Consider the following 57,671-nt stretch of genomic DNA (forward strand, 5'->3'; position numbering starts at 1 on the left):
CAGGGCGGCGAACCGAAGCTCGTGGTGGACCGCAACCTGTTCGACCAGCCGAACGGACTGTGCTTCTCTCCGGACGAGAAGCTGCTCTATGTCAACGACACCGTGCAGGCGCTGATCCGCGTGTTCGACGTCAACGGCGACGGCTCGCTGTCCAGCGCGCGGGTGTTCGCGAGCGGCATCAAGTCCGAGCTGGAGCCGGGCGTTCCGGACGGCATGAAGTGCGACCAGCACGGCAATGTCTGGGTCACCGCGCCCGGCGGCGTCTGGGTCTATTCGGCGCGCGGCGAGCTGCTCGGCAAGATCCGCGTGCCGGAGCTGGTCGCGAATCTCGCCTGGGGCGGCCCGGATTTCCGCACGCTCTATCTCACCTCGACCCATTCGGTGTACGCGATCCCGACCAGGGTCGGCCCGCGTCACGAGCCCTATATGAGCGGCCGGCACGCCGGCGGCGGAGCGGCCCCGAGCTCGTCGCCGGCATCGCCCGTACTCGCCGAGGGCGAGATGCGGCTCGATCCACAGCGCTGCGCCATGATCATCCAGGACCTCCAGAACGACGTCATCATGGACGGCGGCGCTTTCGCCGAGTCCGGCGCGCCGGGGCACGCAAAACAACAGCATGTGGTGGAAAACGTACGCCGCCTTGCCGAGGCCGCGCGCTCCCGCGGCGTCGCCATCATCCATGTCTGGTTTGTCGTCGAACCCGGTGCGCCTGGCGTCACGCTGAACGCACCTTTGTTCGAGAGGCTGGTCGACAGCAAGGCTATGGTACGCGGAAGCTGGGGCGCCGCGCCCGTCTCCGGCCTCGAGCCCCGGCCCGGCGATTTCGTGGTCGAGAAGATGCGGATGAGCGCCTGGGAGGGCACGCGGCTGGAGACGATCCTGAAAGCCACCGGCCGCGACATGATCATCAACACGGGCGCATGGACCAACATGTCGGTCGAGCACACGGCGCGGACCGGCGCCGACAAGGGCTATTTCATGATCGTGCCCGAGGATTGCTGCTCGACCATGAACGCCGACTGGCACAACGCCTCGATCAATTTTGCCATGCAGAACGTCGCGGTCGTGACCAGGGCCGATACCGTCATCAGAGCGCTGGGATGAGATGTGGCAAAGCTCCTGCATCTGTCCTGCTCGCCTCGCGCCGAGTCCGCATCGACTGCCGGCGCGCGCGTCTTTCTTGACGGCTTCCGCCGGGCCCGGCCGGATTGGGACATCGATGTCGTGGACATCTGGCGAGAACGGATGCCGGAGTTCACGGGCCCCATCGTCGAGGCCAAATATGCACGCATGAAGGCTCAGACCTTCAACGAGGCACAACGCAACAGTTTTGCCGAGGCCGAGCGAATGGCGCTGCGCTTTTCGCTTGCCGATCGGGTGTTGATCTCGACCCCGATGTGGAACTTCGGCATTCCCTACAAGCTCAAGCAGTGGTTCGACATCATCGTCCAGCCCGGGCTCACCTTTCGGTTCGATCCGTCGCAAGGGTATTTCCCGCTGCTGCAGGACCGGCCGACGCTGGTCATCCTCGCCAGCGGCAGCGACTTCGCCACCGGCATGAACCGCGGCCGCATCGACATGGCAACGCCTTACCTGCGGGAAATCCTGCGCTTTGTTGGAATCAGCGATGTCCGCTTCTTGCTGATCGGTCCAACCACCGGACCGCAGCAGCCGATCGATGCTGCCCGTGAAAGGGCTTATCGACGCCTCGCGGCAATGGCCGCGACCTTCTAGCGCGGGGTGGTGTAAAGGAGAGAGCGATGCCGAGCTCCAACTACCGCTTGTTCGAACAAGCTATACGCAACCGCAAGCCGGTCTTCTGTCTATATGACGGCTATCGCCGTGAACTCTGTCCCGTCATCCTCGGCCATTCGCAACAGCAGGAGAAGGCGCTCACCTATCAGTTCGGCGGCCAAAGCAAGTCGGGTCTCCCGCCGCAAGGCGAGTGGCGCTGTCTATGGCTTACAAAGGTAAGCGCGGCCCGACTTCGCGATGGGCCTTGGCGAACCGGCTCCAGCCATACCCAGCCACAAGGCTGCGTCGAGATCGTCGAGCTCGATGTGAACCCTCACAGCCCATATCGGCCGAAGCATCCGCTTTCCTAGCCGTCGCGCCAGCGGTAAGCGCGCCCCAGCCGTCTCTAGGACGGACGAAAGCCGGGCGGCATCGCTCGCCAGATTCTGTCGTTGCGACAATAGGCACGAGCGCCCTCGGGAATGTCTTCGCCGGCGCTTCCGTCGTATGGCTCGTACAGGAGCGCCGGGAACAGTTCGCCGTTAACAATTTTGACCATATCGCCACGTCGAATGTCGGCGCCGGCCGTTCTGGTCGAAACAGACATGAATCCTCGCGAAAGCGTACGCCTATGCCGAATGAGCCCGTCGACTGGACGGGCTCAATCTGAGGCTATCTCCACGCTGATCTGTGTTCCAATACACGAAAGGGCTACTCCCCTGGCCGGGTCACCTTCACGATGCGCGATGCTGGATCGATCCGAATGGATGCGCACACGAGAACTCTCTCTACACTCCGGCAGATTGTTCTGCTGCGCCGGCGGGGACCGCCGCCGGTCTTAGCTGATTTTCGGAGCAGCAGCGGCCCCGCCAACGCTCTTACAAGATGGCGAGGCCGCCTGCTTTGCGGACCTCAGCGCTGAGCTTCAGTCCGAAGGCCGGAGGATCTTACGCAGGACGGCCGATGATAGGGATTGCTCTAAAGAGGCACCCAGTCTGGAGCGCACGTCTGTCACACCAGCATCATCGGACATCGTCCTGAAGTGTACGCACAGAGACTGCACGCCTGACGACTTATTCGACCGTCACGGACTTTGCGAGATTGCGCGGCTGGTCTACGTCGGTCCCGAGAGCGGCGGCGCTGTGATAAGCCAGAAGCTGTAGCGGCACCGCAAAAGCCAGCGGCGCCACGACCTCGGGCATCTCGGGCAAGCTCAACGTCGCGCAAGCACCGGATGCTCCGAGTGAAGCGCCTCTCTGATCGGTCAACAGGATGATGCGACCGCCACGGGCGATGACCTCCTGCATGTTGGATATGGTCTTCTCGAACGTCGCGTCGCTCGGCGCTATGACGATGACAGGCAGGTCCTGATCTATTAGCGCGATGGGTCCATGTTTGAGCTCGCCCGCCGCATATCCCTCGGCGTGTATGTAGGTCACCTCTTTGAGCTTGAGGGCACCTTCCAGGGCCAGCGGGTAATTGGTGCCCCGACCGATGAATAGAGCGTCGCTTGCCGAACAGAGCTTGCCCGCGATCTCGCGGACTTTCGGCTCCAATTCGAGCGCACGGGCCATATAGCTTGGGGCCTTGGCAAGATCTCGGACAAGCGAGCTCTCGTCTTCGGCTGAGAGCACGCCACGACTGCGGCCGGCCGCTATTGCAATGCAGATCAAGGTCGCAAGCTGACAGGTGAACGCCTTTGTGGACGCGACACCGATCTCGGGACCCGCCAGCGTCGGCAGTACCACATGGCTCGCACGGGCCATGGTTGAGGTTTGCACGTTGACGACCGAAAGAACACGCTGACCGCGGGTCTTGGCGAACTCCAACGAGGCGAGTGTATCGGCCGTTTCGCCCGACTGCGACACAAAGATCGCCAGATTGCCCGCACCAAGAGGTACATCGCGATAGCGGAACTCCGATGCAACATCGATTTCGACCGGGAGCTTGGCGTAGCGTTCAAACCAGTACTTCGCGACCAAGCCGGCGTAGAAGGCGGTCCCGCAAGCAACGATCGAGACACGATCGACCTTCCTGAACTCGGCGTCCAAGCCGGCCGGCAGCCTGATTGAACCGTTGCGCTGGACATACTGTGCGAGCGTATGCGCGACCACCTTCGGCTGCTCGTGGATCTCCTTGGCCATGAAGTGACGATGTCCACCTTTGCGAACAACGACCGCCGAGCTTGCGATCTTGGTCGATTCACGCCGTAGAGGCGCGCCATTTACGTCCAAGAACTCGATTTGCTCTCGCGCAACGATGGCTACGTCGCCGTCCTCGAGGTAGGCCACGATATCCGTGAGAGGTGCGAGGGCGATCGCATCCGAGCCGAGGTACATTTCGCCCCGACCGTAGCCGACCGCAAGGGGGGAGCCCTTTCGGGCTCCTATCAGCAGATTGTCGTGCCCTTCGAACAAGAACACGAGTGCGAACGTTCCTTTCAAGCGCGGGAGCACCTTGCGTACCGCCGCGGCCGGCTCGCACCCGTTCTTCCTCTCGCGACTGACGAGATGCGCAACCACCTCGGAATCAGTGTCGGTCGCAAGGTAGGCGCCGGTCGCCTGGAGGTGCTCGCGCAGCTCCCGATGATTTTCGATGATTCCATTGTGCACAATGGCAACCCCGTCAACCATGTGGGGATGCGCATTGTTCTCATCTGGACGGCCATGCGTTGCCCAACGCGTGTGACCGATTCCAATCCGGCCCGAAAGCGGCTCCGAGGCGAGCAGATTGTTGAGATTCGCAAGCTTTCCGACTGCACGACGCCGGGTCAATGAACCGTTTTCGAGTGTCGCAATACCCGCGGAGTCATATCCACGATATTCAAGCCGTTTGAGCGCATCCAATAAAACAGCAGACGCCGGGCCCTGTCCGACAACACCAACAATTCCGCACATCATCTGTCTCCGAGCGATTACCGGACCCGCACACCGTAGACCAAGGTCACCGCCTCACGCCGCTGAGGCCGCCCACGCGCTTCTCGGCCATCGTTGCACAACCAGTCGAAGCATCGCGGGTGCCAATTTTAGCAGACCCAGCCGTCCATTGAATGATCATGACGGAGTAGACCTCATGCTCACAATACGGGCCGTCACTCCCACTACTTCAATTTGAAGCGCCGACAAGTCGATCGGCTCGCCTCGGCGCACCCGACAGCTCGGTGGCGACGCGGTTCAACAGATGAACCTTCGGCGATTGCGTCAAGCGCAGCAGATTGAACGCTAGGTGCTCCTTCCGAAGCATCGAAAACAGCGTGACTCCCGTCGAATTTGTCGCAAGCGCATAGTCCACGACAAAGGCGACCACAACCTCGGCAGGGCTGCCTCGGTATCCCGCGTCACGAAGGTGATTCAACAGGCATGGCGCTGCACTTACTTTTGCGACCAGCGGACCGACGCTCGCAAATGATCCATACGTCACAAAGGTCGTCCGACGCCCGGAGCCATTTGACCTCTGCAGATTGGGTTCGAGCGGGTTGTTTGCGACCTGCATCAGTCGATATGGCAATGATTCATCGAGGCTCTCCGCTTCGATTTCGTTGTTGCCTGCAATCGAAATTGCCCGGGCCTTACCATCCTGGACGACGCGTTCAACCGCTCGGATGATATCTTCGCGAACGGCTTCCTCCCGAGTAGGACGGTGGAGCGCAAGCACATCCACATAATCCGTCCGAAGACGCGTCAGGCTGTCCTCCACGCTCGTCCTAATCAGCTCGGCGGTCAGTGGCACCTTGAACGGCTTCGGCTTGATCGCCGAGAGGCGGGGCTGAAGCCCGGGAAGTAGAGCCAGGGAGGCGCGCGCTATGGGCTTCAGGAAGCGCATGGTGCCGGAAGTCGCACCTGGGCGCATCCCAACCTTCGTGCAGATATGGACGCTGCCGCGCTTACTGGACGCGAACCGGCCGCAAATCGATTCTGCCATCCCATCCCCGTACGACGGCGCGACATCGTACCAGGTTATTCCGGCGTCGTAGGCGCGCTCCAGCGCTTCAACACCCGCGCGGGCGCCAACGCGGCCTCCGAGCGACGCACAGCCAAAGCCAATGCTTGAAACCCTGGCCCCGAGGGCCTCAACAAAAACCGTCTTCATTGAAATCTTCGTTAAGCATGACGCTCCCGCTCATCCTACCGGTGCCGCGTTCACTGGCGCGCACGCCCGGACCGGCCGCCTCTATCGAGCAACTCTGCAGATTTGCGCGGCTTCATCGTCATGCAAATGGATGATGACGGGTTTGGTCGGACCCTCTACCCCCGTGGGCACTTCGGCATCGGACGAAGTGGTGAGGACGTGCGGCAGTCGGCCGTTCGACTAGTCATCGGCAACTCGGATCGATCGTAATGATCGGTAGCGCTCATTTGAGCGATGGAGACGCGGCGACCACAGAGCTTTCCTGCAGCGCTCAATGATGGCCGCTCGGCCGTCGAAATCGAGACTATAGAATGGCAGCACGCTCAGAATCAGTTGCAGACGAAGTTCTGGTAACGGGAGCGGCGGGATTCATAGGCTTTCATGTTGCGCGCCGGCTGCTCGATGAAGGACGCCGGGTCGTCGGATTGGACAACCTCAATCACTACTACGACCCCTCCCTGAAGCGCGCTCGTCTCGACATTTTGCGCCGCGATCCCGCATTTTCCTTCATGCAGATCGACCTCGGAGATCGATCGACGATGGCGGACTTGTTTGCGCGACATCGCTTTCCGAGAGTCATCCATCTTGCCGCTCAGGCCGGCGTTCGGCATTCAATCGACCATCCGCACGCCTATGTCGACGCCAATCTGGTGGGATTCTTGAACGTCCTTGAGGGATGCAGGCGTAACGGCTGTGAACATTTGATCTACGCGTCATCGTCGTCCGTCTATGGCGCCAATACGGAGTTTCCTTTCTCGACTCTGCATAGAACCGATTCCCCCATCAGCCTTTATGCCGCGACAAAGAAGGCAAATGAGCTGATGGCCCATTCTTACAGCCACCTGTATCGTCTCCCCGTCACCGGCCTGCGGTTCTTTACGATCTACGGTCCGTGGGGCCGACCCGACATGGCAATGTTTCTGTTCGCTGACGCGATCATGAAGGGCACGCCAATCAAGCTCTTCAACCATGGCAGGATGCGGCGCGACTTCACCTATATCGACGACGTCACTCGCGTTGTCTCGCGGCTGATCGACCGCGCCCCAGAAGACAGCGCCGGTGCGGCCACTGCACCGGCCAAACTCTATAATGTCGGCAATAACCGCCCGGAACCCTTGATGCACGTGGTCAGCTTGCTCGAGACAGAGCTCGGACGAACAGCCCACAAGGAGATGCTGGCGATGCAGCCTGGAGATGTTCCGGAAACCTTTGCCGACGTGGGCGACCTGATGCAGGATGCCGGCTTTTCCCCGTCCACGGCAATCGAAACGGGCGTTCGTCACTTCGCCCGCTGGTACCGCGAGCACTATGGAATATGACGGATCCCGATCTGCATGCTTCGAGCGCCAACATCACAGCCCCATATGTCGTCCGACCGAAAGACCATCAGACTACACGATCTGCGTGATGGTCGGCGAAAGGGCGATCAGGCATAACTCGCCGAAAGATCGCGGCCCCGGCGGGGGGCTAGGATTCGCAGGAGCCGGGGCCGCAACGCTGCGCCGAAGTGGGCTCCGTCGACGCAACACGATCGTAACGACAAACAAGCGACCATTCACCTTGGATTCGTGATCAATCGGGTCAACGTCGGGGTACCCATCAATGATGATGTATCCTCCTCTAATAACGGCTTGCTATCTGTTCATTGTGGTACGATGACCCAATTGTGACGCGTGGGGCTCGCTGCAGTCATCGGAATGGTTCGGGTGATCCGGAGACACCAATGCCGCGATATTTCTTCCATATCCACGATGGGAATTCAGTTCTCGACGACGTCGGGTTGGATCTCCCTGACATTATCGCCGCGCGTACCGCAGCGATCGAACTGAGCGGCGAGATCCTCAAGCATGACTTGACGGAACGGCTCTTGCCTCATGTCTTCTGGCAAGTGGAGGTCAGCGACAGCCCCGCTCTTGGCGGCCGGTCGCTATTCATTCTTCAGTTCTCGGTGGCAGAATAAGCCCCCCTTTTTCACTGGCCTGCGCTTCGAGGACGCTTCTGCCTGTCGCGTTGCAATCATCGCGGGATGATATCGTGGTGCGCCCGGCCAGCGGGGTTGGTCCTACCTGCGCTGCCTGTCATTGGCGCCGTCATCCTGCGAGATGGCGAGCGCAGCAAGCGCCGTGCGATTGCCGACTTCGAGCTTTTGGAAAATCTTGTGGAGGTGCACCTTGATGGTGCCGTCAGCAATGTTGAGCCGGCGGCCAATCTCCTTGTTGGAGAGACCGCGAGAGACGAGGCGGATGATTTGCCGCTCCCGCTCGGTGAGCACAGCGAGTGCATTTTCGGGATTCGCGCTCTGCTCTTGAGGCGGGACCTGATCTGTAGGCGCTCCCGAAACGACAGTCGCGCCATGGATAATCTCTCGCAAGCACTGCACCAGCGCCTGGCCCGTCATCTCCTTTGGAAGAACACTGTGCCCCGCCGGGAGTCCCGACGAGACAAGATCGCAGTCCTCGCTGGCTGTGAAGAACACCAGACGGGTCGATCGGTTTTCCGAGCGGTCGAGCGAGTCGTTCAGCAGCGCGATCAACTCCGGCATTGCCGCATCGATGATCGCAATGTCGGGAGCAAGATCCAGAACTGCCGTGATGCAATTCCCGGCGTCGCCGCAGGATGCAATGACCTCGAAATCAGGTTCTGAGCCGAGTAGATTTGCGAGACCGTGCAAGACCACCGGATGTCGGTCCGCAATCACCACAGTCGCACGACGCATCGGGCGCTCCCTGGCCAGCCGCCCCCCATTTCCGTGATTGAAGCTACGGGCCCCCGCCCTGGCCGCTCCAATATTGCTTGAACACCAAAAACCTCATCAATATTCCGAAGTGTCAGACACTAGAGCAAAGCGCGTAAACCATAAGTCAGATGACGTAAACCATAAGACAGATGATCGCACGAGTCTGAAGCAGCAGTATACAGCAAGTTTGCCGCATCGAGGCCCGTAGGACTCCGGTGGTCAATACTTAAGACGGGCGCAAGTCTTCTCTCTATTTGCGAAGCTAGAATGACAGTGTGTTGCAGTGCATCGTAAACGCGCATTCGAGGTTGAAGGCGAACTCACCCGCCATCTCCGGCAGCGGCAACGCCGTGTCACTCGACCGCGTCGATGCCGGCCAGCCCTATAACCAAAGGTATATAGGCAAAACCGAAGATTCAAATCTAACCTTCAGCAAATCTTATCGAAACAAAATCGGGAGGCTGAGCACACTCAAGCTTTTTCCTACTTTGTCTTTTCACAAGCCTTGTTTGTTCAAGTTGTATCGTTGCGTTGACGTGGAGGGTGATATGAGGAGACGACAATCCTGCAAAGTCGTTTTGATTGGACGGCACATTCTACTACGAGAAGGTATTTCCCGAATTCTGCATGCCGCAGATTTCCACATCGTAATGTCGGTCTTGGGTACCGACGAATTGCCAAGCACACTCCAAGCACACCAGCTTCTGTTTGTGATTGTCCATGACACCGACGAATTCGATCTCGCGCTGAAGCACATCGGATTTGTAAGGGAGCATTATCCGGACGCCCGCGTGGCGATCGTTTCGGACCATTACCGGCCGGAAGAGTTGATTTCAGCCTACAAGGCAGGCGCCAGCGGCTACTTCGCCGACGTCAATTCATGCGACACCTTCACAAAGTCGATCGAGCTCGTGACAATGGGCGAAACAGTATTTCCGCCTGCATTTCTGTCGTTCGTGCTTGATCTCGAGCCTAGCCGCAAGGCTCTGCTGCCGGCGAGCGAAGAGCGATCGAGCGTCCTCGTTCCTGCCGAGGGACCGATCGCCCCCCACCTGTCACCGCGCGAGCAGGCAATCCTCTCCTTCTTGGTTGAAGGCAATTCCAACAAATGCATTGCACGAAAGATCGATATTGCCGAAGCGACGGTGAAGGTTCACGTCAAGGCGATCCTGCGCAAGATACGGGTCCAGAATAGAACGCAGGCCGCGATTTGGGGAATGAACAACGGACCACTGGTCCGGCCTTCCAATGGGCACGCGTTGGCGCTGTCAATCGATCGGGCGACAGCTCCTAACCAGGTCCCAAACGGGCACGGACATCAGGAGGCCGACATCTCCGACATCCACTAGACCAGGCAGTCAGTTCTAATGCGCGTCGATCGTTTGAGACGCGCCGGCTGACTGCGCAGCGAAAATGACTTCGAGGTTGCGCGAAGATCGGCAACGCTCCGCGGGCGCATCCTGCGTTTGGATGATGTGCGCCAGGACGTAATGGACAAAAACATCATCGACATCCGTGGTCGCTGCAAGATCGTCGTGATCGGCAGGGACCCGAACGTCGGCCGTCTACCAACCCGAAACGCCCGAGTCCCCTGGTTGCCGTGGAGCATGATACGATGTCTCCGTCCCTCAGCGCTCGAATTGCATTGGCCGGCGGCGCATTGGTCGTGCTCGCGTTGGCAGGCTTCGCCGCCGCACAGACGCTGACAAGAGCCAAGCTTGCTGTAGCCAGCAGCCTGAACCTGCCCGACTATCTCGTTCCGGTCACCGACCCGGACACCGGCGCCACGATCATCCGGATAACGACTCCAGGGCCCCTGGGCGCAGGCTTGGCGTGTCAGCGCGCCTATTGCACCCACCGCTATTCGAGTGCGCAGGCGTGGAACGCCGATCAAACCCTGGTTTTGATCGCCAACGGCTGCAACGGCCTCTGCTTTCTTGACGGGAAGACGTTCGTTCCCTTGTTCCGTCGGCAAAGAGAGGACGAGTGCGAATGGCACCCGCGGGACCCCGAGCGCATGATATGCGTGATCGGGCGCAAGATTTCGCTCTGGCAGCCGCGAACCAATGCCGAGGAAATCATGTTGACGGCCGAGGGCTATCGCGGCCTTCAGTTCGGACCAGGCAAGGGCAATCCCTCTCGAGACGGAAGCCGTATCGCCGTGCGAGGCACGCGTGCAGACGGTATGGTGGTTGCGTTCGCCTTTGATCTCGTGACCCGACAGAAGTTTCCGGACATCGAAGTGGGAAAACTGCCCGGTCGAGAGGGCGTCTGCGAGATATCGACCCTGGGCAGCTATATCAGGTGCAGCCGATGGGTCGACGGAAAGGATGAGGCATTCATCTTCACCGTCGCTGGAGACCTGGTCCAGAGTTGGACCGAACATCATCGGCCGAGCCACGGCGACATGGCCGTTGATGCGGACGGACGCGAGGTCTACGTCGGAATCAGCAAATCGGATCCCGACATATATCAGGTGATCAAGCGGCGGCTGGATGACGGTAAGGTTACCGCCCTCGCTCCGCGCGGGGAGGCCTCACATGCGTCCACGCGCGCGATCGACCGGCCCGGCTGGGTGATCTTAAGCTATGGCGGCGATCCATCCGAAATTGCCCAACTTCCATCCTTTGCCCCGTTTGCACGGGAAGTGATCGCTCTGCGAATTGACGGCAGCGGCGAATTTCGGCGTATTGCACACACGCGCAACGTCCCGTACGACTACTGGAGCGAGACCCACGCTTCGCCATCGCCGGATGGATCGCAAATCATCTGGTCGAGCAATTGGGGGGTACCGGGCGGCCCGGTCTTCGACTTTGTAACCCGTCTCGATCAACCCGATCAGACCAGCGCCCTGTCCCGATGATGGCCTCGGCGGCTCTTCTCAGGCGTGCCCCACACGAACCAACGGGCTGTCCGCCGGCGTACGCGTTCGCGCCCGGAGCGCCTTGTTGGCCGCATTAATAACCGAGGGCCGCAGGATCTGAAGCGCGTCCTTGACCGTTGCCCACCAGGACTGGTAGCGGAATCTTCCGCGCAATCTTGCAACCCGCAATGCGCGTACGACCGTTTCGGGACCTGGAAGTCCTTGCTTGTCCTGGATGAGGCTCCAGGTCAGATGCTTCAGATCAAGTGTCTCCTGATCGATCTGGGAGAATGACTTCGAAGCTGTAATATTATCGTGGGACGTCATGTCATAGAAGATCAAGCCATCGTCGATCGCCACCATGTCGCCGAAACAGGCGAGGTCGACGAAGAACAGCTGGTCCACCCCCCACCTGATCGACTTGTAGTTTCGCATCCGACAGCCGGCCCGGATGACGTCGCTGTTGATCAGCAACGTCGACGGAACAATCCCCAGCACCCGCGTCTTGCCGACCAGGTAGAGGTCGGCCAGGCATTGCTGGCTCGAATACACCGTGACGCTCCCTCCCCGTCGACATCTCGTTCCGCTGTCCTGGACGAGATGAGATGTGGAGGTCATGAAGGCAGCGGTTGGATGCTTCCTCGCTGTCTCCGCGAAAGTCTCGAGCGAACCTGGCGTCAGCCAGTCATCGTCATGCAACAATTTAATCCAGCTGCCACGGCATGCGAGCATCGCGTTGTTCGTGTTCTCGACTTGGCCCGATTCTCCGCGGTTCTCGACAATGCGAATACGCGGATCGTTCCGCGCGTACTCGGAAAGAATCCCCCATGTCGAGCCTTCCGGCCCCTCGTCGTCGCTGATCACCATTTCCCAATCGGAATACTGCTGCTGCAGCACGCTTTCGATCGTGCGGCGTACCAAATCCGGTCGGCGAAAGGTCGGAATCGCGACTGAAATGAACGGGCGGACGTCCCCATCTCGAATGCCGTCGGTCCCGCCGAGTTGCAACAAGCTCATCGCCTTCTTCCCTCAGGCCCAATTCATCAAGCTGTCCGGCCCGGACAAGCCTCGAGCGATGCCTTTTTGACTCTACGAAGCGGTCCGAACATGCCACGTGGCACGACGGGGCCAACGCTAGGAACCCGGGTCGGTCCGGTCATCCTGCATTCGCATGACGATGACCACGCGAGGCGCAACGTTTTCGAAGGTAGAGCTGATCAATCGATTCTTATCGTGCAAACGAAGGATGGCTGGACGCTTCGATCAGCCTACGCTCTGCCGACAAGCCAATCGCATAGGTGAAGAGTCCTTTGCACAGATTGCACCAACTTCTCGCTCGAATCCGGCAAGAGCCTGACAAGGTCCGGTTTCTGCTGTCGCGCGCACTGTGGGTGAGCGGGTTGTGCCGGTTCATCACCTTCAGCTTTCCTGCCGGATATAGAATGCGGTTCTATCCGAGCTCCATGTCTGCCGGGCTCTGGCGGAGGCGCGATTTTCGGGCCGATGACGCCGACTTCGTGGGAACCTACCTGCAACCCGGAGAAACCTTCGTCGACGTCGGTGCGAACGTAGGGCAGTTGAGCCTCGCCGCTGCCGTTCGGGTCACCCGATCTGGACGGGTCATCGCAATCGAAGCGCATCCGCGTATCTGCAGGTACCTGCAGGGCAACGTCCGTCTCAACGGATTGACGGTCGAGGTCCACAACACGGCAGTCGGCAGCAAGGACGGAGAGCTCGTCTTCACGGACTTTCGCAGCGATGACATGAACTTCGCATCCGTGACGCCGCCACCCAGCGGCGCAACGCTCCGGGTTCCGGTTCGCCCTCTGGACTCGATTGTTGGAGATCGACGGGTGGATCTTCTGAAGGTCGACGTCGAAGGATTCGAAGTTGACCTTCTCAAGGGCGCGGCGAAGACCGTATCCAATTGTCGGTGTCTCTACATAGAGGACTCTGAGCTCAACCTTCGGAGAGCTGGCACCTCGCGTACGGAGCTATATGACCGCCTCATCGATCACGGATTTGAGCTCTTTCATCTCAGGCAGGGACGGCTCGAGCGGGCGTTTCCTGACATTCCGGGCCCGGACGATGACAACCTGATCGCCGTCAGACCACCTGCCCTGCCGGATCTGCTCGCGCGGACCGGCCTTCGGTTGGCACAGTCATCCCCGCGGCCGTTAGACGACCGTCTGCCCTCCGCGCGCCTTGCGTGACTCTCAGGCAGCTCATTTCCTTCATCGTATGCGATCACGCCAGCCTTTCTGGACCAGGCGCCAATGACGATCGATCATTAACTGTTCGGCAAGGCACAAGCTTCTTGTGCAAGCCTTCTCGCGAATTCGGCGCGACAGCTCGGTGACCGTCATGCGAACGAATGATGGCGCCCGCCGCCATCGGTTCTACGATCCAGCCAGAGTGGTTCGCTGCAGCATATGGTCTTGCGTTTTAGAAATGAATTCTGAACCGAGGAAGCGTGTCATGGCCGCCAAAACGGCTCCGGCTCCGACGCGGACAGGAGCCCTTGTTCGTATGGCGGCCGGCGTATCTGCCCTCGCGCTTACCGGCCAGCTCACGCTCGTTGCGGCCATTCCCGTCCTCACGCGGCTGTACTCGCCGGAGGATTTTGGAATCTTTACGATCTATCTCTCGGTCGTGAACATCCTCGGTGCAATAGCCGGGCTTCGCTTCAGCACCTCCCTGTACGTCGTTGAGGACAGGGCCGGGGCGCTCATCGCGCTCAAGCTCGTGCTCCTCGCGGTCTGCGGTACCAGCCTGGTCGTGCTTACCGCCGGATACCTGCTCTCGGCCATGATGCCGCCGTCACTGCAACATCTGGTCTGCCTTGTACCGATCGGGATGGCGGCGGTCGGCGTTGCCGACGCAATGAACTGCTGGTGCTTGCGCTTCAATCACATACGCGACTTCGGCATGGGCCGCCTGATCCTGCCGGCAACGATGGCGCTGCTCCAGGTGGGCTTTGGCCTCGCCGGCATCGGCGACGATGCAATGGTCCGAGCTCACATCCTGAGCCAGGTCGTGCTGATCGCATTTCTCTGCATCCGGCTCCTGAAATGGGAAGATATCCGCCACATAAAGCAGGCCTCGTGGCAATCGGTCGCGGCGACGGCGCGGCGGGAGTACAAGTTTCCTCTGTTCGAGCTGCCCTCGGCCTTCGTGGGATTTGCCATCATCAATCTCCCCGCAATCTTCATAGGCTCGCTGTTCGGTACCGCATTCGCCGGCCATTTTGGTGTCGCCGCCCGCCTTGTGACCGGCCCAGTCACCCTGATCGCCTTGCCGCTCAGCAATGTCTTCGTCGCCGAGGCCAGCAAGGGTTTCGATCGTCAGCATCTGCTCAGCACCGCATTCGGCCTGCTGGCCGTTGCCGCCGTCCTGATCGCTCTGCCGGTACTCGGCCTGGGGTTTGTTTCACCCTTCGTCGTCGTTCCGCTGCTCGGGCCGTCCTGGATGCCTACAGGTCAAATCATGGCCGCCCTGGCGCTCATGTGCGCCGCGCAGGCCCTGTCGACGCCCATTCAAGAAGTCCCTACCCTTTTTCGTCGTCAAGAATTGCGCCTGGCCGTCGATGTGGTGCGGGCCATGTTTGTATTTGCGCCGCTCCTGATCGGCGCTCGCCTCGGCCAGGATCCGTTGCAGGTGATCTTCGCGATGGCTGCAGGAGGAGCTACCGGCTACACCCTGGGAATTGCCGTGGCGCTGATCCTTCTGAGCCGCCCAGGCGGAGCGCGGCCATCGGGTGCGCCCGTCAATGGGCCCGTATGAACCGGAAGGCCGAGGGCGTGCTGCCCGGCCTTCACGTCGACTTGTGGAGGCATGACATGGACGAAAGATCTCGGGCGGAAGCCGCCGAGTCTCCCAGCGCGACCATATGCTTCATGCGAATGAATGATGAGAAGATCTCGCTCCTCTTCATACTGTGACATTGATACTCGGTCGGTTGCATTCCAATGACGTTACGGCCATTGATTGATACGGACCAAGATCCGGAATCTCCGCCTTTGCAGGCAGCAGCGGCGGCGCAACCAGTGCTTTTCCTGCTGCCCGGCTCGCTCGGCTACGGAGCCAGCCTCGCAGCCCTCGCCGCTTCGATCCGCGAGATGGCCCATGTTGTTCCGATCCGATACCCAGAACTCGGCAAGATATTACAGGGGCAGGACAGCGTTTGCGATATGGCTGCTGCCGCACTGGAGCAGATCAGTCGTGTCCAGCCTCGAGGGTCCGTCAGACTTCTCGGCCATTCGCTGGGTGGAGCGGTCGCCTTCGAGGTCGCAACGCGACTAGTTGCCTCCGGCCGGTCCGTGACGTTCTTTGGAATTCTCGACACCAGCCTCATGGGCGAGCGCAGCTCTGCATGGGAGACGTTGAGCCGCACGGTCCACCGTGTCCGCAGCAACCGCGTCACGGCGTCCCGCATGGTCTGTCGCGCCTTCGCCAAAGCAGCCGTCGCGATCGGCCGTGAAGCCGACCTCGCCCGGATGATCGATCGCCGTGCAAAGGGCCAGTTCAGCCTTACCACCTTCAGACTCAAGCAGGAGTTGCAGGAGGTCTTGCGAGCGAAGGCTTACTTCCGCTGGTTGGCGGAGCCGAAATCGACACTGCCGATATCCGCCGTTCTGTTCCGGTGCAAGCGGAAGAAAATGCCGCAAGCGCTGGGGTGGGACCGGGCGTTTACGCACGTCGACGTCGTCCCAACCGCAGGGACTCATACTGATCTCGTGATGCCTCCGTACCTTACAATGAACTTGCACCTCGTCCAGAAGGCGTTGTCGCAAGCCTACTCACCAGCCGAGCTTCCCGATAGAGAGGGGGATTGTTCTCGTGTCCCTACAAGCAAGTCACAGCCGAACCGAACGAGCGTTCAGTAGCGACGCCCTGGTCGTTGACGCACCATTGGAGGTCGCGCGCATCGTCGCGTTTTTGCGCGACCAGGTTCTTGGCGTGCTTGGCCGACGCGGAGCCATCGTCGGGCTTTCCGGTGGCATCGACAGCTCCGTGGTGGCAGCGCTCTGCGCGCGGGCATTTGGAAACACGAAGGTCCTGGGGCTGCTCATGCCCGAACGCGACTCGTCCGACGATTCACTGCGGCTGGGTCGGGTCGTTGCCACGCAGCTGCGCTTGACCACGGTGGTCGAAGACATCGCTCCGGCCCTCGAAGCGTTGGGCGCATACGCACGGCAGCGAGAGGCGATCCAAGCCATCGTACCCGAGTACGGGGCCAACTGGAAATGCAAGCTGGTATTGGGATCCGTTTTGGAGCGTGACGGTATCAACTTCACGCGCCTGACCGTCCAGGACCCGAACGGCAACACTTCCACCGTACGTCTTCCGCCCGAGGTCTACCTACAGATCGTCGCCGCAACCAATTACAAGCAACGCGTTCGCAAAATGACGGAGTACTATCACGCCGACCGCCTGAAATACGCGGTCATCGGCACGCCAAACCGGCTCGAGCATGATCAAGGCTTCTTCGTGAAGCAGGGTGACGGTGATGCGGACGTCATGCCGATTGCGCATCTCTACAAGAGCCAAGTCTACCAGCTAGCCGAATACCTCGGCATCGACGAGGAAATCAGACGGCGCCCGCCAACATCCGACACCTTCTCGATGCCGCAGAGCCAGGAGGAATTCTATTTCGCCGCGCCGTATAAATTAACCGATGTTTGCATGTACGCCGTCAACCACGGCATTTCTGCCGACGAAGTCGCCGATGCCGTCGGCATGGCGGCAACGCAGGTGCAGAAGGTCTTCAAGGACATCGCTTCGAAGCGCCGGGCGACGCGCTATCTACACGCCCGGCCACTGATTGTGGATGCAGTGATCGAGGACTGAACGGCATGTGCGGCATCGCGGGAATCGTGGCGCTGAACGCGAACGCTCCGGGTCCTTCGCGGAAAGCGCTCTTGCGCATGCTGGGGACGCTTGCCCATCGCGGCCCGGACGAGCGGGGCCTCTACCGGGATGAACGCGCGGGTCTGGCGCACGCGCGGCTCTCGATCATCGACATCAAGGGCGGACAACAACCGCTCAATGATGCCGGCGGAGCCGCCTGGATCGTATTCAACGGCGAGATCTTCAACTATGTCGAGTTGCGCGCCCAGTTGATCTCACTCGGCCATCACTTCCACACCCGCAGTGACACGGAAGTGCTCTTGAAGGCCTATTGCGCCTGGGGCGAGGCGGCGTTCGAACGGATGAACGGACAATGGGCCGTTGCCATCTGGGACCCGTCCGCCCGCCGCCTCGTCTTGTCGCGCGACCGGAGCGGAATCTGCCCGCTCTATATCTGCGAGCATCAGGGCCAGCTGTACTTCGCCAGTGAAGTCAAGGCCATCTTCGCGGCAAATCCAGCCATCCCTCGGGCACTGGACCCAGTAGGCATCGACCAAACCTTCACCTTCTGGAGTACCGTGCCGCCCCAGACCGTGTTTCAGGGGGTCAGGGAGATTGAACCCGGACACGTCCGCAGTTACGCGCGGGGCGAGGTTCGGGATCACGCATTCTGGACCCCGCGCTATCCCACCTGTCCCAACGAGCATTTCGGCTCAGACATCAACGACAAGATCGATGCCGTGCGCAATGCGCTGGAAACGGCCACGGCGTTCCGAATGGTGCGGGCCGACGTTCCCGTGGGAAGCTATCTCTCCGGCGGGCTCGACAGCTCGCTTGTTGCCGCACTCGGGAGCCGCTTCGCAGAAGGCCGCTTTCAGACCTTCTCCTTGCGCTTTAGCGACGCAGAATATGACGAGACATCCTACCAGCGCCTGATGGCGCGCGCGATCGCAAGCGAGCACCACGAGCTGATGGTCTCTCGCCAGGACATTGCCGAGGCCTTTCCAAAAGTGATCTACCACACCGAGCGCCCTATCCTGAGGACCGCTCCTGTACCGTTGTTCCTGCTCTCAAAGCTCGTGCGCGAGCGCGGCATCAAGGTCGTCCTGACCGGCGAAGGGGCCGACGAAATGTTCGCCGGCTACGATCTGTTTCGAGAGGGCAAGATCCGCCGTTTCTGGGGCCGTCAGCCTTCGTCGACGCGGCGAGCAGCCCTCTTGAAGCGCCTCTATCCGTATATCTCCCGGTCGCCGGTCCACACGCAGGCCGTCGCTCTCAAGTTCTTCGGGCACGGCATTTCCGCGATTGATGCACCTGGCTTCGCTCACCAGCCGCGCTGGCGAAGCACCAGTGCGATCAAACGCCTGTTCTCCGACGATATGCGTGATGTAGCTCCGCGGGCGGATCCGGTGACCGAATTGCTTGATCGTCTGCCACCGGATTTCGCCCACTGGACCTCGCTCGCACAGGATCAATACCTCGAGACCAAGACCCTCCTGGCCGGCTACCTGCTCTCCTCCCAGGGAGACAGGATGCTCATGGCACACTCGGTCGAGGGCCGGTTTCCATTCCTTGACGACAATGTCGTCGAGCTCGCGAACTCGCTTCCCGACGCGTGCAAGCTTCGCATTCTCGATGAGAAGCATGTCCTAAAACGTGTCGCGCAGTCGCAGATGCCACCTGAGATCGTAAAGCGGAAGAAACAGCCCTACCGCGCTCCCAATGCGCTCTGCTTCGTCGACGGGGGTGGGTCCTCCTATGTCGACGAGGCGCTCTCGCGCAGGAGCATCCGCGCCGCCAACATCTTCGATCCAGTTGCGGTCGAGCGGCTCCACAGCAAGTGCCGGGCACACGCAGAAGCTGGCGCCGCCGACCTATCCAATTTCGACAACATGGCGCTCGTCGGCGTGCTGTCCACTCAGCTCCTATTCCAGCAGTTCGTCACAGATCGCCCAGCGGGCGCGGACCGGATCGTGCTTGCCGTTGACGCCGACCACCAACACGCATCGGGAGCCTACGCATGATGAACGATCCCGTGCCGCTCCTGCGTGATTACCTAGTCCACTCGACCCGCCGCAACGGCGCCAAGGTCGCACTCGTGTGTGACGGTCAGCGGGTGACCTACGACCAGCTCGAGGCGCGGTCGAACTCGGTCGCACACCATCTGGTAGAAGCCGGCGTAGGGCGAGGCGATCGCGTGGTCATCTTCGCCGACAACACTGTCGAGGCAGCCGTCAGCTTCTGGGCCGTGCTCAAAGCCAACGCGATCGTGTGCCTCATCAATCCCCTCACGAAACGCGACAAGCTTTGCTATCTCCTGAACGACTGCCAGCCGGCTGCACTTATCGCGCAAGCGCGCCTTTACGAGACGTTCCACCAACCAGCGAACCATTGTCCCTCCTTGCACCGGGTCATCGTGTCCGGCACGATCGACGATACCGATCTGAACGCACTGCCGCATGCCGTCCGGTGGAGTGTCGCAACAGCGAGCACCCACAACACAGCTCCGGCGCGCCGCTGCATCGACATCGACCTCGCCGCGATCGTGTACACCTCGGGATCGACCGGTGAGCCCAAAGGGGTGATGCTGACGCACCGAAACATGATGACGGCGTGCACGTCCATAGCGTCATATCTGGATGTGCGCGAGGATGAGGTCATCCTCAACGCCCTGCCCCTCGCCTTCGATTACGGCCTGTACCAGATGATCATGGCTGTTCGTTCCGGAGCACGCCTCGTTCTGGAGCGCTCGTTCGCCTACCCTGCCGAGGTACTTCGGCATATCGCGGAAGAGAGAGTGACGGGCTTTCCCGGCGTGCCCACCATGTTCTCGACTCTGCTTCAGCTGGACCTGAAGAGTTGCGATCTTTCCAGCATTCGCTACGTGACCAGTACCGGCGCCGCGCTACCGGTCCAGCACCTGCGCCAATTGAGAGATACGTTTCCCGGCGCACGCATCTACTCCATGTACGGACTGACCGAATGCAAACGCTGCACCTATCTTCCGCCTGAAGATCTCGACCGGAAACCGTCGAGCGTCGGAATTGCGATCCCGAACACGGAAATGTGGATCGTCGACGAGCGCGGCCAGCGGGTGGGACCCGGCATTGCCGGCCAGCTCGTCATTCGCGGTGCGACGGTCATGAAAGGCTACTGGCGAAAGCCAGAGGCTACCGCGAGGCGACTGAAGCCTGGGCCGCTTCCCGGCGAGCAAGTGCTGTATACTGGCGATTACTGCGAAATGGACGCGGAGGGATATCTCTACTTCATCAGCCGCAGCGACGAGATCATCAAATCGCGAGGCGAGAAGGTCGCGCCCAAGGAGGTCGAGAGCGCATTGCTGGACATTCCCGGAATACGGGAGGCGGCGGTCGTGGGCGTTCCCGACGACCTGCTCGGCCACGCCATCAAGGCGTTTGTGGTCGTCGACGTCGACCAGGAGCAACCTATAAGCGAGAAGCAGATCAAGCAGGAGTGCCAGAAGCGCCTCGAGAGCTTCATGGTCCCCAAATACATCGTTATCGTACCGGAATTGGCGCGGACGAACGTAGGCAAGATCAACAAGAGAGAACTCATCACGGGATGATATTCAGACCAGGACTGAACGGCCCAAGAACTTCAGATGGAGCATGAATGCAATGACACTCGTCTCGCCGCTGGATCCCCTAAAGAAGCAAATTCGCGCATTCCTGACCGCCAATTTCTACATCAGCGACGTCGCCGCATTGAAGGACGATGCTTCCCTTCTCGACCAAGGGATCATCGACTCGACAGGGGTGCTCGAGGTCGTTGGATTCATCGAGACGACCTTCGGCATCGCGGTCGACGATAGCGAGATCCTGCCTGAGAACCTCGATACCATACAGGGCATGGCAAGCTACATCGACGGCAAAATCAGCGCCACCGTCGATACGTGAGCAGTCCGGCGATTGAAGCAAGCGAGCGATCCGGTGGCTCGATAGCAGCTTGACACTCGGGCTCCGTTGGGCCTCGAGCGTACCGCGACGTCGCTGTTCGGAGACGGGTCTCCCACGTCAGTCGGTGGGCCAGGATCAAACGCTCGTTTTCGAAAGAGGTACGCAGCGAACGAATAATCTTCCGGCATATTCGCAGCGCGAGCGCGACGTTTTCATTCAAACGCACGAAGACGCAGGCACTGGTTTGCTCCTAGTTTTTCCTGGCGACGATGCCTCGGTCATTCTGCACAGTATCGAGTACAGGGAGGTGAAGATGAAAGCGGTAGTTCAGTGCGGCGGCAAAGGAACCCGGCTTCGCCCGCATACGTCCATTTTGCCAAAACCTTTGATGCCGATTGGCGCGCGTCCGGTCCTCGAACTCGTTCTCAAATGGCTGAGGCGAAACGGGATCGCCGACGTTTACGTCACGACCGGCTATCTCGGCCATTTGATCCGCAGCGTCTGCGGCGATGGCAACCAGTGGAATATGCGGATCACCTACACGCAAGAGCTCGAACCCCTCGGCACCATCGGTCCATTGTCATTGCTCCGAGAACAACTCGACGAGCCGTTCCTGGTCCTCAACGGCGATGTGCTGACTGACCTGAACTTGAGCCAGCTCATCCACAATCACCGAAAGTCCGACGCCCACATCACCATCGCCACTTCAGTTCGCCACACGAAGATGGACTTCGGCGTGATTGATGAAACGGACGGGCATGTGATCGGGTTTCGCGAGAAGCCGGAACTGACGAATCTCGTCAGCATGGGGATCTACTGCATGAACCCCGTCGTTCTCGAACGCATTCCGTCGGGCGTTCCGTTCGGATTCGACGACTTGATGTTCCAGATGCTCGAGGACGAGGCCCGAGTGAACGTCTTCAAGCACACTGGCCTTTGGCTCGACATCGGCCGGGTCGACGACTTCCTGAAAGCCCAGGACATTGCGTGGGACGAGCAGTCCGCGGCATTCGCAATTGCGGCTGCGTGATGTGCGGCATCACCTGCACAAGGAAATAACGGGAAGAGGAACACATGCTGTTGGTATCAGAACCGACCCTTGGACCTGATGAAAAGGAAGCTCTTGTCGCGGCGATCGATAGCGGCTGGATCACCATGGGAGATCGGGTGCGCGAATTCGAGCAAACATTTGCATCCATGCATGGTGCCGACGAAGCAGTTGCGGTCGGTTCGTGCACGGCCGCGCTTCACCTGATCCTGCATGCACTCGGGATCGGTCCGGGCGATGAGGTGCTCGTTCCGTCTCTCACGTTCGTTGCTACCGCCAATGCCGTGCTCTACGTCGGAGCACGGCCCGTGTTCGTCGATATCGAATCCGGAGCAGTCCCCCTGATGTCCGTGGCCGATGCACAGCGAAAATGCACGTCGCGGACGAAGGCGGTGATCCTGATGCACTTTGCCGGCTATCTCGCCGATCGTGAGGAATGGCAAGCCTTCGCCCGCAGCAAGGGCCTGCTCCTGATCGAGGACGCCGCACACGCGCCCGGCGTGAAGGGCGTCGGCACGTTTGGCGATGCAGCCGCTTTCTCATTCTACGGCAACAAGAACATGACGACCGCCGAAGGCGGCGCAATCATAACGCGACACCGGATCCTGAACGACATGATCAAGCGAGCCAGGTCGCACGGGATGACCAGCAACACGCGCCAACGTCTCGTCAGCCGCAGCCCCGAATACGATGTGACCATTCTCGGCTTCAACTACCGCATGGACGAATTGCGCGCCGCAGTCGGTCTGGTGCAACTGCGGAAGTTGCAGGGCTGGAACGACACGAGGCGCCGCCTGTCGTTGCATTATCGGCGGCGCCTTGCCGAGCGCTGTCCATCGGTTCTAGTACCATTCAAGGCATCGTGGACATCGGCTCACCATCTGCTCCCGGTCGTGCTTCCTGCGGCCAGCGCCAGGCAGCCGCTGATCGAGCACTTGAGCAAGCGCGGCGTTCAGACGACCATTCACTATCCACCCGTGCACCGTTTGACGTTCTATCAGGATCTGTGCCCAGGCATCAGCCTGCCCAACACCGAGGATTTTTGCGGGCGTGAGCTCACTCTGCCGCTTCATCCTGCAATGACCACAGCCGATGTCGATCACGTGGCCGACAGCCTCGCGGATGGACTTCGTGCCAGCTGTCCCGCGGAGGTCGTACAGGCATGAGCGAACTGGCGAATACGGGGTGCGCACGAACAGCGGCTCCGGCACTGCGGTTGCGGCGCCTCGTCGATATCCTCTGTGCCGGAACGGCGATGGTGGTGTTCCTGCCGATCTTCTTGCTTACTGCGCTCGCAATCTGGACCGAAGGCGGGCGTCCGATCTTTTATTCCCAGTTGCGTCTTGGACTGAACGGATTGCCGTTCCGCATGTACAAGTTCAGGAAGTTCAGAGCCGATTGCGACGATCGCGGAAGTCCGCTTACGGCGATGAACGACGACCGCATGACAACGATCGGCAGAGTACTGGCTGCGTTCAAGCTGGACGAGTTTCCGCAGCTCTGGAACATCCTGCGGGGCGACATGTCATTCGTCGGTCCAAGGCCGGAAACGCTGGCATTTGCGGATTGTTTCCGAAACGGATTTGAAAAGATTCTCGAGCACAAGCCAGGCCTTGTCGGACCGTGCCAAATTCTGTTCCGACACGAAAATACGCTATTCCCTCAAGATGGCGATGTAGCCGACTTCTATAGGAAGGTCTTGTTTCCCGCCAAGGCGAAGATCGACCTGGCATACTACCCCAATCGAACCATTATGTCCGATCTCTGGTGGGTTGTTCAAACCGCCTGGATCATTGTGGGAGAGCCGCTCCTCAGCTGCATACGAAAAGACCGGCCAGACGGCCGTGGCAGAAAGCCTACCGGATATATCGGTGGCACGCTCGTTTCAAAAGCCGATGGGTGTTCAAATGACGAATGAAAGGCGAACTGCGCTGCTCGTGGGTGGGGCCGGCTATGTGGGCTCAGTGATCACCGGTCATCTCCTTAGGAACGGCTGGCATGTTCGCTGCCTCGATCAGCTCATCTACAGGAACGAGAGCTGTGTCTGGCCTTATCTGAGCTATCCGCAATACGAATTCTTGCACGGCGATATTCGCGATCCGCGTCTCGCCGCCCAGGCCTTGAAGAACGTTGACGATGTCGTTCTGCTCGCCGGCCTCGTCGGCGACCCCATCACGAGCAAGTATCCTGACGAGAGCCACTCTATCAATCGAAACGGCGTCGGGTTCTTCATCGACGCCGTTCAACATCACCCTGTCGATCGGCTCGTCTTTGTGTCCACCTGCTCGAATTATGGCCTTGTGGAGGAGGACACCGCGGTCGACGAGAATTACCCGCTTGCGCCACTTTCCCTTTACGCCAAGCACAAGGTCGAGATGGAGCAGAAGATCCTAGGCCTCAAAGGAAAGGTTGATTTTCATCCAACGGTCCTGCGCTTTGCGACCGCTTTTGGTCTTTCCTCGCGAATGCGGTTCGATCTCACCGTCAACGAATTTGTGCGCGAACTCCATTTGGGGAACGAACTGCTGGTGTTCGACCCAAAGACCTGGCGCCCATACTGTCACGTTCGTGATTTTGCCCGCGCGATCGAACAAGTCCTCCGCGCCCCCACCAGCAAAGTTGCTTTCGAAGTCTTCAACGTGGGCTGTGAGGAGAACAACTTCACCAAGCTGATGGTGGTCGAGGAGATCATGAGGCATATCCCGCGATCGAAAGTGACCTATCAGGAACGCGGCGCGGACCCCCGGAATTACCGGGTGAATTTCGACAAGATCCGGCGGGTGTTGAATTTCAGTCCTGAAATCAGCGTCCAGCAAGGCATCAGCGAGATTCTCGCGGCCTTGAGCCAGGGCCTGTTCGACAACGTCGAAGAGCAGAGACACTTCTTCGGGAACTACGAGATCTTCCTTCCCACCGCCCTCGCTGACCTGAAGAGGGCGGTCTAAGAAGGACCGTGGGTCTCCAAATCGCGAAGCAATAAGGGCTGGTTGCATTGGGAGTTCATCCATGAAGTGCAAAAAGCGGAGCAAGTGCTCTGCCGGCCTCCTGCTAGGTCCGTGCGCGGCAATTTTGCTCATCGCGACAAGTGGACAGTCCCTTGCCGCGCCTTACAAGCTCGAACCCGGCGATACCATCGAGATTTCGATCGGCGGCCTCCCGGACCAACGCAGCCGTACACAAATCCAGATGGACGGAACCATTCCCCTTCCGGGAGGGGGATCGGTTGAAGTTGCGGGCCTGACCCCCGCCCAGATGCAGAGCCGCATCGAGACGCTGCTGCAAGCAAGGATACTGCGTCAGCGGCTGACCGACGGACGCGACCAGGCATTCGTGGTCAAGCCGGGCGATGTCATGGCAACCGTAGCGGAATACCGGCCGGTCTACGTTTCCGGCGATGTACTCACACCTGGGCAGCAGGCCTATCGAGCTTCGATGACCGTGCGCCAGGCGGTGGCAGTCGCCGGCGGCTTCAGCCTGCTGCGATCACGCGGTGTGCAACCTGGCGCCGCCGACCCCGCGGATCTCGTGCGGGACTACCAGTCTCTCGCCACCGAATACACCAAGGAATACTTCCACATCGTCCGAACCGTTGCGGAGCTCGACGGCCGCGATACTTTCGATGCGACGCCCCCCACCGACATCTCGCTGCCTGCGAACGTGATCAGTTCGGTCGTTCAAGCCGAGAGCGACTCTCTGAAGACCTCCCAAAACGACTACCGCACGGAACGACGGTTCCTCGAGGACGCCGTCAAGCAAACGGACGCGCAGTTCGCCACCCTTAAGAAACAGCAGGAAGGTGAAGAGAAGGGCGTGCAGGCCGACGAAGAAGAGCTCGAACGGGTCATGAAGGCATTCGGCTCCGGACTGCTGGCCAGCCCTCGCGTCAGCGAGAGCCGGCGCGCTTTGTTGCTGTCCTCGACCCGGCGCCTGCAGACGAGCGTCGAACTCATGCGGCTCCAGCGCCAACGTGAGGACTTCCTGCGGCAGACCGAACGCGTGACCAGTCAGCGCACGATCAACCTGCTCAAGGAGCAGAAAGATTCGAATGTTCGATTGGCGGATCTGCGCGTCAGAATGCAGGCCCTCAGTCAAAAACTGCAGCCGATCGGCGGCTCGGGTGCCATCCCGGTCAATGCAGGTGAACTCAATCCTGACGTGGTCGTCGTACGGCGGCAGGGTCAGAAATGGAGCAGGATTCCCGCATCCGTAGATTTTGACGTGGAGCCCGGTGACGTGATCGAAGTCGCATTGCGCCCAGCGGCGAGACTCTCCAATTGACGCGATAGGGGTACCCCTCCTGTACCCCTCATGGGTAAGCTCCACGTGCTCCTTCGGGAGTAGCGCGCGATTAACCCCCGGCTGCACGCGGGAAGCGTAGATCTGCCTCGCTACCCCTTACTTGATCAGGGTTAGGGTGGATGCCCTGCCCCGTCAGTAGCTGTCGGCCTCTCAGGCCGCAGTGGGGTACCCCCCATTCAGCGTTTACACGCTCCGCAGAGTTTGGAATCTCTGCGCCACATTCACTCCATGGCTGGGGGGATAAAAATGTTCAACTTGAGCCAAGCATTGCCAAGGACCATTGCCTTGCAAAGTCATTCATCGGAAGCGATATTCAATCCTACAAATCCCTTACCGTCTGTTCATTCTGGAGCCAACAACCACAAGCAGGATGGCCTGCGCGGGGTGCTGGCGCGGATCGGTTGCGGACAGGTCCTGCTCAGGCGCGGACGAGTCGTCGAACTCAGTCCAGCCGGACGCGCGATATTGGAACGTGAGTCTCGCGCCAATGCGACCCACGAAACGCTCTATGGCGCTGTCAAGGAGCTGGTCAACCGCGCAGGCGCACAATTTCCAGCGGGCTCGACTTCCTGGCTGGCGACATCGACCAAGGAAGGGTTCACCGCTCTGATCAACCAGGTCGCGAACGCATGGTCCGACGAGACCATCGCGCTGATCCTGCTGGATCTCGACGCGCACCCGGAGCCTTCGCCACGAACGCTGCAGCGTCTGTTCGGATTCACTGCTGCGGAAACTCAGCTCGCAATCGAGTTGGCGAGAGGCAACAACCTGATCGATATTGCTCGTACGCGACGACTAAGTCGAACGACAGTACGCTCACAGCTTGCTTCTCTGTTCGCGAAAACGCAGACACGCCGGCAGGCCGACCTCATCGCGCTGTTGGGGCGTCTCGCCGTTTTGCCTTAGGCAGCAACGACGCACGGGGCACACTTCGAATGTCGTGCCGCGGTCGCCCTGGTATTGCGCCCGCGTCACCCCACCTTTGCACGCTCTGCTCGAGCACGGGCCCGGCGCTATCCCTATCGCTCATTCGAACGAATGAAGACAACGCTCAAGCGCCTCCTAAGCTATTCTCGGCCTCTTTTCCGGGACGCAAATGTCGTTCGTGCAAACTAACACCTTGTCGAGCTTGTGAAGCCGAAAGGAACTAACATGGCGCCGCACTTGCTCTGCGTAGGAGGCGAGGATCACGCTCTGCGAATCCCTTTCCTGCTGGCTCTGCAGAACCGCGGCCTGCGGGTGAGCGCGGCAGGAACAGGTGCAGCAGGTGCTTTCGCAGAGAATGGCATCTCCTATCATCAATATCAGTTCGACAGATTTGGCGTGGGTCTTTCCGACAGCGCTTCGATGGGACAGCTGGCGCAGGTCGTGAAGCGCGCCTGTCCCGACGTCATCCAGACGTTTGACACCAAGCCAAACCTGCTCGCACCATTGGCGCTTCGCGGCTCCGTGCCCGTTGTGCGTACGATTAACGGAATGGGATGGGTATTTTCCTCGACAGAACCGAGAGCTCTGGCCTTCCGTCCCTTCTATCTTGCCATGCAACGCCTGGCTGCCTGCTGGACCGCAGCAACGGTATTCCAGAACAAAGCCGACAAGAGCTTCTTCCACAGATACCGTCTTCTTGGAAAAAGCCTGTCAACGGTCATCGGAAGCTCGGGAATCGATACCGCCGCCTTCGAGACGGCTCAGGCGCGGATGGCTTCGCCTGCGGTGCTACGGGCCGAACTCGGGCTGGACGATGCCGAAATCGTGGTTACCGTAAGTCGCCTAACCGTACAGAAGGGCATCGCGACGCTGCTCGAAGCGGCGCAAATCGTTCATCAGGTCCGGCCAAAGGCTCGCTTCCTGCTGGTCGGTCCGCGCGAAAGTGAGGGCCCATTCGCCATAGACCAGGCACTGATTGAACGCCATGCACCCTATGTGGTTGCGACCGGTGCGAGATCCGATATCCCGGCGCTTCTGGGCATCGCCGACCTCTTTGCCTTTCCGACCGAATATCGCGAAGGCATTCCTCGCGTTCTACTGGAAGCCGGGCTGGCCGGCGTACCGATCGTCGCTTCCCGCATGCCTGGGTGCGATGATGTCGTCGTCGAAGACTGGAACGGCCGCCTTGTCCCGCCGCGCGACCCGCGCGCACTCGCGGCAGCAATTCTCGATCTGCTCCAGGATTCCGCTCATGCCAAGATCATGGGTCAGCGCTCGATCGAGATGGTGCGGCAGGAGTTTGACCTGAACGTCGTGGCCGATCGCTATGCGGAGGTCTACAGCCACCTACTTTCTCTCAGCCGCTCATGTGACGAACGGGTGGCCGCCTACAGCAGCAGTGCAGTACAATGATCGGTAGTGCCCTTCTTGCGCTTGGCCTCGTGCTTGGGACAGCATCGCAGCTGCGCCTGCCCGGAGTCCCCCTGGGGATCGGCGAGGTGTGCCTCGTCCTCTGGCTCGGTCTCGCATCCCTGCATCTCCTGACCATACCGAAAATCTGCAACGCTACAGCTCTGCTCTGCCTTCTTGCATTCTGGGCCTGTTTTGTCTGTATCCAGAGTTTCGGGGCATTCCTCGCGCTGCTGCGTCCGGAAATCGTCGATCCCGAGCTCGTGCTGCACGACATCTTCGCGTATCTCCTGGTGGCGGCCGTCACCTGCTTGGTTGCGGCGACGATGAAACCCGAAGGCGCTCTACGGCAATCGCTGTGGTTCCTGATCGGGTTCTGGATGATCGCGATGGCCGCCCAATTTGCGTTGGGCTGGAACTACCTCAACATCTCTTCGGTCAATCCATGGTATTGGGATCGGTTTCGTGGATGGTCGGAGAATCCAAACCAGCTTGCAATCTACTGTGCGGTTTTCACGCCGCTGTCGCTCCACATGGCTCTCACAGCCAAGCGATTTGGCCGCCTCGTCGCAGTACTGAGCTGCATCGCAACGTTCGTCGTAGGCCGGCTGACGAAGAGCGACACCTTCCTCATCTCGATGTCGCTCTCGATTCCCCTCTTGCTTGCGCTGCGCCTGCGAAGCTGGCTCACGTCACCTGAACATCGCCGGAGCCTGCGTTTTGCGGCCGCAACGCTCGTCATGGTGGCCATGGTTCCCCTTTCACTCTCACTGCTGCCCTACGCAGCGGCGACGGCGAATGATGTCGAGGGGTTGGCGGCCGGCATGATGAAGGATCGCGGCGGCGAAGGAACGAAGGCGACCGCCAATCTGCGGCTGAGCCTTTGGCAGGACGCTTTGCATGCCGGACTGGAGTCCGGATCGCTCGGCCTTGGGCCTGGACCGCACCTGGAGAAACCAACTGGCATCACGGACAAGGGTGTCGCACTCCCGGTGGAAGCTCACAGCACGATCCTGGACGTCTTCACCCAGGCCGGGCTGCCTGGCGTCATCGTCATCTTCAGCTTGCTCGCGGGCACGCTTGCCGTCCTGCTCCGCGCGCGCCTTGACGCTTTGTCCGTGCTCATCTTTGCGCTTGCCGTCTTCAGCATCAGCCATTTCATCCTGCGTCATCCGACCGTGTGGTTTGCCGTCACTCTTGGCCTCATCCTGGGCTTCGATCGGCGATCATGGGCGCATGCGCGCACTAAAGGTTAAGCCATGTGCGGGATAACCGGGATACTTCAGACGCAACATGCTGCTCGATCCGCGGATCTGACGGCGATCGGAACGATGACAGCTCGTCTACGTCACCGCGGTCCCGATGCGGACGGATTCTGGAGCGACCGGGATGCCGGGATTGCGTTCGGACATCGGAGGCTCGCCATCATCGATCTTTCCGATGCTGGCCGGCAACCGATGCTTTCGGGCAGCGGCCGCTTCGTCATTACATTCAACGGCGAGATCTACAACTACAAGTCATTGCGCGGAGAGCTTGAGCGCGAAGGCAAACAGTTCGTCGGCAATAGCGATACGGAGGTGTTGCTGGGACTGATCGAGAGATGGGGTCTCGAGAAGGCTCTCCAGCGCAGCAATGGCATGTTTGCGCTCGCCGTGTGGGACCGCCGGACCCGCATTCTCCATCTGGCGCGCGATCGAATGGGAAAGAAGCCGCTCTATATCGCGCGGACGCCGCATGCGCTGGTGTTCGCGTCGGAGCTCAAGGCCATTGCTGCATTTCCCGACTTTCATCAAGAGATCGACTCAGGAGCCGTCGCCGAGTTTCTCACCCGCGGCTGGTTGCCGGAAGACCAGTGTATTTGGCGGGGCGTCTTCAAACTGCCTCCCGGAACCATCCTTTCCGTCCGCGCAGCGGATCTCGCGGTCTCGCGCGACGCGGCAGCGCTACGAGAGAACGCGCGCTCCTGGTGGTCCTTGAGCGATGTCGCTCGCGCCGGTCGCGGAATGCTGGCGCCGGCGGACGACCGACAGCTGGTCTCGCAGGCTTCCCAGCTACTGGAGGCCGCAGTCGCCGACCGAATGGTTGCGGACGTGCCGGTCGGGTTGTTCCTATCGGGCGGAATAGACAGCTCCACCGTCGTGGCTCTGATGCAGGCCCAATCCAGTCGGCCGGTGCGAACGTATACGATCGGTTTCGGCGAGCGCGCCTTTGACGAGACGGACAACGCCGCGGCCGTGGCACGGCATCTCGGCACCAGCCATACCGAGCTACGCGTCACGCCCGCCGAAGCCAGAGCGGTTATTCCCGAGCTTCCAACGGTCTGGGACGAGCCGTTTGCCGATGAGTCGCAGATCCCGACGCTGCTTCTGTCACGGCTCGCACGGCGGGAAGTCACCGTTGCGCTTTCGGGCGACGGAGGCGACGAGTGCTTCGCCGGCTATTCCAGGCACGTTCTGTGCGCCCGCCTTGCGCCTCTGCTGAACTCCAGCCAGCCAATAAGGACGATGGCCGCATCAGGCGTGGCGCTGCTCGGACGCGGCATGCGCGAAAGCGTCGTGGAAGCCCTCCATCTTCCAGGTTGGTTGCAGCGGATGACGCACAGCGACCGGATCAATCGCCTGGCAAACCTCATTGGCAGCGAGGACGTCGCCGGCATGTACCGCAGGTCGACACAGCTCACCGAGCTGCAGTTGACACAGGCTCATCCGGGTGGAGATTCTGACTCGATTCCGCCGCTCGACGATCTTCTGTCCGAGTTTATCGTTCGGGACATGCTCGGATATCTTCCGAGCGATATTCTCGTAAAGCTCGATCGTGCCAGCATGGCGACGAGCCTAGAGGCGCGCTGCCCCCTTCTCGACCATCGCGTTGTCGAGTTCAGCTGGTCGCTGCCGAACTCCGCGAAGGTGCGTCATGGCCAAGGGAAATGGCTCTTGCGCCAAGTTCTTGGCCGCTATCTGCCCCAGCATCTGTTCGAGCGACCGAAACAGGGCTTTGACGTACCCATCGGTGCCTGGCTGAAGGGACCGCTTCGTTCATGGGCGTCGGACCTCCTGTCGGAGTCGCGTCTTCGCAACCAGCATCTGCTGGACGCCGCGCGCGTGCAGGACTGCTGGCTTCAACATCTTAGCGGCCGCCGGCATTTTTCGCGCGCGCTGTGGGCTGTCCTCATGCTGCAATCTTGGCTCGACACGCCGGTTGCCTGCGAGACGTCCCCACTGGCGGGCGCGATGGAACCGGCGCAGTAAAGGAGTGCGCGATGGAAGCGTTCGCAGGTAAACGAATTCTGCCGGTCACCGTTCTGTCGCAGGACCGATCGAGAGCCGACGAGGCTCGTCCCGATGACACAATCGCCGCATTCAAGCATGTCTTCGAAAGCATCAGGCAGTACAAGCGATTCATTCTCGGAATGATCGGCGTAGGCGCGCTGCTCGCCGTTGTCGGCAGTCTGTTGATGTCCCCGTCCTATGTCGCGATGGCGCAGCTGGTCGTGAGCACCCGAGGCCCCGGGGTCGCCGAGATTACCGGCGCGCCTGGCCCCACGCCTACAGGCGGGTCGGAAGATCCGACCATCGACACCCATGTGACCGTTATGTCGTCCGATGCCTATCTGCGACGCCTCCTACCAGCGCTGAGGATGCTCGATGCGCCCGCACAGGGCAACGCTCCGGATTCGTTACTCCGCACCGCATGGTCGAAAACGAGAGAATTCCTCTCGTTCCGCAAGGATCAACCAAGCGATGGCGCGGCGGTGGCAGCATTGAAAGGGCGATTGAAGGTAAGTCAGGAGCGACGGTCCAGAGTTATCAGTGTCATCGCCACCGCCCCCAATCCGCGGCGAGCCGCCGACATCGCGAACCTGGTCGCGCAGTCCTACGCCGACGAGCTGATCCGGCAGAGACGGTCGGCAGAGGAGCAGGCCCTGAACGGCCTCGCTACACAATCCGCAGCCGTTCAGCACGACCTGTCGGTGGCAAACGCGGAATTGGATCGCTCACGTCAGACTCAGACCTCGTCAGAACAGAGTGCCGCGTTGGAGTGGAAAATCACCACACTGGCGCAGCAGTATGAAACACTGATACGGAAGCGGCAGGACCTCACCACGAAGGGCGTCGTCGCCGACCCCGACGTGACCGTCATCGCGGATGCCTCTCCACCGGATTTCCCCAGTTCGTTGAATCCTTTCCTCCTCGTTCCTCCAATCACGATCGTTTTCGCTCTCGTGGCCTGCTTCGCCGCGGTGATCTTGAAGCGCCTCGATCGAACCCTGCACACGGAGGCAGAAGCCGCAGAGGCATTGGGTATCCCGTGCCTTGGGTTGGTACCATCGATTCCGCCAGAGTTAAGCACCTCGCCACGGCGGTTCGTGGCGGAATCCGCTATCTCGTACAACAAGGCCGTCCGCTCCACCGTGGTATCTCTGATGGCCGCGGATCCGGTCGCGCCACCGCAGCGGCATGTCGTCCTTGTGACATCCAGCTTGCATGGTGAAGGCAAGAGCGCCATCGCGTGGAGCTTTGGATTTTGCTCCGCGCAACTGGGACAGCGCGTGCTGTTCATGGATTTCGCTCAAGCGCCGCCCCGGCGTGCGGCCGGCGACACTCCAGATATTTTGAAGCTGCTGGCGAACGACGGCGCGGCAGCCAAGGCCGTCCAGCACATCCCTGAGCTCGGTATCGATTATATGTCGTCACGATTGTCCGAGGGCAACCACCTTGGGCCGCTGGCAGGGCCCAAGCTCGCGACGTTGTTCGAGCATTTCAGAAAGACCTATGATCTGATCGTCATCAACGCTCCTTCTTTGGACGAGGCGCCTGAAGTGCGACTGCTCGCTTATTGGGCGGATCATGTCTTGCTCGCAGTCCGGGCCGGAAGCACGAGCCGCGACGTCGTGCGGAGCACGTTGAATCGGTTCACGCGAACATCGGATCTCGAGCCCGGCCTCAAGCTCTGGTGCGTCCTGACGCACGGAGGATCGACCGAGCTCGCGTCGCCGGATGTGGAACGGCCATCGTTCTCGGGCTTCGAGCTGTCCTACCGCAGTCTCAAAGCAGTGGCAGCACGGTGGATGAATATTGCAGCGTTCGTCCATGCTCCCGGAACCGCCAAACCCGGTTGGAGGCAGCGGAAATGATCAACAGTCGGCTGGCCGTGTGCTGACCGCTCGGCCCGCTGGACGGCAACAAGCCCATCGGCCTAGCAGGCCGCTCGGCGTGCGTACCGGACTTTGAATCAGATGCCGCTGGGGCCCGGCAAAAATCAGCACTCAACCGCATCCTTCATTCGAAGTATGCGAGCCCAGGCCGGACTAACGTACGTTGGAGCAGGAAATAGAACGGGTCCTGTGATGCAGCTTCAGACAACTGGCAGTACATGTCCGTCTGGCGGGTCATGCGACACCGTCGAGACGACCCCGTCCTCGTTCCCACAGCCATCTGCTGCGGCGCTGCGCTGGCTCAGGCCCGTGGAGGTACCGCTCGACCTGCATGGCCCGGTGGATCGATCGTTCGTCCCCTTGGGAGCCGGCTTCGCCTGCGTCTCCGCTATCGATCACCTCATTGCGGTGACCGCGAAGTTCGCCAACAAGGTCGCGATCAGCGACGGCAATCATACCTTCACGTACTCACAGCTGCTGTCCCGGGTATTGACCTTGGCCGAGGCGATCGAGGCGCTGACCCCTGAGGGGGAGGCCGTCGGATGGCTATTGCGCAGCTCGGCCTGGCAGCCAATTGTCATGCTTGCCTGCATGGCAGTCGGTCGAACCCTCATCCCGCTCAATCCGCGCGATCCGGTTCAGCGGCTCATGGGTATCGCCACGAGCGCACGGATTTCTGTACTGATCGGACATGGCAGCGGCGCTTCCGCCGACTGGATCGAGCAATGCGGCCTGCTCTGGCTTGACGTTGCAAGCGCCTGCGAAGCTCCGGCAGCAACCGCGCCGAACGCGCGCGTCTCGGTCGATGCGCCTTCGGTAGTGCTCTATACCTCCGGCAGCACTGGAACGCCGAAGGGCGTCGTGAACAGCCAACGCAATTTGCTCCAGCGCGTTCAGCAGTACGTGGATGCATGTCACACAACCTCCGCTGATGTCTTCATGCCTCTGAGCGGCCCCACCACGATCGCCGGCTGCCGAGAAATGCTGTCGGCAGTATTGACGGGAGCAACACTTCACGTCGTCGACGTCGAGGCGCTCGGCTTGCGCGGCGTACTTCGTCAGATCGCCGCTCAACGGGTCACGATTACCTATGTCGTACCAGCCTTGGTTCGTGCACTGATCAACGCCAGCCGGCAAGGCGATTTCGATTCGCTTCGCATTCTTCGCATCGGCGGGGAGAAGGTGTTATGGACGGACATTGAGCTCGTCCGAAGAGCGGTGAAGCCCAGCTGCTTCATTCAAGTCAGCTATTTGTCGACGGAAACCACTGGCACACAGTGGTTTCTTCCCAGGGAATGGCCAGAGGATGGCGTCAGCGTCCCGGTCGGCTATCTTCTTCCCGGCATATCCTATGCTGTGGTCGACGAAAGTGGAAAATCGGTCCAGTGCGGCGAGGTCGGCGAACTCGTCATCAAGAGCAAGTACGTCATGCTGGGATACTGGGAAGGCGGGCAGCTTTCGCCGGCATTGCCCGCCCCGGATGACCCAAAGGCTCGCATTTACCGGACCGGCGACCTCGTGGTCGTGGATACCCACGGACTGGTGCGCATCGTCGGACGGAAGGGACGCCAGCTCAAGATCAATGGTCAGCGCGTCGAGCCCGCCGAGCTCGAGAGTGCACTGCGCAAGCTCACCTATGTGAAGGACGCTGTCGCCGTCGTGACGGACGCGAACGAGCTGGTTCTATTCGCGTCGCCGGCCAAACCGCCCAGGCCGCAGTTCCAGGCCGACATTCGCGACACGATCCGGCAGGCTGTTCCCGCGGCCCTGCATCCCACCAGACTGCACGAGCTACAAGAGATTCCCCGCCTTCCCGGAGGAAAGATCGATCACGCCAGGCTGAAGCTGCTCGATGCGGAGAGCAAAAAGACCTCGTCCATGCCTTTGCCGACCACGCAGAGAATGGCCGAGGCAAACAAGGTCGTGCAACAGGTGTGGAGCAGTATCCTCGGCGCACAGGAAGCAGCCGGCCGCTGGGACGAGGCCGGCGGAGATTCCCTGAAGCTCCTGCGCTGTGTCATGGATCTCGAAGAGCTGATCGGTCGTGAACTCAGCATGGAAGCATTCACGGTGGATATGACCGCTGACGACATGGTCCAAGCCGTCGCCGCCGTCGACCAACCAGCGCCGCAGCGTCTTGACCACTCGATTCTGCCAGGTCTTGTCATACTGCCTGGCTCCATGGGATACGGCCCGAGTATGGCCGCCTTCGGCGCTCAGCTGAGCAAGGTGGCGCGCGTCATCCCCATTCGCTATCCAGACCTGAGTTGGAGCCTCGCTGGCGGCGATTCTGTCCAAGAGATGGCCGCACTGGCTGTCGAACAGATCAATGCCGTCCAACCGCGTGGCGATGTTCGAATGATCGGCTATTCCCTGGGCGGCGGCGTCGCCTTCGAAGTTGCGGCGCGATTGATCGAACAGGGTCGTGCAGTCAAGTTTCTGGGCATCCTCGACACCAATGTGGGCCCGCGCAGGGCAAATCACCGGGAAGCCTTGTCGCGCACGATGCAACGGATCCGATCCCACCGGGTGACCATCTACCGCATGCTTTGCCGCTCGGTGGCGAAGTTGGCCGCTCGAATGGGTCAAGAGGTTCGATTCTGCAGGCTCGTCGACGCCATTACGTGGTCTCGCCTGGCAAGCACCCGTTTCATGCTCAAGCTCGAACTCGAGGAACTCCTCCGGATGCGGGCATTCGGGCGCTGGGTTTCGGATACCAAACCTCGTCTGCCCATCAAGGGAACGGTCTTCGCCTGCCATCGGCCGGGAGTGACACCGCGCCTCGGATGGGACGCCCTGTTCGAAGAGCTGGATGTGATTCCGATCGCCGGCGGACATCTTGACCTGGTGGTCGAGCCACATCTCTCGGTCAACCGACCTGTCATCGAGCGCGCGATCGCGGCGTCCAGCTCGTGATGCGAGGTGCTTTCCAACGACCGGTCCTGTAAGACAGGACCGTACAGACCGATCGTGCCATCAGGGCCGCAAGTAGCTCCAACCCTGCTCCTGAAGCTCCATCAGGCGGACCACCCCGGACTTGGTGACCTTGGCTTGTGAAACAAGGGGAATGTCTTTGCCTTCGCTCTTCGTCATGTTCTCGCGCGTATTTCCACATGCCGAAAACGTCAGTCCGGGGGTGGTTTCGCTCATCGCTGCAACACGCCCTTTGACGGGGGACGTGTCATCGCGCAGCATGTGCAGTCCCGGTCCGTACGCGACCACTTCTATTTCGACTTTCTGATTGAGATCGCTGTAGTGCTGAGCCACGTTGCTGACATTGTTGAGAGCAAGGTTCATCACCGCCGGATCGTTGACGTCGACATGGATGACAAGTCGATGCGGACGCTGCGTCCGTAGCGTCGCATTCGAGATCTTGGCATTTGCGTTCCTGACCGAAACGCTGGGATTCTTGGTGGAGAACGGTGATTGCGCAGAACCGTGGGTTTCCATGCCGCTTGCGAGGATCAATCCGAAAGCCGCGACGCCGGCAAGAATGGCAAATGACCTGCTCATATTTTGCCTCCCGCGCGTGTAATGAGCTATGCACCTCGCAAACTATTTAAGCAGGGTCGACGGGGTCAAGACGCTTCGAGCAACCGTCCGTTCTGATCTACTTAATACCCATCGTCGCTCCTTCTACTCCGTTCTGGCTACCACGACTGCGATATCGACAGTGCGTTGGTGAACGCGGTGTCATGAACGCCAAACCATGATCCCTACCAAGCATTTGGGCTATCACGATGGGGGCGCACAGATTCGATTTGTCGACAAGAAGAGCTACCGCGATGATTGCTGCGCGCTGGTCTCGGTGCCAGCAACTTCCATTCCGCGGATGCGGATTGTTCGACCTCTCTTACCGCCCGCGCGGTCGCGCAAGAGCCCGTACGTCCATCGTGATCCCAGTCATCTGCCTTGTGCCGCTGCTGGTTGGAACGACTGCCGCTGCATCCTGGAACAAAGAAGAGGGTCACGCTCACCTCGTCGCAGCAGCGGCATTCAATCAATCGAGCGGCACGGGCGAACGAAAGCCACTCAACGAGGTCGAACGAACGCGGATCCTCGCTCAACGCGTGGACAAAACGCAATCTGCACCGCCGCAACCCGCTCCAAGGCCCGCAGCAGCCGCGCCACAAGGAACGATAACGGCAAAGGAGCAGCAACGCCCCCCTGCCGAGACCCCTGCGCACGATACGACGTCTTTACCGGCGGACCGTGGCGCAGCTCAGCCCGCGTCAGAAGCAGAGCGGGTCAACCAGCAGTTACTGCTGGATCAGGAGCGCCAGCGAAGGGAACAGCTTGCCCGCGAACTGGCTTCCGTCCGAGCGGAGCTAGACGCGGCGCGCCAGATCCAGACGCACACCGCCCGCGCCATCGAGATTGGAATCCAGCAAACGCAGGCGCTCGAACAGGAACGGGAAAAGGCGAGCAATTTATCGCGCGAACTCTCCTTTCTGAGGGCGGAGCTGGATGTCGCGCGGGTTGCGGCTTCGAAGGCCATGCAGGCGTCCGAAGTCGAGCTCAAGCAGGAATGTCCACTCGACCGACGGAACGGAGCCAAGCGTTTTTCGCTTCAGCTTGCCTCGCTTCGCTCGGAGCTCGACGGCGCACGGAACGCAGTATCCGAGGCCACGAATTCTGCCGCGACGGAGGCTGAACGGAGGCAGGCTCTGGAGCGAGAACTGAAGCAGGAACAGGATAAGACCGAGGCCCTCATCAACGAACTCGGCGCTCTCCGGACTTCGGCCTCCGAGACCGTCAAGATCAATGCTGCAGATTCCGCCGAAAAGCAGGCGCTGAGACGCGAGCTCGAGAAGCAGCGAGACAGGGCGGATAGCACGGTCCGCCAGCTGGACTCTTCTCAGGCCGAACTCCGCGCAGCGCAATCTGCGGCCTCAGAACTGACGGCCCACCGCGCCGCCGACGTCGAACAGCAACGGGTGCTGCAGCGTGATCTCGAGCAGCAGCGAAGCCGTGCGGACGCACTCGCGCGCGAGACGACATCGCTGAGGAATGAGCGCGACGCGGCGCGTGCTGAAGCGTCGGATGCGGCGCGCGCCGCCGAGGCTGTCGCAAAAGCGCAGGTCAAGCGTGAGAAGGAGCAAGCGAGCAGTGGCAAGCCGCCGCCTCCGACGTCTGCATCCGTCGGGGATCAGCTGGCCGCGTGGAGCGCATTCGCCGCTGTGATCGCCCCCTCGCGTAGCGACCAGAGCCGCGCCCCCACCCAAAGCGTCATCCAGTCCCCTGCTCCGCCTTCGCCCAAGCCTCCAACCCCCGCCGCAACGCCGCCGAACGTGCAGCTCACAACGGGCTCTGTCCCATCCGGCGCGCCGGAGCGAGCAGCCGCCGCGGGCGCAGCAGCGCGACCGCTTGCCAACGAGGAGAGACTACTCGCACGTGCCAGCGCATTGCTCCGGCAAGCGGACATCAACGGCGCCCGCGGATTGCTCGAATACATCCTGGGGCATGGCAGCGCACAGGCTGCCTTCATGCTGGCCGAAACCTACGATCCTCACATGCTGCAATCCTGGGACGCCCGCGGCGTCGCCGGCGATTCGGCAAAGGCGCGCGAACTGTATGAACGAGCCCGGGCTGGCGGCATTCAGGACGCGGACGGACGGATCAAGGGACTCAGATAACTGCCGAGTGGGCCTTAGGAAGGCAGCCCAAAGAGGAGAGCGATTCATGTTTTTGACCAAGCTCGCATTCACGGCAGCTATGGCGATGCTCGTCTTGCAGCCGGTCGCCAATGCCCAATCTCGCCCGCCACGCGATCCGCCGCCGGCACCGACCGCGCCACGAACCGCGGACGCGCTCGCGAAGGAACGCATCAACGCGTGGACGGTCGGGCTCGCCGGAGGACTTGTCGAAGGCGCGCCGCTTCGGCTCGCCGCGGAGATCGCCCGCGTCGTCAACGAAGAGGACAAGCTGCACGTCATTCCGATCGTCACGACGGGTGCGACCGAGAACGTCAATTCGCTGCTCTATCTCAGGGGCGTCGATGCGGCAATCATCAACACCGATGCGCTTGACGAGTACAAGGCACAGGTTCCGGGGATCGAACGGCGGATCGCTTATATTCTCAACCTCTTCCCTGCCGAGCTGCACGTCTTCGTGCGTCCAGAGATCAAGTCGCTCGATGACCTCAAGGGAAAGAAGGTCAACTTCAATACTCAGGGTACGGCGGCCGCCTACTCTGGTCCTCTGATCTTCAGCCGGCTGGGATTGAATGTCGAAAAATTGTTCATTCCCCATCAGGTCGCATTGCAGCAGATGAAGAGCGGTGAAATTGCAGCGGTCGTCTTCATCACATCAAAGCCAGTCGACGCATTCCTAAAAGGTCGTTGGGACGACGGCTTCAAGTTCTTGCCGATCGAATATGACGTCCGATTTGAAGATTACTATCTTCCGTCGTTCCTCGATGCAAAGGATTATCCAAACCTGGTTCCGAACGGCACGCGGATTGCGACCATCGCCGTTCCTACAATTCTCGCCGCCTACAACTGGCAACCACAGACCGATCGCTATCGGCGGATGGCGCGCTTCGTGGATTACCTCTTCGGAAGGCTCGACCGGCTGCAATCCGCCGGCTTCGACTCGAAATGGAAGGACGTGAATCTCCGCGCGGGTGTCCCCACCTTGACCCGATTTGGCCCGGCGCAGGAATGGCTCGATCATTCACCCAGCGCGACCGTTGGATTATCGCGATGAAGCGACTCTGTACCCTCGCAGCCTCCGTGCTCGTGGGTATGGTGCATCTAGACTGCGCGTCGGCCGACGATGCGACAGATCGCTTGAAGGCATGCGCGCAATTTCAGGGCATGGAGCACATGACGTGCGTCGACCAGCGGATCGGGGCGACCTCACCCGAGCGATTGGTCCAAGTGGCTCCTCAAAGTCCGAACTGGATTGTGAGCGAAACCACATCGCCGGTCGACTACAAGCCACAGATCGCCGCGCGAACGACCGCACGGTCCGGCTCGAAGGATGCACCCTCCTCGCTCGCTATCCATTGTCACGCCAATCGGACCGCGCTGTTGCTCTCCGCAGCGAGTCCCTGGACCCAAACTCCCTCGTCCGAGATCAGGGTCGTATTCCAGATCAATGATCAACCGTCTGTAGACCAACGATGGAAGGTCGCCGATGGCGGACGAAGTCTGGTCTTCCCTGGCGATGCCGCCCGCCTCATAGGCACCATGCCGGCGGCCGGTCGACTTCTGGTCAGGGTGTACACTGGAACGCCTCCCGTCTCCGAGAACGAGTTTGAGCTGGTGGGTCTGGACGCAGTCCGCCGGCGATTTGCAGAAGTCTGCACCCGGCCAGCGAGCTGAGCCGGACTGAACGATTGGCAGGAATGCGTCACACAGGGGTCTGACGGCAATGGCTGAAACAATCAATGTCGGCGAAGCCTACGGGCGTGGATCCACCCTGTTCATGGGAATCGAACTGCTGGTCGCTCCCGGCGCTTTGGTGCCGCGGCCGGAGACCGAGTTGCTTGCCAGAACCGCGATTGACGCTCTACGCCAAAAACACCTCCCCACGCCGCGGGTCGTCGATATGTGCTGCGGCGCCGGCAATCTGGCCTGTGCGATCGCGCTCAACATTCCCGGCACTCGCGTCTGGGCCAGCGACCTGACCGACGGGTGTGTCGAGCTCGCACGGCGCAATATTGCCCGCCACGGCCTCGAGTCACGCATGGCCGTGCTTCAGGGCGACCTGTTCGGAGCCCTATCGGCTCTGCCGCTGGAGCGGAGAATCGATATGATCGTCTGCAACCCGCCCTACATCTCGGAATCCAGGCTTAAGGGCGACCGCGCTTCCCTGCTCATAGACGAGCCGCGCGAAGCATTCGCTGCCGGGCCGTACGGACTGAGCATCCATATGCGCGTTGCCAAAGATGCACCTCGCTACCTGCGGCAGGGAGGACTGCTGCTGTTCGAGGTCGGCCGCGGCCAGGATCGCCAGGTGGCAACCCTGCTCGAACGCAACGAGGCTTACGGGAATGTCCGCGTGGTTATGGACGAGACCGGCACCGGTCGCGTCGTGATGGCGCACGCAAATTGATGCCGGCCTCGCCCCCGTCGTTCCCGAACGATGGCCGGCTTCACAGTGTCCAGCGACCCGCGCGGGTCGGCGAGCGAAAGCCGACGAGTTGTCAGCTTTCCCTCATGCCGCGCCGGATCGCGTCCGTGATCGGTTGGGTCAGATACGCAAGGATTGTGCGTTCGCCGGTTGCGATCAGAACGTCAGCCATCATGCCAGGCTTGAGCTTTTCACGGACCGCCTCGGGAAACTGAGTGACCTGAACCGACACCTTCACCTCGTAATACGGTTGATGCGTGGCATCGTCGCGAGTGGCGTCGGCCGCGATCGAAAGCACCTCCCCGAGAGCGATCGGTGTCGTGCGCGCTTTGAACGACGGTAGCCGCACCTCGGTCGGTAGGCCAAGCTGGACGTGGTTGATGTCGAGCGCCGACACCTTCGCAGCCACCACGAGCACATCGTTGTCCGGCACGATCTCCATCAGCACCTCACCCGCCTTGATCACGGCACCGATCGTGTGAACCTTGAGGTTCACGATCCGCCCCGATCGCGGTGCGCGCACCTCCATCCGGGCCAGCACATCGACGGCGACGCGCAGCTTCTCGCGCGCGTCAGCAAGCTGGGCACGGGTGTCGGCGAGCTTGCCGGTTGCTTCTTCCAGCACCTTCTGCCCGACCTGATCGATCTGCAGCCGCGATTCGTCGATGATGCGACCGTAGCGAGCGATGTCCGCCTCATATGCGCCGATCTTGCCCTCGAGCTCGGCTTTGGTGCGCTCCAGTGTGGCGACGCGCGCGAACGGCACGATGCCCTGGTCAGCGAGCGGCTTGAGCTTGGTGTATTCCTGGCTCACGCTGTCGAATTGCGCGTGCGCGCCCTTGTTTTGCGCGGTGTTTCCCTGGATCTGCCGCTGCGCCTGCGCGATTCGCTCCTCGAGAATCGAGATCTCGATCTTTCGCGCCGCGCGACGTTCATCGAAGCGCCGCTTCTGGTCTCCCATTGCGCGCACCGCGCTCGGATCTGAGGTCTTCTGGAGCAGCTCGGCCGGAAACGTGATGCTATCCTTTCCTTCGGCTTCCGCCTGCAGGCGTGCCTCCTCGGCGACCGCCGAGTACACCGCCGAGCGGGCGATCTCCTCCTTGGCCCGCTCCTGCGTGGGATCAAGCCGCAACAGGACCTGACCTTCCGCGACATGCGCATCGCCTGTCACCAGCAGATCCCGGACAATTCCACCCTCGAGATGCTGCACGACCTTGCGGTCGCTCTCGACAACGACGGAGCCGGTCGCCACCACGGCGCCGTCGATCGATGCGAGGGCGGTCCAGCCACCGAATACGCCAAAGGTGAGGAAGACCACCAGAAAGCCCCGCCGTGCGGGTGTCTTCCAATCGCCCGGCTGCCCCTCATTGTCGCCCAGTGAGGACCATTGGGACCGCAGGACCGGAAGTTTTGTCTTTGCAAGATGGATCAGCGACTTTGTCATCGCTTCCGCCTTCGCAAGGAGTTGATTCGGAGCTTGCGGTTCCAGTTTTCCCGGGGCTTGCGGCGCTCGCGCCGCTTCGCCGGTTTTGTTGAACTGCTTCAGGAGTTCCGCCAGCTCGTTGTCGAGAGCGTCCGCTCCCCGTTGCAACATCTTGTCCATTATTGCCTCGTCGCGTGCGCCGGGCGCAGCTGATTTGAAAACTGCGCGGACCCGTGAATACCTTCAGCACGGTGGTGGCCCTCAGCATGGTGATGGCGGTCAGCGCGATGGTGTTCGGCAGGCCCGCGCACCTCGCGTCGCATCGGTGCAACCGTCTTGCCAAGCAGCGCAGGCAGCATCTCCTCGCGCGTCCCGATTCGTCCGAGCCGCCCCTCGTGCATGAACACGATCTTGTCTACGGCGGCGAGCAGGTTCGGTCGGTGATTGATGATCACGATCGTCACCTTGCTCTGCCGCAGTCTCTGGATCGCATCAGCCAGCGCGCGATCGCCGTCGCCGTCGAGATTGGCGTTCGGCTCGTCGAGCACGACCAGCACCGGCTTGCCGAACAGTGCGCGTGCGAGCCCGATACGCTGCCGCTGACCGCCCGAAAGACCTGCGCCGTTATCCCCGATCACGGTGTCATAGCCCTTCGGAAGACGCTGGATCATCTCGTGCGCCGAGGCCAACTGCGCCGCTTCCACAACCGCCTCGTCGGAGGCGTCGTCGCGGAAACGGGCAATATTGTCGCGCACGGTACCGGCGAACAGCTCGACGTCCTGAGGCAGGTAGCCGAGATTCCGCCCGAGGAAATTGGGGTCGAAATGCGTGACATCGTTACCGTCGATACGCACGCAGCCGTGCGCCAGCGGCCAGGCACCGACCAGAGCTCGCGCCAGCGACGATTTCCCGGAGCCGGACTGGCCGACGACGGCGACGACCTCGCCGGGCTCCAGGCGGAACGACACGTCGGCGATAGCCGGCAATTGCGATCCGGGAACGAGAACCGTCGCGGCCTCGAGCGAGATCTGGCCCACCAACGCCGGCAGCCTCGTGGGCCGCCCCTCAGTGGCACGCGCGTCGAGCGCGCGATTGAGGCGGGCATAGGAGGTCCGCGCGGCGACCAGCGCCTTCCATTGCGAGACCGCAGCCTCGACGGGCGCAAGAGCGCGCCCCATGATCAGCGAAGCGGCAAATAGCACACCTCCCGAAATTTCCTGCTGGATCGCGAGATATGCGCCCACTCCCATGATACTCACCTGAATCGCCATGCGCAGGAATTTGGAGATTGCAAGCAAGGTCCCGCCGCGCTCTCCCGCCGTCGCGCTTTCCGACAGCGCCTGTTCATGAGTTTGCGCCCAGGACGCACGGATCGCGGGTGCCATTCCAAGCGCACGGATCGCTTCTGCGTTGCGGAGCGACGAGGTCAAACGATCAAGTGCGTGAAGATTCTTCGACGCGGCCGCATTCAGCGGCTTCTTCGTAAGACGCTCGTTGAGGAAGGCCAGCGTCAAGATGATGACCGCGCCGATCAGGGCGACCAAGCCGATCAGCGGATGGAGCAGAAAACAAATCGCGAGGAAAATCGGCGTCCACGGCACGTCCATTAGCGATGTGATGACGCCGCCCGACAGCACCTCTCGCAAGGTATCGACGTCGCGCAGAAGCTGAACATGATGTGAGCTGCTTGTGCTCAGCGCCTGTCCGAGCGCGGTCTCGAACGTCTCCCCCGAGATGAGTTGATCGAAGTGAAGCCCGGTTTGCACGAGAACCCGGCTGCGAAAATGCTCGAGCGCCGCGTAGCTGATGAAAAGCGCGAGCGCGATCACCGACAGCAGCAACAACGTCATCCCGTTGCGGCTCGTCAGCACCCGATCGTAGATCTGCATGGTGTAGAGCGGCGAGACGAACACCAGCAGATTGATGAAGATGGATAGTCCACCGGCCGCGATCAGGCCGGGACGTATCCGACGGAAAGCGCTCGCGAGCGCTGATTGTTTTGCCGAAGCGTGCATGTGCATATCCGGGCCGCCCTTGGCCGGGCGGCGGTAAGCGGGTTGAAAATTGCATGCAATCGAGCGTCAGGACGCCCGCATTTCAACATTCCGCCGTGCGCGGAATGGCACCCCTCCTCTCGACCACTGCGGCTGAGAGGAACTCCCCCCATACTGAACATACGCGCGGGCGGACCGCGCGTATGCTCTTGTTGCAAATTGCGCTACTAGCTCACGAGTGCCAGGCGTGATGGTCGTGGTGGTGAGACAAGAAGTCAGTCAGATGTCCGACGAAAGACCCCGTGTCCGAGGTATCGGTCTGGTCAGTGGTGGTTGCATCCGACGTCGCGGATGACGGCGTGGTCAGACCTCGCCATCCCCCATGACCTCCGAACGAAGACGACGTGGCGCCATTGATCCACTGCGAGAAATCGAAATTCCCGCCGTTGTGGTTGTGCCAGCCGCCGGTGTCACCGTTGGTGGACCCGGACGCGTCGGCCGACCAGTGACCATGGCCGCCATTCCAGTGGCCAGTGTCCGTCGTACCACCGGTCGAAGGGTCCGTCGTTCCGTCCGAACCGGAAACCGGTGTCGTCGGGCTGGTCGGCGTGGAGCCTCCCGTTGAGCCACCGGTGCTTCCGCCGGCATCGCCAACAGGCGTCGTCGTGCCGCCGTCCGTCCCAGTGCTTCCGCTCGCGCCGGAAGTTGGAGGCGTGCTGCCGTCGGACGCCGAACTTCCGCTATGATCGGAAGGCGGCGTGTCGGTCGGCGTGTCGGTCGGCGTATCAGCCGGCGGAGCGCTGACGACCGGCGGGACGGGCGTCGACGTGCCCCCGCTCGTGTTGTGCGCGAGGAAGACCTGCTGCAATTCCGGCGAGTCCTCAAGCGCCGTATCGCCATTCTGCGAGCCCCACGCATAGGCGTAGTCAAACGCCGGGTTGGGAACGAGGTCCGCCCAGTGATTGATCATCGCCTGCTCTTGCGCGGCAGTCGGCATCACAACCTGGCTACCGGTTTCGGTGCTCCAGCCGCCACCGCCGAACGCCTGGTACACCGGGACGATCGAGTCGAGCGGAATGCCCGCCTGCTCCGCAGCAGCGACATACTTGTCGATGGTGCTGAGATCGACGTTCGGACGATCCGACCAGACCGGATACCAATCGAGACCGAAGTAGTCGATGTGGGTATTCGCCTGGTTGTAGCTATTCATGTAGCTCGGGTCGTCCGATGATCCCATGTTATTCAGGACCGTGAACGTCTTGGCGCCGGGATCGTGCTGGTGGATCCAGTCGGATTCCGCCTTCAGGTCCGCTGCATTGGCCTGCGGGCCCCACTGTCCGGTGGGATCCGGCTCATCCACGAGGTAGAAGCCGAACACTTTCGGATTGTTGAGGAAAGGTGTGACCGCGTCGATGAACTCCTGAGTCACACCTTGATACTGATCAAGCCAGACCAGACCCTGCACGCCATCGGGCAATGCGTTCGCCTGATCGACATACTGGATATCCGCGAGATTAAATCCCGCTTCGGCCGGTGTGTAGTTACCGTTCGAGTCCAGACCCCCGCCAGCTGCGTAGTGTAAGGTAGTCAATGATATTCCCCTTGTGTGTTGAAACCCCCAGTGACCCTTTTGGGCCTGAGCGCCGACAACCGATCGTGCGTCCCACGGCGGCTAACGTATGTTTACGTTTGAGGCGGGAATTCCCGTTCCTTTGGGCGTAACCAAGGGATTGTTGTGCCTAAAGTTTGCACAGCAACACGACAGCAATCGCCCGCCAAATTCGGATTCGAACTGTTTCAAAAGGGGATTCAAATATCTGCGGACGATTGCGGCGAAGAAGAGCACCGAAGATCTGGCACAACGCCGACACAATTGCTTCCCTGCCAAGGACGGACGCCAAGCAACCGGACGAATCTTTTGCCGGGGGATTACTCCTGATGATGGAGGTTCTCATCAGCGGCTTTCCGTTGTTCAGTATCAAATGGTGCCGTTCAGCGATTGACTTCATTGCAGGTCGGCTTCGCAAGCAATCGGTATTTTGGCACCGAAATCGAGTTCGCTGGCCCGAGCAAGTTGCGAAGTTGCCAGAAGAGACGTTGCAGAAGAAAAGGAATTTTGTCTTAGGCGCCGGGCTGCGTTTGGTTCTTCAGTACCGTCGGTCGAAGAGCTCTTCGTGCCGAGCGCACAATCGAATTTGCCCGTTCAATGCGCCCGCCCGTCTGGTGCCACGCTGTTGCGACCGTTCGAGCAGAATTGGGCACTGCTGCCGAGGATTCTATGTCGCGATCGGCCGAAATCCAGCTCAAGTTTCCACCGGGCTCACGAATTCAGGTAAAGCCGGCCGCCGGTCCTCGTCTCGCTGGAAGGATCGGGACCGTGATTGGGGCCGGATACTACCCCAAGAGTCTCCGCGTGATCTTGGACGGATCGAAGGGTCCAATCACTCTTCATATGAACTTCGTGGCAATGATCGACACATGAAGCGATCGCATCTGCGGCTGCGGCGCTCTTCGACGGTCTGCAAGTTTGGAGTTACTCCAGAAGTATGGTTGGCCTCTCATCCAGAGAGAGGCCGCTTTTTTGGCGGATTTCAGCCAATCTGTTGACGGTTGTTCCTTGCTCGGGGCGGGGTCCTTCAATTTGGAGCCTGCAATGTTCAAACAAGTAATTTCTGCGTGTTGTTTCGTTGCGATCACCTCACTCAATTCGGACGCGCGACCATATCGAATAGATCGCGCTTCCGAATGCAATATCACCATGCCCTGTGATTTCTCATACCAGTCGCAAGTCTCGAATCAGCGAACGGAGTTGCGCCACTCACTGCGGACACAGCGGTTAGAGCAACTCGCCGCACCCGATACTTCCATCAGCATTCGAATCGTCGGCGGCCGCCCCGCGGGCTGCCCCTTTTCGTTCTGCGGTTGTGGCGCGGCCCTACGCGTGTTTGGCCGTATCGTGCCGGAATTGAACCTCGCGGCAAACTGGCTGCGGTTTCCGCGCACCTCGCCGGCACCAGGGATGGTCGCTGCAAGGCGCGGACACGTTTTCGTCCTGGAGCAACATGTCGCCGGCGACGTTTGGATGGCATACGACGCCAACTCAGGTGGACACGCCACGCGGATACACGCGCGTTCATTGAGAGGGTACACGGTTGTGAACCCGCGCGGCACGGTGCTGTGAATAGAGCCCTTCACCGGCAACTCAGAAGAGTTGGTATGCTTCCGCTGGGAGTGAACAAAGACGTGCTTTCGTCGCCAAGTCGCTCAGACTGATGAGATTGGCCAAAGCTGCTGGCGGCACGATCGGTTTGCCGCCAGCAGGCACGCGGCACCGCCACTGAGGCTTTCCGAAAAGTCTCTTTCGTTGTCCGTGCCTGGATCCGATGGAGATTGCGTTAGCCAGCAATTCCCGATCGGCCACTTCGGTCGGCCAAGCCCCCTCGGGATAGTCCAATCACCCTTTCTCTTGCACTCTTCTGGAGGTGGGGCTGCGAATCCATCTGAAGATCAGCGCTGAACACGGCCTGCGTCGAAAGTGTTGCTTTATTTCATGTTTGATGCATCTTCGTGAGGAATTGCCACGTTTTCCCTATTTGATTCGCATAAACAAATGCCGTGCTTGGAGCCTGATTGCTAGAAGCAGCCCCAGATTAGGAGCCCTTTTGGTGAATGACCGAACGCCATCGCAGAGCAGATTTTTTGTTCGAATGGGCGGCAGGGGCTGGATGGTATACGATCGAACAAGGAAAGGCCCGGCGGTGATTGGGACCGATCTGGCCGAGAATCTGACGAAAGAGCACGCAGAACGCGTCCACCGTTTGCTGATTTCGACAGGAACAGGCGGCGCTATTGCCCCGACGCGCTAGGAGCGGCGGCGGACTAGGCACGCGCGTACGATACTCGGGATCTTTCCTGAGTATTTGGATCGTGGGCGGCCACTAGGCTGATCTTCTCAATCGTGCTCCCGAATAAGTCCGGCGTCCCGACCGCGGCAAGCACGCCGCGGCCCACCATGCTGGTACGTCTTTCAGCCGAGACCAACTGCAAGATGATCTAGTAATTGGTCGCGGACTTCTCGTTCGGGATGCCGTCGATCGGGCATTCTTCGGTTCCGACCATCGGGCGGGTCATCGCCTCGACCATGTCGCGCGTGCCTTCGGGGTCGGCGATCCACTTCGAATAGAAATCGTAAGGACACGCCGCAAGGCCTTTCGCGCTTTCGCCGGAATTGATCATGCCGGTGTAGCCGCGATGCAAGAGCTTGAAGAGATGGTTCTGCGACTGGTTGTTGCGGCGGGCATCACGGATCAGGCTCTTCGAGAGGCCCGCGTATTGGATGCCGTATTCCTCTTCCCCCGTCTCGCCCAGAGTCCGGCCATCGAAGCCGACGATCGCAGAGTGGCCGAAATAGGAGTAGACGCCGTCAAAGCCCGCGGCGTTGGCCACCGCGACATAGACATTGTTCGCCCAGGCCATCGCCTTGGAGATCATCACCTGCTGCTCCTTGGCCGGATACATATAGCCCTGGCAGCGCACGATCAGCTCCGCGCCCTTCATCGCGCAGTCGCGCCAGATCTCCGGATAGTTGCCGTCGTCGCAGATGATCAGGCTGATCTTCAGTCCCTTCGGGCCTTCGGAGACATAGGTACATGTGCCGGGATACCAGCCCTCGATCGGCACCCAGGGCATGATCTTGCGGTATTTCTGCACGATCTCGCCCTTGTCGTTCATGAGGATCAGCGTGTTGTACGGCGCCTTGCGCGGATGCTCCTCATGGCGCTCGCCGGTCAGTGAGAACACGCCCCACACCTTGGCCTTGCGGCAGGCTTCCGCAAAGATCGCGGTCTCCTCGCCCGGCACCTGCGAGGCGGTCTCGTACATCTCCTTGGAGTCGTACATGATCCCGTGGGTCGAATATTCCGGGAAGATGACGAGGTCCATGCCCGGCAAACCGAGCTTCATGCCGACGACCATGTCGGCGATCTTGCGGGCGTTGTCGAGCACCTCGGCCTTGGTGTGCAGCCGCGGCATCTTGTAATTGACGACCGCGACGCCGACCACATCGTTGCTGGAAGAAATGTCACCGTGAAGCATTTGAAGCGCCCTTCTGTTCTGGTTCGAGCTTGTCGACGACGCGATGGCCGCCCTGCGTTCAGTGGCTGATCATCCAGGGCCGCGCGGTCGGAAAGCCGACGGCGCCGCTCTTGCTTTTGGTGACGAGCCGCCCCGGTTTCTTCTTCGTGCCGGTCCCGCAACAGCCGCAGCCCGGCCCGTGCGCTGCCTTGTACTGATCGAGCGTCTTCGGCGCGTGCCTGGAGCGCTCGTTGGTGGCGTGCGCCTTGCGCTTCTCTGCGGGCATGCAGAAGAACGCCGGCGCGGTCAGGATCACGCGCGGCGATTCCATCTCGCAGCGTGGACAATCCTGAGGGTCGTCGCATTCGGCCATCGGCCGCATGTCGGTGAACGGACCGCAATCATTGCAGAGATAATCGTAGACTGGCATCCTCGCTCCCTTCGCTGTTGCGCGTCGGATGCGGGGCGCATCGCCCCGCATCCCTCGCGTGCAGGCATCACTTATCCGGCGAGATCGGCATCTGGATATCGCCCGTGATGTGCTTGATCGGCCCTGCCGACGACGGCATCACATCGAAGTCGAATATCTCGGTCGGCAGCCACAGCGTGGCGCAGGCGTTGGGCACGTCGACCACGCCGGAGATATGGCCCTGGCATGGCGCGGTCCCGAGGATCGAATAGGCCTGGGCGCCGGAGTAGCCGAACTTCTTCAGGTACTCGATCGCGTTCAGGCATGCCTGGCGGTAGGCGATGTGGACGTCGAGGTAATGCTGCTTGCCGGCCTCGTCGACCGAGATGCCCTCGAAGATCAGATAGTCCTTGTAGTTCGGCGTGATCGGCGACGGCTTGAAAACGGGGTTCTTGATGCCGTATTTCGCCACGCCGCCCTTGATGACGTCGACCTTGATGTGCAGCCAGCCGGCCATCTCGATCGCGCCGCAGAAGGTGATCTCGCCGTCGCCCTGGCTGAAATGCAGATCGCCCATCGAGAGGCCGCCGCCGGGCACGTAGACCGGGAAGTAGATCTTCGAGCCGCGCGACAGGTCCTTGATGTCGCAATTGCCGCCATGCTCGCGCGGTGGCACCGTCCGCGCGCCCTCGAGACCGATCTTGGCCTTGACGTCGCCCTTGGCTTGGCCCGCATGGGCGGTCGGCGCGAACGGCGGATTGGCAAGGCCCGGCACCCGGGTCGGGTTGGTCGCGATCAGCTCGGCTTCGCGCGCGTTCCAGGCCGCGAGCATCTTGGCATCGGGCAGACAGCCGATCAGACCGGGATGGATCAGGCCCGCAAAGTTCACGCCGGGCACGTGGCGCGACGAGGTGTACAGACCCTTGATGTCCCAGATCGACTTCTGCGCCAGCGGGAAATGATCGGTCAGGAAGCCGCCGCCATTCTGCTTGGAAAAGAAGCCGTTGAAGCCCCACAGGCTCTCCTTGAGGGGACCGACGTCGAGCAGATCAACGACGAGAAGATCGCCGGGCTCGGCCCCCTTGACGCCGATCGGACCGGACAGGAAATGCACGATCGACAGATCGATGTCGCGGACGTCATCAGCCGAGTCGTTGTTCTTGATGAATCCGCCGGTCCAGTCGACGGTCTCGATGATGAAGTCATCGCCGGGACTGACCCACTCGACGATCGGAACCTCCGGATGCCAGCGGTTGTGGATCTTGTCGTTCTCATAGGCAGACTTGGTGAGGTCGACCTTGATCAGTGTGTCTGGCATGGAGATGCTCCCCTTGGTTTACTGATTAGACGGACAGGAATTTCGATATCTGCGCGGCATCGACGCTGTCGCGCGGTTCGTCACGGACGATCTCGCCATTCTCGATCACAAGCACGCGGTCGGCGATGTCGAGCGCGAAGCTCAGGACCTGCTCGGAGACGACGATCGACAGGCCCCGGTGGTCGCGGATACGCTTCAAGGTGCGCGCCATCTCCTTGATGATCGACGGCTGGATACCTTCGGTCGGCTCGTCCAGCAGCAGCACTTTCGGGTTGGTCGCGAGCGCACGCGCGATCGCAAGCTGTTGCTGCTGGCCTCCGGAGAGATTGCCGCCGCGACGACCCTTCATCTCCAGCAGCACCGGGAACAATTCGTAGATATCTTCCGGTACCTCGGAGCCGCCTGACACGACCAGGCCCGTCTCGATGTTCTCCTTCACCGTCATGGTCGAGAAGATCATCCGCCCCTGCGGTACATAAGCGAGCCCCTTGGCGACGCGATCGTAACTCGGCAGCGATCCGAGCTCGGCACCGTCCATGGTCACCGAACCGCTCTTGGTCGGCACGATCCCCATCAGAGACTTCATCAGCGTGGTCTTGCCCATGCCGTTGCGACCCATGATCGCGACGATCTCATTGGGCGCGACCGACACGTTGAGGCCGTGCAGCACCTCGCTCTGGCCGTAGGCGACGTGAAGATCATTGATTGCCAGCATCGACGCGCTCCCTAGTGTCCGAGGTAAACTTCGATCACTTTCGGATCGTTTTTCACCTTCTCCATGGTGCCCTCGGAGAGGATCTGGCCCTGGTGCAGCACCGTGACCTTGTGGGCGATGTCCTCGACGAATTTCATGTCATGCTCGATCACCAGCACCGACCGGTCCTTGATGATGCGATTGAGGAGTTCGGCGGTCTTGGCGCGCTCGGACACGCTCATGCCGGCGACGGGCTCGTCCAGCATCAGCAGATCCGGGTCCTGGATCAGCAGCATGCCGATCTCGAGCCACTGCTTCTGGCCGTGGCTAAGCAGCGCCGCACTCATGTCGAGGCGGTCTTTCAGGAAGATCATTTCCGCCACTTCGTGGACGCGGTCGCGCACGGCAGCATCACGTGTGAAGGTCAGCGCGCCGAACACGGTGCGCCCGCGCGGAAAGGAGATCTCCAGATTCTCGAACACCGTGAGATCGTCGTAGATCGACGGCGTCTGGAACTTGCGGCCGACGCCGGCCTTGACGATCTGGTTCTCCTTCAGCTTGGTCAGATCCTTACCGCGGAACTCGATCGAGCCTGAGGTGGCCTTGGTCTTGCCGCAGATCAGGTCGAGCACGGTGGTCTTGCCGGCCCCGTTGGGGCCGATGATGACGCGGATCTCGTTCTCCTCGACGTAGAAGGAGAGATCGTTGACCGCCTTGAAACCGTCGAAGGAGACGGTGAGCCCTTCAACCGAGAGCAGGAAGGGTTTTGGCTGTTGACCGATGAGCATGATCTCCTCCTCACTCTGCCGGCGCGCCGTCGGCGACGGAGTTGTCGGTCCAGCCCGCCTTCGGCTTGCGCGCGGCGATCAGGCGGCTGATCCGCGGCTGGACGTAATCGCCCCAGATGCCGGCGAGGCCGTTCGGGAACGCCAGCACTACGGCGATGAACAGGCCGCCGAGGCCGAACAGCCACAGCTCAGGGAATGACTCGGAGAGGCTGGTCTTGGCGAAGTTGACGAGGATCGTTCCGTAGACCGCGCCCAGGATCGAGAGCCGACCGCCGACCGCGGTGTAGATCACCATCTCGATCGAGGGTACGATGCCGACAAAGGAGGGTGACATGAAGCCGACATTGAGCGCGAACATCGCGCCGCCGATCGCGGCGAATACAGCGGCGATACAGAAGGCGAAGATCTTGAAGTTGGCGACGCTGTAGCCGGAGAACCTGACACGATCCTCCTGATCGCGCATTGCCACCAGGATGCGGCCGAGCTTGGAGTGCCGGACGAACTGCGCGATGAAGATGCAAGCGAACAGCAGGCCGACCTCGAAGAAGTAGAGCACGATCTTGGCGTGGTCGGGACGGATATCCCACCCCTTCAGCGTGCGGAGATCCGTCATGCCGTTGATGCCGCCGGTGTAGCCCTGCTGTCCCACGATCAGGATGGTCAGGATCGCAGCGACCGCCTGCGTGATGATCGCGAAGTAGGTGCCGCCGACGCGGCGCTTGAACATCGCAGCACCAATGATCAGGGCGAAGATGCCCGGCACCAGGATAACGGCGGCGATCGTAAAGGTCAGGCTGTGGAAGGGCTTCCAGAAGAACGGCAGCGCGGTGATCTGATTCCAGTCCATGAAGTCGGGAATCCCCGGCGTCGACTGGATCTTGGTGTTCTCGACGCTCGACGCCTCGAGCTTGAGAAACATCGCCATGCAGTAGCCGCCGAGGCCGAAGAACACGCCCTGCCCCAGGCTCAGGATGCCGCCGTATCCCCAGCAGATCACCAGCCCCAGCGCGACGAAGGCGTAGGTGAGATATTTGGCGACCAGGTTGAGGCGGAAGACATCGAGACAGAGCGGCAGGATCACGACCAGAAAGACCGCGAGCACAAGGATGCCGATCAACTCCGAACGCGTGGCAAAACGACTGTCGTTCATGGGTTCAGCCCCCTGCACTTTCGTTATTTGCGGACCTTGAGGGCGAACAGCCCCTGCGGCCGCAGCATCAGAATTCCGACCACCGCAAGCAGCGTCAGCACCTTCGCCATCGAGCCCGACATGAAGAACTCGAGCGTCGACTGGGTCTGCGAGATCGAGAAGGCCGAGGCGATGGTGCCGAGCAGGCTCGCGGCGCCGCCGAACACGACGACCAAGAACGTATCGACGATGTAGAGCTGGCCCGACGTCGGCCCGGTCGAGCCGATCATGGTGAAGGCCGAGCCAGCGACGCCGGCGATGCCGCAGCCGAGTGCGAAAGTGTAGCGGTCGACCTTGGCCGTGTTGATGCCGACGGCGCCCGCCATGATGCGGTTCTGCACGACGGCACGAACCTGGCGGCCCCAGCGCGAGCGGAACATGATGTAGGCGACGCCGATGGTGATCAGCACCGTCAGTCCCATCACGAAGACGCCGTTGATCGGAACTTCGATCGAGTCCGTGACATGCAGCGAGCCGAGCATCCACTGCGGCAGCTCGACGCCGACTTCACGCGCGCCGAAGATCGAACGATAGGCCTGCTGCAACATGAGGCTGAGCCCCCAGGTCGCAAGCAGAGTATCGAGCGGCCGCTTGTAGAGGTGCCGGATCAGCACCCATTCGACCAGCATCCCGAGCGCGCCGGAGGCCAGGAAGGCCAATATCATCGCGAGGAAGAAATAGCCGCTGAACAGGCTTGGAAGATAGGACTGGAAGAAATTCGACGTCATCCAGGTGACGTAGGCGCCCAGGATCATGAACTCGCCATGGGCCATGTTGATGACGCCCATCTGGCCGAAGATGATCGCGAGCCCCAGCGCCATCAGCACGTAGACGGAAAACAGGATCAGGCCGGCAAAGCCCTGCATGACGAAGATCGAGCCGAGGTCGCCAATCGAATAGTCGCCGAACATCTGATTTCTCCGTCGAGGACAGCGTCTTGCGTCCGAGGGACAGGGTCCCGCGTCGCGAGCGACGTCGCGACGCGGGGTCGTGAGGCGCGGATTGACCGTCCGCGCCAGGGAGCTCTTGCTCTGGGAAAGTTTGCGGAAGGCTTGCTTACTGGTAGCCCTTCGGAAACGGATCCGGCTCGACCAGATCCGCGGTCTCGTAGATCAGCTCGAACTGACCATCGAGCTTGGCGCGACCGACGCGCGTTTTCGACCAGAGGTGATGGTTCTCGTGGATACGCACATAGCCCTCAGGCGCGCCCTTGAATTCCACGCCCGGCGAGGCGGCCGCGATCTTGTCGACGTCGAAGCTGCCGGCCTTTTCGACCGTCAATTTCCAGAGCCACGGGCCGAGATAGGCCGCCTGCGTCACGTCACCAATCACGGTCTTCTCGCCCCAGATCTTCTTGAAGGCGGCGACGAAGGCCTTATTGTTGGCGTTGTCGAGCGACTGGAAGTACTTCATGCAGGCGTAGGCACCCGCGATGTTCTCGCCGCCGATGCCGTCGATCTCGTCCTCGGTCACCGAGATTGTCAGCAGCGCCTGCTTGGAGAGATCGATGCCGGCTGCCTTGAGCTGCTTGTAGAAAGCGACGTTCGAGCCACCGACCACGTCGGTGAAGATCACGTCGGGCTTGGTCAGCTTGATCTTGTTGATCACCGAATTGAACTGGGTGCTGCCGAGCGCATAATATTCCTCGCCCACGACCTTGCCCTTGAGCACGTTCTCGACGTGCTTGCGCGCGATCTTGTTCGAGGTGCGCGGCCAGATATAGTCCGAGCCGATGAAGAAGAACGACTTGGCGCCCTTCTCCTTGGCGATCCAGTTCAGGCCGGCGAGGATCTGCTGGGTGGCTTCCTGGCCGGTGTAGATCACGTTCTTGGACTGCTCGAGACCTTCGTAGAAGGTCGGGTAGTAGAGCATGCCGTTGTACTGCTCGACGACCGGGAGCACCGCCTTGCGCGAGGCCGAGGTCCAGCAGCCCATGATGGCCGCGACCTTGTCGTTGACGAGGAGCTTCTTCGCCTTCTCCGCGAAGGTCGGCCAGTCGCTGGCGCCGTCTTCCTGGATGACCTTGATCTTGCGGCCGAGCACGCCGCCGGCGGCGTTGATCTGCTCGATTGCGAGCTTCTCGGCTTCGATCGAGCCGGTCTCCGAGATCGCCATCGTGCCGGTGGCCGAGTGCAGGATGCCGACGGTGACTTCGGTATCGGTTACCGCAAGACCCGTGGTGTTGACTGCCGAGGTCGCCGGAGCCTGCGCGAAGGACGCCTTCGGCAGCATCGTGATGGCCGGCAAAGCAGCCATTCCCATCAATAGTTTGCGCCGAAGCGGCGACAACAAGCCCTTGTTTGCTTCGTCTGACATGAGCACCCCACTGTTTGTTCGAGGACACGCGATTGGTGCCGTGAGGATGGCTCGAATTTGTGCAGCGCAAGCATACGCAAGATCGCGTATACTGCACCGCAAAATGCCGACGTAGGCTTTTGGTACGGGATTTGCGTGGGATCCGGGTCCGTATCGGGAGTGGGGGTTAAGTGGCAGGGCGGCAGCGAATAGACCGCGTCAGGCGCCAGTACAACCAATGGGTTGCCAACCAGACGCTGGAAGACTACGCGCTGCGCTTCACCGCCAAGAGCGCGCGGCGCTGGTCCGCCGCCCGCGTCGCCAACACTGCGCTTGGCGCA

At 60.8% G+C, this 57,671-nt stretch carries 48 protein-coding genes (2 of these 48 running past the window's edge); 31 read left to right on the top strand and 17 right to left on the bottom strand.

The genetic code is table 11. The annotated features are described in order from the left end of the window. The 3 genes in view from QA642_RS31340 to QA642_RS31350 are tightly spaced (at most 26 nt apart) and all read left to right on the top strand, a layout consistent with a single transcriptional unit that may run on beyond the window. A protein-coding gene (locus QA642_RS31340; RefSeq protein WP_283080308.1) for an isochorismatase family protein crosses the window boundary here: on the top strand, nt 1-1,104 show its 3' portion. 471 nt of this gene lie to the left of the window's left edge; 1,104 of the gene's 1,575 nt are visible here — the last part of the coding sequence; the start codon falls outside the window, past its left edge; its stop codon occupies nt 1,102-1,104. Nucleotides 1,105-1,107: 3 nt separating this feature from the next. Beyond that, entirely contained in the window at nt 1,108-1,734 is a 627-nt protein-coding gene (locus tag QA642_RS31345; RefSeq protein ID WP_283080309.1) for an NAD(P)H-dependent oxidoreductase, read from the top strand. Between the two features lie 26 nt (nt 1,735-1,760). Further along, nucleotides 1,761-2,105, top strand: a complete 345-nt coding sequence (locus QA642_RS31350; protein ID WP_283080310.1) for a hypothetical protein — start codon at nt 1,761-1,763, stop codon at nt 2,103-2,105. Nucleotides 2,106-2,140: 35 nt separating this feature from the next. On the opposite strand, the gene QA642_RS31355 is transcribed toward QA642_RS31350, so the two are convergent. From QA642_RS31355 to QA642_RS31365, 3 genes are all read right to left on the bottom strand, one after another. Then, a complete protein-coding gene (locus QA642_RS31355) occupies nt 2,141-2,341 on the bottom strand; it encodes a hypothetical protein (protein ID WP_283080311.1) in 201 nt (66 codons plus the stop codon). Between the two features lie 466 nt (nt 2,342-2,807). Next, nucleotides 2,808-4,631 (bottom strand): glutamine--fructose-6-phosphate transaminase (isomerizing), encoded by a 1,824-nt coding sequence (glmS, locus tag QA642_RS31360; RefSeq protein ID WP_283080312.1) that lies wholly within the window; start codon nt 4,629-4,631, stop codon nt 2,808-2,810. Nucleotides 4,632-4,839: 208 nt separating this feature from the next. Beyond that, on the bottom strand, nt 4,840-5,823 hold the full coding sequence (locus tag QA642_RS31365) for an aldo/keto reductase (RefSeq protein ID WP_283080313.1): 984 nt from the start codon (nt 5,821-5,823) through the stop codon (nt 4,840-4,842). 350 nt (nt 5,824-6,173) lie between these two features. On the opposite strand from QA642_RS31365, the gene QA642_RS31370 reads away from it, so the two are divergent. Both QA642_RS31370 and QA642_RS31375 read left to right on the top strand, forming a co-directional pair. Further along, nucleotides 6,174-7,181: an NAD-dependent epimerase/dehydratase family protein gene (locus QA642_RS31370; protein WP_283080314.1), complete on the top strand. Its 1,008-nt coding sequence runs from the start codon at nt 6,174-6,176 to the stop codon at nt 7,179-7,181. Between the two features lie 404 nt (nt 7,182-7,585). After that, entirely contained in the window at nt 7,586-7,822 is a 237-nt protein-coding gene (locus QA642_RS31375; protein WP_283080315.1) for a hypothetical protein, read from the top strand. Nucleotides 7,823-7,924: 102 nt separating this feature from the next. On the opposite strand, the gene QA642_RS31380 is transcribed toward QA642_RS31375, so the two are convergent. Beyond that, nucleotides 7,925-8,578: a response regulator transcription factor gene (locus tag QA642_RS31380; protein WP_283080316.1), complete on the bottom strand. Its 654-nt coding sequence runs from the start codon at nt 8,576-8,578 to the stop codon at nt 7,925-7,927. Nucleotides 8,579-9,258: 680 nt separating this feature from the next. On the opposite strand from QA642_RS31380, the gene QA642_RS31385 reads away from it, so the two are divergent. After that, a complete protein-coding gene (locus QA642_RS31385) occupies nt 9,259-9,948 on the top strand; it encodes a response regulator transcription factor (protein ID WP_283080317.1) in 690 nt (229 codons plus the stop codon). Between the two features lie 266 nt (nt 9,949-10,214). After that, on the top strand, nt 10,215-11,462 hold the full coding sequence (locus QA642_RS31390) for a hypothetical protein (protein ID WP_283080318.1): 1,248 nt from the start codon (nt 10,215-10,217) through the stop codon (nt 11,460-11,462). A gap of 18 nt (nt 11,463-11,480) precedes the next feature. On the opposite strand, the gene QA642_RS31395 is transcribed toward QA642_RS31390, so the two are convergent. Then, nucleotides 11,481-12,479, bottom strand: a complete 999-nt coding sequence (locus tag QA642_RS31395) for a glycosyltransferase (protein WP_283080319.1) — start codon at nt 12,477-12,479, stop codon at nt 11,481-11,483. A gap of 425 nt (nt 12,480-12,904) precedes the next feature. On the opposite strand from QA642_RS31395, the gene QA642_RS31400 reads away from it, so the two are divergent. The 18 genes from QA642_RS31400 (at nt 12,905) to QA642_RS31485 (ending at nt 36,984) form a co-directional block, all read left to right on the top strand. Then, a complete protein-coding gene (locus QA642_RS31400; RefSeq protein WP_283080320.1) occupies nt 12,905-13,675 on the top strand; it encodes an FkbM family methyltransferase in 771 nt (256 codons plus the stop codon). Nucleotides 13,676-13,940: 265 nt separating this feature from the next. Continuing rightward, the gene (locus tag QA642_RS31405) at nt 13,941-15,245 is read left to right on the top strand and encodes a lipopolysaccharide biosynthesis protein (protein WP_283080321.1); all 1,305 of its coding nucleotides are present in this window, start codon (nt 13,941-13,943) and stop codon (nt 15,243-15,245) included. A 200-nt stretch (nt 15,246-15,445) separates the two neighbouring features. Then, complete coding sequence (locus QA642_RS31410; protein WP_283080322.1) at nt 15,446-16,348, top strand: thioesterase domain-containing protein; 903 nt, start codon at nt 15,446-15,448, stop codon at nt 16,346-16,348. Next, nucleotides 16,302-17,312 (top strand): NAD(+) synthase, encoded by a 1,011-nt coding sequence (gene nadE / locus QA642_RS31415; protein WP_283080323.1) that lies wholly within the window; start codon nt 16,302-16,304, stop codon nt 17,310-17,312. The genes QA642_RS31410 and nadE overlap by 47 nt, the downstream gene beginning before the upstream one ends. A 5-nt stretch (nt 17,313-17,317) precedes the next feature. Further along, nucleotides 17,318-19,336: an asparagine synthase (glutamine-hydrolyzing) gene (gene asnB / locus QA642_RS31420; RefSeq protein WP_283080324.1), complete on the top strand. Its 2,019-nt coding sequence runs from the start codon at nt 17,318-17,320 to the stop codon at nt 19,334-19,336. Next, complete coding sequence (locus QA642_RS31425) at nt 19,333-20,898, top strand: AMP-binding protein (RefSeq protein ID WP_283080325.1); 1,566 nt, start codon at nt 19,333-19,335, stop codon at nt 20,896-20,898. The genes asnB (QA642_RS31420) and QA642_RS31425 overlap by 4 nt, the downstream gene beginning before the upstream one ends. Before the next feature lie 52 nt (nt 20,899-20,950). Beyond that, the gene (locus QA642_RS31430) at nt 20,951-21,229 is read left to right on the top strand and encodes an acyl carrier protein (protein WP_283080326.1); all 279 of its coding nucleotides are present in this window, start codon (nt 20,951-20,953) and stop codon (nt 21,227-21,229) included. A 313-nt stretch (nt 21,230-21,542) separates the two neighbouring features. Further along, nucleotides 21,543-22,259, top strand: a complete 717-nt coding sequence (locus QA642_RS31435; protein WP_283087013.1) for a sugar phosphate nucleotidyltransferase — start codon at nt 21,543-21,545, stop codon at nt 22,257-22,259. A gap of 44 nt (nt 22,260-22,303) precedes the next feature. After that, nucleotides 22,304-23,443, top strand: a complete 1,140-nt coding sequence (locus QA642_RS31440; protein ID WP_283080327.1) for a DegT/DnrJ/EryC1/StrS family aminotransferase — start codon at nt 22,304-22,306, stop codon at nt 23,441-23,443. After that, on the top strand, nt 23,440-24,195 hold the full coding sequence (locus QA642_RS31445; protein WP_283080328.1) for a sugar transferase: 756 nt from the start codon (nt 23,440-23,442) through the stop codon (nt 24,193-24,195). Before QA642_RS31440 ends, QA642_RS31445 begins: the two co-directional genes overlap by 4 nt. After that, the gene (locus QA642_RS31450) at nt 24,149-25,222 is read left to right on the top strand and encodes an NAD(P)-dependent oxidoreductase (protein WP_283080329.1); all 1,074 of its coding nucleotides are present in this window, start codon (nt 24,149-24,151) and stop codon (nt 25,220-25,222) included. The genes QA642_RS31445 and QA642_RS31450 overlap by 47 nt, the downstream gene beginning before the upstream one ends. Before the next feature lie 61 nt (nt 25,223-25,283). After that, on the top strand, nt 25,284-26,555 hold the full coding sequence (locus QA642_RS31455) for a polysaccharide biosynthesis/export family protein (protein ID WP_283080330.1): 1,272 nt from the start codon (nt 25,284-25,286) through the stop codon (nt 26,553-26,555). Between the two features lie 267 nt (nt 26,556-26,822). Beyond that, the gene (locus QA642_RS31460; protein ID WP_283080331.1) at nt 26,823-27,482 is read left to right on the top strand and encodes a helix-turn-helix transcriptional regulator; all 660 of its coding nucleotides are present in this window, start codon (nt 26,823-26,825) and stop codon (nt 27,480-27,482) included. A 246-nt stretch (nt 27,483-27,728) separates the two neighbouring features. Further along, nucleotides 27,729-28,916, top strand: a complete 1,188-nt coding sequence (locus QA642_RS31465; protein WP_283080332.1) for a glycosyltransferase — start codon at nt 27,729-27,731, stop codon at nt 28,914-28,916. A 260-nt stretch (nt 28,917-29,176) separates the two neighbouring features. After that, a complete protein-coding gene (locus QA642_RS31470; protein WP_283080333.1) occupies nt 29,177-30,169 on the top strand; it encodes an O-antigen ligase family protein in 993 nt (330 codons plus the stop codon). 3 nt (nt 30,170-30,172) lie between these two features. Next, a complete protein-coding gene (gene asnB, locus QA642_RS31475; RefSeq protein ID WP_283080334.1) occupies nt 30,173-32,161 on the top strand; it encodes an asparagine synthase (glutamine-hydrolyzing) in 1,989 nt (662 codons plus the stop codon). An 11-nt stretch (nt 32,162-32,172) separates the two neighbouring features. Next, complete coding sequence (locus QA642_RS31480) at nt 32,173-34,047, top strand: hypothetical protein (RefSeq protein WP_283080335.1); 1,875 nt, start codon at nt 32,173-32,175, stop codon at nt 34,045-34,047. A 330-nt stretch (nt 34,048-34,377) separates the two neighbouring features. After that, the gene (locus QA642_RS31485; protein ID WP_283080336.1) at nt 34,378-36,984 is read left to right on the top strand and encodes an AMP-binding protein; all 2,607 of its coding nucleotides are present in this window, start codon (nt 34,378-34,380) and stop codon (nt 36,982-36,984) included. Nucleotides 36,985-37,044: 60 nt separating this feature from the next. Here the strand turns inward: QA642_RS31485 and QA642_RS31490 are convergent, their stop codons facing one another. Then, nucleotides 37,045-37,581, bottom strand: a complete 537-nt coding sequence (locus tag QA642_RS31490) for a DsrE family protein (RefSeq protein ID WP_283080337.1) — start codon at nt 37,579-37,581, stop codon at nt 37,045-37,047. 326 nt (nt 37,582-37,907) lie between these two features. On the opposite strand from QA642_RS31490, the gene QA642_RS31495 reads away from it, so the two are divergent. From QA642_RS31495 to QA642_RS31505, 3 genes are all read left to right on the top strand, one after another. Beyond that, entirely contained in the window at nt 37,908-39,704 is a 1,797-nt protein-coding gene (locus QA642_RS31495) for a hypothetical protein (protein ID WP_283080338.1), read from the top strand. 46 nt (nt 39,705-39,750) lie between these two features. Continuing rightward, nucleotides 39,751-40,776, top strand: coding sequence for a TAXI family TRAP transporter solute-binding subunit (locus QA642_RS31500; protein WP_283087014.1), 1,026 nt, complete (start codon nt 39,751-39,753; stop codon nt 40,774-40,776). A 669-nt stretch (nt 40,777-41,445) separates the two neighbouring features. Next, nucleotides 41,446-42,129: a HemK/PrmC family methyltransferase gene (locus tag QA642_RS31505; RefSeq protein ID WP_283080339.1), complete on the top strand. Its 684-nt coding sequence runs from the start codon at nt 41,446-41,448 to the stop codon at nt 42,127-42,129. Nucleotides 42,130-42,220: 91 nt separating this feature from the next. On the opposite strand, the gene QA642_RS31510 is transcribed toward QA642_RS31505, so the two are convergent. The 3 genes from QA642_RS31510 to QA642_RS31520 form a co-directional block, all read right to left on the bottom strand. Beyond that, complete coding sequence (locus tag QA642_RS31510; RefSeq protein ID WP_283080340.1) at nt 42,221-43,750, bottom strand: HlyD family type I secretion periplasmic adaptor subunit; 1,530 nt, start codon at nt 43,748-43,750, stop codon at nt 42,221-42,223. Then, nucleotides 43,750-45,591 carry a type I secretion system permease/ATPase gene (locus tag QA642_RS31515; protein WP_283080341.1) on the bottom strand — a complete coding sequence of 614 codons (1,842 nt, stop codon included), beginning with the start codon at nt 45,589-45,591 and terminating at the stop codon, nt 43,750-43,752. The genes QA642_RS31510 and QA642_RS31515 overlap by 1 nt, the downstream gene beginning before the upstream one ends. A gap of 205 nt (nt 45,592-45,796) precedes the next feature. After that, nucleotides 45,797-47,155: a calcium-binding protein gene (locus QA642_RS31520; RefSeq protein WP_283080342.1), complete on the bottom strand. Its 1,359-nt coding sequence runs from the start codon at nt 47,153-47,155 to the stop codon at nt 45,797-45,799. Nucleotides 47,156-47,243: 88 nt separating this feature from the next. Between QA642_RS31520 and QA642_RS31525 the strand changes: the two genes are divergently transcribed. Both QA642_RS31525 and QA642_RS31530 read left to right on the top strand, forming a co-directional pair. Next, nucleotides 47,244-47,567 (top strand): hypothetical protein, encoded by a 324-nt coding sequence (locus QA642_RS31525; RefSeq protein ID WP_283080343.1) that lies wholly within the window; start codon nt 47,244-47,246, stop codon nt 47,565-47,567. 650 nt (nt 47,568-48,217) lie between these two features. Then, the gene (locus tag QA642_RS31530) at nt 48,218-48,745 is read left to right on the top strand and encodes a hypothetical protein (protein ID WP_283080344.1); all 528 of its coding nucleotides are present in this window, start codon (nt 48,218-48,220) and stop codon (nt 48,743-48,745) included. A gap of 872 nt (nt 48,746-49,617) precedes the next feature. Here the strand turns inward: QA642_RS31530 and QA642_RS31535 are convergent. From QA642_RS31535 to urtA, 8 genes are all read right to left on the bottom strand, one after another. Then, on the bottom strand, nt 49,618-50,658 hold the full coding sequence (locus QA642_RS31535) for an aliphatic amidase (RefSeq protein WP_283080345.1): 1,041 nt from the start codon (nt 50,656-50,658) through the stop codon (nt 49,618-49,620). A 58-nt stretch (nt 50,659-50,716) separates the two neighbouring features. Continuing rightward, a complete protein-coding gene (locus tag QA642_RS31540) occupies nt 50,717-51,067 on the bottom strand; it encodes a zinc ribbon domain-containing protein (RefSeq protein ID WP_283080346.1) in 351 nt (116 codons plus the stop codon). Between the two features lie 67 nt (nt 51,068-51,134). Continuing rightward, entirely contained in the window at nt 51,135-52,364 is a 1,230-nt protein-coding gene (gene fmdA, locus QA642_RS31545; protein ID WP_283080347.1) for a formamidase, read from the bottom strand. Between the two features lie 25 nt (nt 52,365-52,389). Continuing rightward, nucleotides 52,390-53,079: an urea ABC transporter ATP-binding subunit UrtE gene (gene urtE, locus QA642_RS31550; protein ID WP_283080348.1), complete on the bottom strand. Its 690-nt coding sequence runs from the start codon at nt 53,077-53,079 to the stop codon at nt 52,390-52,392. 11 nt (nt 53,080-53,090) lie between these two features. Next, nucleotides 53,091-53,846 (bottom strand): urea ABC transporter ATP-binding protein UrtD, encoded by a 756-nt coding sequence (urtD, locus tag QA642_RS31555; protein ID WP_283080349.1) that lies wholly within the window; start codon nt 53,844-53,846, stop codon nt 53,091-53,093. A gap of 10 nt (nt 53,847-53,856) precedes the next feature. Beyond that, nucleotides 53,857-54,996, bottom strand: coding sequence for an urea ABC transporter permease subunit UrtC (gene urtC / locus QA642_RS31560; protein WP_283080350.1), 1,140 nt, complete (start codon nt 54,994-54,996; stop codon nt 53,857-53,859). Nucleotides 54,997-55,019: 23 nt separating this feature from the next. Beyond that, the gene (urtB, locus tag QA642_RS31565) at nt 55,020-55,946 is read right to left on the bottom strand and encodes an urea ABC transporter permease subunit UrtB (protein WP_027557089.1); all 927 of its coding nucleotides are present in this window, start codon (nt 55,944-55,946) and stop codon (nt 55,020-55,022) included. Nucleotides 55,947-56,091: 145 nt separating this feature from the next. Continuing rightward, on the bottom strand, nt 56,092-57,351 hold the full coding sequence (gene urtA / locus QA642_RS31570; protein ID WP_283080351.1) for an urea ABC transporter substrate-binding protein: 1,260 nt from the start codon (nt 57,349-57,351) through the stop codon (nt 56,092-56,094). Between the two features lie 170 nt (nt 57,352-57,521). Between urtA and QA642_RS31575 the strand changes: the two genes are divergently transcribed. Beyond that, nucleotides 57,522-57,671 carry the 5' portion of an ATP-binding protein gene (locus tag QA642_RS31575; RefSeq protein ID WP_283080352.1) on the top strand. 3,219 nt of this gene lie beyond the right edge of the window, so only the first 150 of its 3,369 coding nucleotides appear in the window; it begins with the start codon at nt 57,522-57,524; its stop codon lies beyond the right edge, outside the window.

The organism is Bradyrhizobium sp. CB2312, assembly GCF_029714425.1.
Lineage (GTDB): Bacteria > Pseudomonadota > Alphaproteobacteria > Rhizobiales > Xanthobacteraceae > Bradyrhizobium.

Coding starts and splice junctions, on each gene's coding strand:
- QA642_RS31350 (WP_283080310.1), top strand. CDS start 1,761: ATGCCGAGCTCCAACTACCGCTTGTTCGAACAAGCTATACGCAACCGC.
- QA642_RS31355 (WP_283080311.1), bottom strand. CDS start 2,341: ATGTCTGTTTCGACCAGAACGGCCGGCGCCGACATTCGACGTGGCGAT.
- glmS (WP_283080312.1), bottom strand. CDS start 4,631: ATGTGCGGAATTGTTGGTGTTGTCGGACAGGGCCCGGCGTCTGCTGTT.
- QA642_RS31365 (WP_283080313.1), bottom strand. CDS start 5,823: ATGAAGACGGTTTTTGTTGAGGCCCTCGGGGCCAGGGTTTCAAGCATT.
- QA642_RS31370 (WP_283080314.1), top strand. CDS start 6,174: ATGGCAGCACGCTCAGAATCAGTTGCAGACGAAGTTCTGGTAACGGGA.
- QA642_RS31375 (WP_283080315.1), top strand. CDS start 7,586: ATGCCGCGATATTTCTTCCATATCCACGATGGGAATTCAGTTCTCGAC.
- QA642_RS31380 (WP_283080316.1), bottom strand. CDS start 8,578: ATGCGTCGTGCGACTGTGGTGATTGCGGACCGACATCCGGTGGTCTTG.
- QA642_RS31390 (WP_283080318.1), top strand. CDS start 10,215: ATGTCTCCGTCCCTCAGCGCTCGAATTGCATTGGCCGGCGGCGCATTG.
- QA642_RS31395 (WP_283080319.1), bottom strand. CDS start 12,479: ATGAGCTTGTTGCAACTCGGCGGGACCGACGGCATTCGAGATGGGGAC.
- QA642_RS31400 (WP_283080320.1), top strand. CDS start 12,905: ATGCGGTTCTATCCGAGCTCCATGTCTGCCGGGCTCTGGCGGAGGCGC.
- QA642_RS31405 (WP_283080321.1), top strand. CDS start 13,941: ATGGCCGCCAAAACGGCTCCGGCTCCGACGCGGACAGGAGCCCTTGTT.
- asnB (WP_283080324.1), top strand. CDS start 17,318: ATGTGCGGCATCGCGGGAATCGTGGCGCTGAACGCGAACGCTCCGGGT.
- QA642_RS31425 (WP_283080325.1), top strand. CDS start 19,333: ATGATGAACGATCCCGTGCCGCTCCTGCGTGATTACCTAGTCCACTCG.
- QA642_RS31430 (WP_283080326.1), top strand. CDS start 20,951: ATGACACTCGTCTCGCCGCTGGATCCCCTAAAGAAGCAAATTCGCGCA.
- QA642_RS31435 (WP_283087013.1), top strand. CDS start 21,543: ATGAAAGCGGTAGTTCAGTGCGGCGGCAAAGGAACCCGGCTTCGCCCG.
- QA642_RS31440 (WP_283080327.1), top strand. CDS start 22,304: ATGCTGTTGGTATCAGAACCGACCCTTGGACCTGATGAAAAGGAAGCT.
- QA642_RS31445 (WP_283080328.1), top strand. CDS start 23,440: ATGAGCGAACTGGCGAATACGGGGTGCGCACGAACAGCGGCTCCGGCA.
- QA642_RS31455 (WP_283080330.1), top strand. CDS start 25,284: ATGAAGTGCAAAAAGCGGAGCAAGTGCTCTGCCGGCCTCCTGCTAGGT.
- QA642_RS31460 (WP_283080331.1), top strand. CDS start 26,823: ATGTTCAACTTGAGCCAAGCATTGCCAAGGACCATTGCCTTGCAAAGT.
- QA642_RS31465 (WP_283080332.1), top strand. CDS start 27,729: ATGGCGCCGCACTTGCTCTGCGTAGGAGGCGAGGATCACGCTCTGCGA.
- asnB (WP_283080334.1), top strand. CDS start 30,173: ATGTGCGGGATAACCGGGATACTTCAGACGCAACATGCTGCTCGATCC.
- QA642_RS31480 (WP_283080335.1), top strand. CDS start 32,173: ATGGAAGCGTTCGCAGGTAAACGAATTCTGCCGGTCACCGTTCTGTCG.
- QA642_RS31490 (WP_283080337.1), bottom strand. CDS start 37,581: ATGAGCAGGTCATTTGCCATTCTTGCCGGCGTCGCGGCTTTCGGATTG.
- QA642_RS31500 (WP_283087014.1), top strand. CDS start 39,751: ATGTTTTTGACCAAGCTCGCATTCACGGCAGCTATGGCGATGCTCGTC.
- QA642_RS31505 (WP_283080339.1), top strand. CDS start 41,446: ATGGCTGAAACAATCAATGTCGGCGAAGCCTACGGGCGTGGATCCACC.
- QA642_RS31510 (WP_283080340.1), bottom strand. CDS start 43,750: ATGGACAAGATGTTGCAACGGGGAGCGGACGCTCTCGACAACGAGCTG.
- QA642_RS31515 (WP_283080341.1), bottom strand. CDS start 45,591: ATGCACATGCACGCTTCGGCAAAACAATCAGCGCTCGCGAGCGCTTTC.
- QA642_RS31525 (WP_283080343.1), top strand. CDS start 47,244: ATGTTTACGTTTGAGGCGGGAATTCCCGTTCCTTTGGGCGTAACCAAG.
- QA642_RS31530 (WP_283080344.1), top strand. CDS start 48,218: ATGTTCAAACAAGTAATTTCTGCGTGTTGTTTCGTTGCGATCACCTCA.
- QA642_RS31535 (WP_283080345.1), bottom strand. CDS start 50,658: ATGCTTCACGGTGACATTTCTTCCAGCAACGATGTGGTCGGCGTCGCG.
- QA642_RS31540 (WP_283080346.1), bottom strand. CDS start 51,067: ATGCCAGTCTACGATTATCTCTGCAATGATTGCGGTCCGTTCACCGAC.
- fmdA (WP_283080347.1), bottom strand. CDS start 52,364: ATGCCAGACACACTGATCAAGGTCGACCTCACCAAGTCTGCCTATGAG.
- urtE (WP_283080348.1), bottom strand. CDS start 53,079: ATGCTGGCAATCAATGATCTTCACGTCGCCTACGGCCAGAGCGAGGTG.
- urtD (WP_283080349.1), bottom strand. CDS start 53,846: ATGCTCATCGGTCAACAGCCAAAACCCTTCCTGCTCTCGGTTGAAGGG.
- urtC (WP_283080350.1), bottom strand. CDS start 54,996: ATGAACGACAGTCGTTTTGCCACGCGTTCGGAGTTGATCGGCATCCTT.
- urtB (WP_027557089.1), bottom strand. CDS start 55,946: ATGTTCGGCGACTATTCGATTGGCGACCTCGGCTCGATCTTCGTCATG.
- urtA (WP_283080351.1), bottom strand. CDS start 57,351: ATGTCAGACGAAGCAAACAAGGGCTTGTTGTCGCCGCTTCGGCGCAAA.